Here is a 54,073-nt window from a genome sequence, read left to right on the forward strand (position 1 = left end):
GTTGCTGTTGCTTGGTGATGATGAACTCGGCCAGCAGCTCGGCATCCGAATGGCCTTCCCATAAGCCGAAGGAATCCTGAGTACGAATGAGCCGCAGGAGGCATTTGACGAACGGGGAAGCAAGGGCTTCTTCGTCATTGTTGACAGCAGGGCCAACCGGTTCATGAGGAATTTCGTTGTTCGTCATTTCAGTCTTCGTCTTCGAGGTACGATTTCCTTTTCCTGCGATGCCCACTCCGGGTCCACTTGCGTGGCCGACGAATGGCTTGGGCGGGCCAACCCCAAGAGTGCCCGTGGCCGACCTCCACATGTCCACGAGTGCGAGACCTACGGCGCGAATTCGCGGCGCACATCGTCTGCGCCGCGATCCGACCGGTGGTCAACGCAATTGAAATCCAACCTGCCGCAAGCCGCCGCCCTGCTGCATCGACATACTTGCTGCGAAGAGAGCCTCGTGGGCGGATTGGCCAGTGTTCAATTCCAATTGTCAGTCCCTTCGCGATTCTTGCTCAGGAAGTGACTGCGTTTTGAGTTTCGGGTGCCTTCTTTTGCGGAGCCACACAAAGATCCGCGCGACAGGCAGGCTCACCCGTGTAGTTGGCCAGTGCTTGGAGCAATGGGGTAAGATAGTACTGTTTGGTGTGGTCCGGAATTGGCCCCAGCCGGTCCACCGATTTCAGTGCCACCTCGATCAACTCGATTGCGCGATCTTTGTTGCCGCTCTCGTAATAATACTGAGCTACCGGGAGGTACCGGAGGTATTTAAACGGGCCATCGCCGTTCGGGGGATTGAGTGCCAGTATCTGTTCCGAGAGCTCGTTGCCCATCGCAAAGCGCTCCGCGCGCGGAAGATGGGAATTGTCCATCGTGGGATCGAAGAGTTGGTTGAGGGCCAAGGCCATCCACGACACCGCGTCGGACGTTTTGTCGATCGCGTCCTCGACCAATTCTCGCATGACCGGCATGCCGGTCTTGATGTCGCGCAGCTTGTGAAGCAGAAGATCCGCATGAATCTGCCGGAACTCACAAGAGTCTGGCATCAAGGCGAGGCCTTCTTCGATGGCCAAGAGCGCCGCCGTCCAATCCTCGGCCTGCATCGCCGGCTCAAGTTTGGCGTATATCGGCCCGGTAAGCGACATTTCGCGCGCTGCAAGTTGGTTATGCGCGATGCGCTTTGCATCGGCGGCTTTCGCTTCATAGCTGCTGCGCCAGCTGCCGTTAAGGACTTTCGGCAAAACGTCATCGAGTTCCGCCGGGTGGCCGATAAAAGCGATGTGGCCGTCGCGGTCGACCACGAACGAGGTGGGAATCCCAATCGAAGAGCTGGGATCCATCCAGAGCTTGTTCATTTCGCCAATGTAATCGAACCCGATACGATAATTCAGATTCGGGAACTTCTCGGTCAGCCAGGCATCCACGTTGGTCCGCGCCTCGTCTGCGGTAGGACCCTGTTCGCAGGCGGCAACTCCGACCGCCTCAAATCCGCTGCCTTCATATTTCTCCTGCAGTTCGATCAAATGGGGCATGGCGTCGACACATGGTCCGCACCGAGTCGCCCAAAACTCAACGAGGTAGACCTTGCCGGGCCGAAAGTTCGTGAGGGGCTCGCCACGCAGCCAGTTCTCCACTTTGATCGCAGGAGCCGGGGACCCCATACGCAGTTCCATCTTGGTGTCCAAAGTCATTCCACACCTTTCGTCTCTTTTGTCGCGGAATATTTTCCAGTCAAAATCGGACACGGTCTCGAGGGCATCGCTCCCTCTGGCTTGCTTCAGCGAAGCTCTCACCGTGTTGCCGCACATCAAGCTGCAACGGAGGTGCCAATTCCCTCAGCTCCGGTAAGCGGCGGGAAATGCTTTGAAATTCTCCACGAGGCCAAATGCGGCCGATTGTCGTGAACCCGACATGTCTTCTGCCGCTGTCGGGTTTCGCCCTATCACTCTTGAGAGCTTGGACGGCTCGCCTGTGATTAGACTGGCCTCGGTCCTCGAGCAGTGGCAGTTTGGCGCCAGTTCGAAAGCGCGAACTCGCCGGCTTGGTCCTCGTGCCGCCACCGCCGCGTGTGGATTCTTGCCCCGGAGTCAAAATTCGCCTCGCGGTTGCCAACGGCGGCATGCGCTCAATGCGCGTGGCGTTGAGCCCCGACAGCACGTAATGGTACCAATTAGTGGATGCCCGTCGCTGCCTCCACTTCTCCAGCCAAGCGCTCGAACGACGCTACCTACCCACGTTCGAGCGCGACCGCGGAATCGCAGACTGCCGAACGTCAGCCGTTGCGAAAGGTGTAGCCGTACCCGTTGATCGCCGGCGCGCCGCCTAGATGTGCGTAGAGGACCCTCGATCCCTGTGGAAAGAAGCCCCTCTGGACGAGGTCGATCATCCCTTGCATCGATTTGCCCTCGTAAACGGGGTCCGTAATCATGCCCTCGAGCCGCGCGCACAAACGGATTGCCTCTTTGGTTTCCTCCGATGGAACGCCATAACCCGGGTACGCGTAGTCCATGAACAACACCACGTCTGCCTCGACAATTTCCGCTCCGAGGTGGACGAGCTTCGCTGTATTTTGGGCGATGCCAAGCACCTGCGCCTTGGTCTTGGCGGGCATGGCGGAGGCATCGATACCGATCACGTTGCGCTGTCGACCATCCTTGGCGAACCCGACGAGCATGCCGCCGTGGGTTGAACCAGTCACCGTACAGACGACGATATAGTCGAAGGCAAACCCAAGCTGCTCTTCCTGGGCACGCACCTCCTCAGCGAACCCCACATAGCCCAGGCCGCCGTATTTGTGGACAGAGGCGCCGGCAGGTATCGCATATGGCCTGCCGCCCCTTGCCTTGACTTCATAAAGTGCCTTTTCCCAGCTGCGGCGGATGCCGATGTCAAAGCCCTCGTCAACCAGGCGCACCTCTGCCCCCATGATGCGGCTCAAGAGGATATTGCCGACCCGGTCGTAGACAGCATCATCATGTGGGACCCAGCTCTCCTGGACCAGGAGGCATTTCATGCCGATCTTGGCGGCGACCGCAGCGACCATGCGCGTATGGTTGGACTGCACGCCACCGATTGTGACGAGCGTATCGGCATCTGACGCGATCGCGTCGGGCACAATGTATTCGAGCTTGCGCAGCTTGTTTCCGCCGAACGCGAGACCGGAGTTGCAGTCCTCGCGTTTGACGTAGATTTCCACCTTGTCGCCCAGATGCTTGCCGAGGCGGTCGAGCCTCTCGATCGGCGTGGGTCCAAAGGTGAGCGGATAACGTTCGAATTTTTCCAGCATGCTATCTCCAGCAAAAAAGTACCTGAACCGGCTACGCACCGGTCAGCCCAGGGGTATGTGTGATCAAAGACACCCGTCTTTCGAAGCGGGTGCAGAAGTCCGGTAGTGCAGCACCGAGTTTGTCATTGCGACAAGCACACCGCATCCAGCGTGCTGCGATGACTCTTATGTGCCTAATCGACCAACCACCCGCATCTCCCGGCCTAAGGACACCGAATGTGGTCGCGTGTTAGCCGAACACAGATTCCCTATACGATCAGCTCAGTCATCAGAGGGTGACCAAAATTGGTGTGGGTCTGAGCACTGATCCTGTCATCCGCGCATCAAAGCAGCGGCACATGCTGGGCATTCGACCAAGCCGGGACACAGCTGAAAATTGCATTCCGCAGTTGATCAGAGTCAGACGACTGGTACCCGAGCTTTCCTGTAACCATCGGCATGCTGGCCCCTGTGGCGAGTTCCACGAGCGCGGCTAGAGGACTGCCAGATCAGAAAGAGCACGCGGCCGAAGTAGCCGGCCTGAAGCAGCAGCGAACAGGCCAGCGTCGTGACGACTGCCACACGGAGCGAATCCAAAGCGAAGTAAACCATCGACGCATTGCTGCACAGGACCAGCCTCACGAGCCGACAAAAAGATGAAGTGCACGCCGCTCCCCTGGTTTTCGCCAGATCATGTTGCGAGCCCGTCGGCCGCAACATGCGTCTGGCAGTTCTTGGGGCAGACGCGGCCGCAGGCTCCGCAGCCGATGCAGCGGCCGGCATCATCGACAACCATGATCATGCGATTGAGCTTGCCGTCGAAATCATCGTCCTCGTCATCGCAGGGGCCGAGGATTTCACCCGCATCATCGACGCCGTGAAGATGCATGACATCGCGCGAGCAGACCTTGAAACAACGGCAGCAGCCGATGCAGGTGTTGCTATCGATGGAGGTCAGGTACGACGGCATCCAAATGGAGCCGTCACGGGTGGTGAATGTGCGCATCATCCTAAATTCTTCATTGAAGCGAGTTCTCTCTTGGCAACATCCAACTCGGCATAAACGGCTTGGGTTTTCTCGGCGACTTCCTGTATGTCGGCCCACTTGCCCGGCAGACCCTCGACGAGGTCCTGCAATGCCATCTTGGCAATAGCTGCACGCAACTGGAGCTTTCAGACTTTCTTCCTCATCCTATCTAGGTCTGACATAGATCCTTCCTGGAACAATGGTTTTCTTGATGCGCTCCATCTCGGGCTAGGCTTCAATGGCTGCAGTCGCATCGTCGACCAGTTTCGTACCGGCCTCAGCAAGTTTGCGGAAAGTCTCGAAGCCGAACCGGTGGACGTCTCGACAGAACGCCCAACCGCCGGAAGCCCCCACGGGTTTCATTTCTATTGTCGGCGACGTCGACACGCCGGAGCGCTCCTCGATCGCAAGCGCTACGGCGGTGTAAAACATGTCGAGCCTCCACAGCGCGTCAGGATCGGGATCGCCGCCAAAGGGTACCGCACGTTGCTGTTGCTTGGTGATGATGAACTCGGCCAGCAGCTCGGCATCCGAATGGCCTTCCCATAAGCCGAAGGAATCCTGAGTACGAATGAGCCGCAGGAGGCATTTGACGAACGGGGAAGCAAGGGCCTCGTCGTCCTTGTGGACAGCAGGGCCAACCGGTTCATGAGGAATTTCGCTTTTCCTCAATTTCAGTACTCCTCTTGAAGGACGATCTCTTTTTCTGCGATGTGTGGTTCGGGCGCTTGCGTGGGCGGGGAATGGCTTGGGCGAGCCGATCCCACGCAACAGTGTCCCGTGGCCGACCTCGAGCACGTCCACCAGTGCGAGACCTTTCACCGCGGCGCGAACGCCTGCGCCGCGGTTCGACCCGAGGTAAACGCAATGGAAATTCCACCTGCCGCAAGCCGCGCACTTTTGCGGCATCGACGTTCTTGCTGCGAAGTGCGCCTGGGCGGGCGGATTTGCCGGTGTTCAATTCCAATTGTCATGCCCTTCGCGATCCTTGCTCAGGAAGTGACAGCGTTTTGAGTTTCGGAAGTCTTGTTTTGCGGAGCCACACAGAGACCCGCGTGACAGGCAGGCTCACCCGTGTAGTTGGCCAGGGCTTGGAGCAACGAGGTGAGGTAGCGCTGTTTGGTTTGGTCCGGCACTGGCTCCGAATGGTCCAGCGATTTGATTGCCACCTCGATCAACTCGATCGCCCGGTCCTTGTTGCCGCTCTCGTAATAATACTGAGCGACCGGGAAGTAACACCCGAATTTAAAGGGTCCATCGCCTTGCGGAGGATTAAGTTCCAGGATCTGTTCGGAGAGCTCCTTGCCCATCGCAAAGCGATCATCATGCGGAAGATGGGAGTTGTCGATCGTGGGATGGAAGAGTTGGTTCAGCGCCATCACCACCCAAGACATCGCTTCGAACTTTTTGTTGATCGCGTCCTCGACCAATTCGCGCATAAGCGGCAAGCCGGTTTTGATGTCGCGCAGCTTGTGAAGCAGAAGATCCGCATGAACCCGCCGAAAATCAAAAGAGTCTGGTATCACGGCGAGGCCTTCTTCGATGGCCAATAGTGCCGCTGCCCAATCCTCGTCCTGCATCGCCGGCCCAAGTTTGGCGTATATCGGCCGACTCAGCGACGATTCGCGCACACGCGAGATTCGCTTTGCATCGACGGCTTTCGCTTCATAGCTGCTGCGCCAGCTGCCGTTAAGGACTTTCGGCAAAACGTCATCGAGAGGTGCCGGGTGGCCGATATAAGCGATGTGGCCGTCGCGGTCGACCACGAACGAGGTGGGAATCCCGAACGAAGAGCTGGGTTCCAGCCAGAGCTTTTTCATTTCGCCAGTGCAATCGAACGCTGTCCGATAATTCAGATTCGGGAACTTCTCGGTCAGCCAAGCATCCACGTTGGTCCGCGCTTCGTCCGCGGTTGCAGCCTTTTCGCAAGCTGCGACTCCGATAATCTCAAATCCGCTGTCTTTATATTTCTCCTGCAGTTCGATCAAATGGGGCATGGCGTGGACACATGGTCGGCACCAAGTCGCCCAAAATTCAACGAGGTAGACCTTGCCGGGCCGAAGGCTCGTGAGGGGCTCGCCACGCAGCCAGTTCTCCACTTTCAGCGCAGGAGCCGGGGACCCCATACGCAGTTCCATCTTGGTGTCCAAAGTCATTCCACACCTTTCGTCTCTTTTGTCGCGGAATATTTTCCAGTCAAAATCGGACACGGTCTCGAGGGCATTGCTCCCTCTCGCTTGCTTCAGCGAAGCTCTCACCGTGTTGCCGCACATCAAGCACGGCAAAGGGCATGCCAACCCTTCTTAGCTTCGGCAAGCGCCGGTACCGCCTTGAATAAGCGAGCCCTAACATGGCCAGCTGACGTTAACCTGAATGTCGGCTTTCGACGGCTCACCTTAGCGGCTGCCGTTTAGGAAGGTGAGAGTTTGGCTGGCCCGCTGGCGATAAGACCGGCTTCGGCGTCCTGGAGTAGTCGCACTTCGGCGATGGGGTCGAAAGTGCGGGAGAGGCTCGGTACCCTTGCAGCCACCGCCGCATGTGGCCCGGCGTCATAATTCGCGTCGCGGTTGCCAACGGCGGCGTTGGGCTCGATCCACGTGGCGTTGAGCCCGACAGCACGTAAAGCTGCATCGTGATTGAATGCCCTTTGCTGTTTCACGCCAAGCAGGAGTCGCGCGACGCTACCTTGCTCAAGCGCGAGCAGAGCGATCTGACGCCGTAGGAATATTGCTCGTCCCGCTTTTGCCGCCAGAGGCGGAAATCTTTCCTGAATGCCACCGCCGATCATCAATATCGACGAATCATATCCCGCTGCCCATTTGTTCGACTCCGAGGTCGGGCCAGCACTCCGTCAAGGGACGGTTGATGAACCCTAGATGCTCGGGATTGGCGCATGGCGCGCGCCGCAGAAGGCTGTCAAGGATGCGGCGCGCTCGCCAGGCCAGCAGCCCAAAGTTCGGATCAGCCAGCCCGCGCTGTCCAAGGCAGGCGTTCTGAACGAAAAGGCGTCGGTCTCGCGGTCCGTCCCAGTACACCGAAAAATCCTCGCCGATGGCGAGCTCATTGCCGATCTGTTCGAGGCGATCTGCGATCGGTTCTAGGAAACCCGGCAGCGGTTTCTCGTACCCGGTGGCCAGGATGACGATATCGGCGGTTACTTCTCCGATGTTGTCCAAGCCGCGTTGCAGCGTGAGCCTGTGCCCTGCTCCGGCATTGATGCAGCGCGACACGTTGCAACTTGGCCGCAATGTGATCTCGCATTGGTGTGGCTCGAGAAAGGCGTGGTGGTAGAGCGCCTGATAGACCGCGCGCAACTTGCTTTCTGAAATGCCCTCGGAGGCAAGCGCGAAACGCCGCAGGAACAGCTGTCGATGCACCTCGCTCATCGCAGCAAAACGATCCGAGAAGCATGGCGTGAACAGCCCGTTTGTGAACGCGTGGTCGTCGAAAGGCATCTCGCGCGTCAAGACCCATGTGATCGCCGCGGGCCGCCGTTCTTTCGGCCGGCCGACAAGGTGCAGTAGCAGCTCGGCTCCCGACTGTCCGCCGCCAACAACGCAGACATGCTTTTTTTGCACCTCAGGATTGATGTGGGCCAACTCAGATGAGTGGAACAGGTTGGGTCCAGTCCAGCCATGAAACTGAGGCGGAATTTGCGCCTGCTTGCCTATGTCGATGACGAGGTTTCTTGCATCAAGGACCGCGTTGTCCGTCCGCACGCGAAACTCGCCGTCAAAGCGGATTTCGCGAACGGCCTCGCCGCCACGGACAAGCGGATTCTTCTGGAACGCCCAGTTGAGATATTGGGCGAACTCGGCTCTAAGCACCCCGTGAAATTGCGCATTGAGGAAATTGTAAAGACGCCCGTTCTCGTGGAGGTAGTTTACGAATGTGTAGGCTGATCGCGGATTGACCAGAGTAACCAGATCCTGGAAGTGGCCGACCTGGAGCTCCGCGCAATCGAAAGCGCTGCCTGGATGTCCTCGGAAATCGACCTCCCGGTCCAGGAACAGTGCCCCTTGCGCAATCTCTTCCTGTATCTGACACGCAAGGCTCAAATTAGATGGTCCAGCACCCACACCAATACAAAAGAGGTCCACTTATCCTTACTCCTCTAGGAGTGTTTTCCAACTCAGCGGCATGTTGACGTCGATCGCCGGGCATTGAGCAATGCGAACCTCACAAGCATGCTTGAGCCGCGGTCCCGACTGAGAGGACAGCAAAAGCGTGTGCCGCCTTCCAGGTCTTGGGCTCAATGTCGGCGGCATCGACAGCGGCGCGGCGTGATCCGAACCCAAGAGCAGAAGGAAAGTGTGTGATGCTGTCGCGCGGCTCTTCCGGATCTTACGGCGGCTTCTAGCGCCGGCCTCCACCCCAGGAGTGGCTGTTTCCCTGCCACGACGGAAGCGGCTCTTTCTTTCGAGGGGCGTAACCATGGATAACGGCTCTTAATGCTTTCGGAGACTCCCATGCATGCGGCGTGCCGGATAAAGACCTGTCAAACCAACGAGTTCGCGCAGTTCCAGCTCGTCTGGAATCCGACATTGTCGCACGCCCGACGATCGGGCAGGGGAAGCTCCGCGGCAGCGGCCCTTGCACACCGCAGGCTGACAGGGACAGCCGCCGATTTGACGCGCGTCCGGGTACTGATAAGGGGCCTTCCAACAGGGTTCGCGCACGAGGCGGGGTCTCCTGGTACACCCGCCCTGTGGCTTGGCTGCGGTCTGCTGCAGCCGTTCGTCTTTACTGCCCGTTGCGGACGATCTCGCACGAGTTGGTTCACGAGAGCGTCGTGAAGCAGTCGAGGCGTCCGGTTTGGCTCTGACAAGCGTCGCAAGATGTTCGCGGATCCAGCCATGTCTCCGCAATCCGACCGGTAACCGACGACGACTTCGGACTGGTTGGCGGTCCTACGACCTGATCGGTGTTCCTACGGAGCTGATCAGCGAGCCAAAAACAGCGGCAATGTGGTCTTCCCAAAGCTCCAGCTCGGCGGACCGCCGAAAATCCGCTCACGCAGCCCACGGCTGCCATAAGCACCCATGACCATCATGTCAGCACAGATGTCGTTCGCGTGCTGGGTCAGCACTGTGCCCGCCGATTTGCCGGCGCTCTTAAGCAGGTCAACGGAGACCCGAGCACCGTGCCGAGTAAGATAGGCAGCGATGTCAGCTCCAGACTGCGCGCCTTTCCCGTTGTTTTGCGCCTTTGGATCGACCATAGCGACACAGACTTCCTTGGCAGCGGATAGGATACTAAGAGCTTCCCGAACCGCACGCGAGGCCTCTACACGCGAATCCCAGCCGACCAGCACGCGTCGAGGCGACAGCGTCGCCTTAACGCCCTTCGGCACGATGAGCACCGGCTTTCCGCTATCGAACAAGCAGCCGTTGACAACAGGAGGTCCGAGAGTCTCATCGTTGAGGAGGTCTCCTCCAACGATCGTCAGGTCAGCGCAGAGCGCCCGCTGTCGTGCCACTTCACCGAGGCTAGCCGGATCGCAATAGTCGGTGTCAACGTCACAGGAAAGCGACATAGCTTTCAGCCTTTTGAGGATATCCGCGGACCGTCTTTCCATTCTGGTCACGTCCTGTGAAAATTTCTCGATTTGCTGAAATCGATAGTTCGGTACTGCAATTGCCTGTGCACGTCCTGTATTCCATTCGGGGGGCGGAGACGACATCAAGAGCAATGGAGGCGGTATAATGAGTACCGATAGGTGCGCGCCGACCTGGGCACACAGTCCGGCAGCTGTTGTGAGGTCCTCATCAGAATGATCAGCACCCGTCACACTGAAGATGCTTTTAAATTCCATTTGCCTGCTTCTCCTGGTCTTCTTTAGGAGCGCCTCAAAGCGGCAACACCGCTCTCAGGAGGAAGAGAGAGCGGCACCACGTTCGATCACCGATTTCAGTCGTCCGGCTTCTCGAGCGAGTAGCCGGCCGACCTGACGGTGCGAATGACGCTGCCGGGCAAGGCCGTTTTCAGCGCCCTCCTGATTCGGCTGATATGGACATCGACGGTGCGTGCACCGACATGAATGTTGGGCAGCCAGGCCGCCCCGATAAGCTCGTCCCGGCTGAAGACCTTGCCGGGGGCCTCAATCATAAGCCGCAGCACGTTGAAATCGATCCGTCCGAGATGGATGTCGTGGCCATTACCGCGAACCCGATGGGCATCGAGCTTCATCTCCAGGCCTCCACAACAAATCCAACTGTCGTTTTCAACCCCGTTCGGACCACGCTTGGTCAGCCCGAGCCTCGCCCGCAGGCAGTCGAGCAGCTTGGCCGGAGCCACCGGCCGCACAAAGCTCTCAACGCCTGCCTTCAAGAGATCGAGGTGCTGGTGCTCGGCGCCAGGCGCGATCAGGGCGATGATAGGCAGGTCGGTGGTGCGCGGTTCCCGCTTGAGGTGGGCGCAAATTGCGGACCCGTTTATGCTGGCTGGGTCGCAATCCAGCACTACGGCCTGAAGCTCCCGTTGTTCGGCCAAGGCCAGCGCAGCCTTCGCGCCGTCTGCCGTCTCACTGCTGAAACCGTCAACCTCCAGTATGTGGCTGTAGAGCAGATAGAACTCGGCATCTTGCGAGCAGATCAGGACCAGCGGCTTCTTCATCGGCGATACCCCAACAACCTGGTCGGCCTCGAGTCCCTGGATCGAGGGGACTGGCCAACATAGTTTCTCGGGTCCGTCATGATGGCCTTTCTCGAAAATCGCGCCCATCATGCCAGCGCCACGTGGGGAAAGGTTTCGATGACTGAAATCGCATCGTCGACCAGCTTCGTACCGGCCGTGGCGAGCTTCAGGAGCGTCTCGAAGCCAAACCGGTGGACATCGCGCAGCGTTTTGGACAAAACGACCAGCCGTCCGGTCGTGAAAAGCACCCGACCAAAACCCTCATGGCTCACCTGGATCATCGGCGATGCCATAAGGCCGCAGCGCTCCTCGATCGCAAGCCCGATGGCGGCGTAGTACTTGTCGAGCCTCCACAGCACGTCGGGATCGGGATCTCCGATGATTGGGATCCCTCGGCGCTGTTCCTTGGTAATGATGAAGTCGCCCAGCAGCTCAGCGTCCGCTTTGCGTTCCCACGAGCCGTAGGAATCCTGAGAACGGATCAGCCGCACGAGGCATTTGACGAACGGGGTGCAAAGAGCCGCCTCGTCTTCGGCGACAGCTGGGGGGATTGCGGGGTCAGGCATTGGCGTCCTCCTCTTTTCAGTCCTCGTCCTCGAAGGACGGTTTCTTTTCGGCAATGCCCGCTCGCGCCAGCACCTTGCGCAGCCAAGGCGGAGGACACGTCCTGAGCATCATCTGCGTGCGCAAGAGCACCTGTGGGATCGATTGGGGCTCCGCCACTTTGATCGGGTGGATTTTTGCCGCGACAAGCTTGGCTGCCGAAGGGCCGCCAATTGCCAGACAAAACAGGATCTGACAGCCCTTGAGCGCATCCACCTTTGGCGTGATGCGATCATCGCGCTCGGCCCGATGCTCCCCGCTTTCATCGGACACGTCATCGAAGGCCACGGCTTCTACGAGATTCCATTCCTCGCGCGTCACGTCGTAGACAGCAAAGCGCCTGGCCGACCCGAAATGGGCATTGAGGTCCTGCATGTCCTGAGTGGCGATCGCAACGCGCAATGCGCCCTTACGTCGTTCAGGCATCGGGGCGAAAACCTTATTACTGACCAGCGAGAGGCGGCGAACAGCGTTCATCGTGATATTTCTCGATTACGGAGTGGATCAAGCGCCTCAGGAGTGGGCGCGTGTTGGTTGGCCTGGAAGATGCTGGCGACCTCGAAGATCATGTCGCGGGTGCCCTGATAGAGAATTGCGAGCTTGTGCTGGCTGCCTAGTCGATCGAAGACCGGGAACCCGATGCGCATGAGCGGAATTCCGAGCCGCTCCGATGCTTGGCGCCCGTGCGAATGCGTGACAAGCAGGTCAGCACCGACGGCAAGACTTTCCAGATCGCCGAGATCGCCGATCTGAACCGAAACCGCCGGGACTTTCTTGAGAATTTTAGACCTGTCGGTCGTTGTGACGGCCGCGGCTATCTCGGAGCCGAGACCAGCAAAGAAGGTTGCAAGTTGGAACAGCTGGTCTGGTTCGGCAGCGATGGCAATTTTCTTGCCGCCGAAATGGAAATGTCCGTCGAGCATCGCGTCCTGCAATTGCGCCCGGCGCCGGCGCACGCGGGCCGGTACCGCCGCGCCCGAAATCGAAGACAGCAGCGACACGAAGCGGTCCGTGTCCTGCAGCCCAGTCAGTGACTGGAACAACACGTAAGGCACGCCGGTCAACCCGAGCAGCGCTTTCGCCGGGCGGCGCATGTGCTCACCGATGGCGATGCATCGCATGGCCGTACCCAACTCGCGAATGTCTTCGACGCTGGTGCCGCCGTATGTGGTCGCTACCCAGCGGTCAGGAACCGTACCGTCGAGCGAGCCTGAAATGTCGGGCAGAATAACCGGCTTGAGCCCAAAGCTTTCAACCATGTCCCGCATATGCTCGATGTCGGCGACAGAGAGGTTGCATCCGGGCAGGATTGCGATCTTCTTCGGGTGCCGCGCCCGTTCGCCCGAGCGCGTAATCCCTTCGATCATTGCGGTGACTGCCTTGGCCCAGCCCTCTTCGATCGCGCCGTCAAAATCCGGCGTGTTGGCCAGCACGACCTCCGTACCCGCAAGCTGTTGCGTGTGCTTCCGCATGATGTTGGCAATATCACCCGCGCAATCTTCGCCACGCGTCTCCACCAGCGCGGTCGTGCACACCCCGATCAGCGTTGGCTTCGTGCGGTTCTTGAGGTTGAGGATCGCCTCTTCCAGATGGTCGGCTGCGCCGAGGATGGTCGCCACCTCATCCATCGCCGTAGTCTGCAAGGGAATCGCTTCTTTGAAGTGCCGCACGAAGAGAACGAGCGCAAAGCTTGTGCAGCCTTGGCTGCCGTGGAACAGCGGCATCGCACCGTCGACGCCAAGAAAGGCAAAGGCGGCACCCAGCGGCTGCGACGACTTCAGCGGGTTGACTGCCGCCGATTTGCTCTGGGGAAGGATGCGGGCCATCGGTCGCCTCAACACTCGTGTGCCGTCGCGCAGGCGAATTCATCAAACAGGTACGCGGTCTCGTTCCTCGTGCACGGCAATTCGCCTATCAGCTCAGGCTGGCAATCCCACGGGGCCGGCTGGCGCACCTGAGACCAGATCGGATTGTGAATGGCGAGGTCGATCTGGCGTACGAGTTCCACCATGCCGTCATAGCCGGCATAAGGATGCTGGCGCTCCTGGTTGATATCGAGCCAGGGCGTCTTGGCCTTGAGCGCAATGAATTGCGTGCGACCGCCCGACAGCATGATATCGGCCCTGTGTTCAGAGAGCATGGCGTACAGCTCGCTCGCAGCCATGGATTCGAACATGTGCTTGTCGTGCTTGAGAACTTGTTTGATGCGCTCCTTGTCCTGCACCGTAGATTTCTTGATCGAGGTGCCGACGATCTCGATTCCGATCTCCATCAGCGCATGGACAACCGACCAGGACTTCACACCGCCTGTGTTGAGCAGCACGCGCTTGCCTTGGAGCCTTTGCCGGTAGGATTCGAGTTTCTTCCACGCGATCGCCTCCTGCTGCGCGATCAGCGTCTCTGTGCGCTCGAGGATCTCCGGATCGGCGCCCCTCCTCACCAGCAGCCTGACAAGGTTTCGAAGAGCTTGCGATGTGTCGGAGATGCCATAGAAGGAGCCCTCGAAGAACGGGATGTCCCAGCGCTCCTCCATCTTGCGGGCAAGACTGATCAGCGCGGTCGAGCACACCATCATTGCCGCCCGGGCGCGGTGCGCGGAAGCAATGTCGCGGTAACGCGCATCGCCAGGAATGCAGGCGCGCACCCGGATCCCGAGCCGATCGAGGAGCGGCTTTACAAGCCAGAATTCGCCCGAGAGGTTGAATTCGCCAAGGATGTTGATGTCGTAGGGTCCGGGGTCGTCGGGTTCGACCGTGCCGATGACATGATCGAGCAACGCCTCGGCGGCGAGCTTATTGCCGAGGTTCTTGGAGCCTGCCAGGCCAGGCGCATTGATCGGCACCACGGCCAAACCGAACTTTTCCGTGGCGCGTTTGCACACGGCCTCGATGTCGTCACCGATCAGCGCCGTTACGCAAGTCGAGTAGACGAAGATCGCTGGCGGCGCGTATGTGTGCTTGATCTCGCGGATCGCCTTGAAGAGTTTCCGCTCGCCCTGCCCCATCACCAGGTCGAGTTCGGTGAGGTCGGTCGTGAAGCTTGTCCGCCACAAGGTCGGCCCTGACGAAACCGCACCACGGTTGTCCCAAGAATTGCCTTCGCAGGCGAGCGGCGCATGGACCAGATGCGCAACGTCGGTGATCGGCTGCAGGACGATCTTGGCTCCGTCAAAGGCGCAGCCGCCGGCTGCCGCCCCTGGTGTCAGCGACTTCGAGCAGCCCTCCTTGCGCGCCTTGGCATCTTTGCCACGGTTCTTATCGCAGGCGGGCTCATCGAAGGCGTCCTTGATTTTGGCGCTGAGGGAGGACATTGCTCAGCCTCCCCAGTCCATTGGGCAAGGAATGGCCTCGGCGAAAAGCCGGCCACGGCTCTTAGCGCGTGAGGTCATAGGAATAATCCGTCACACCCGTCTCGCTCGTCTCGCGATCGAGTTTGTCGAAGATCTTGTCGAGGATCGTCGTCAGCACGCGCAACGCGCCCTGGTAGCCAAAGAGCGCAAAGCGGTGATGATGGTGCCGATCGAAGATCGGAAACATCAGCCGGATCAGCGGTGTTCCGGTGTCGCGCTCCAGGTACTTGCCGTAGGAATTGCCGATCAAAAGGTCCACCGGCTCGGTAAAGAGCAGTGAGCGCAGCGCCCACAGGTCCTTGCCCGCCCAAACCTGGGCAGCCTTGCCGAAAGGCGAGGATGCTAGCAGCTTCTTCAAATCGGCTTCCCATGCCGAGGTGCCATTGGTGGCGAGGCAATGGGTTGGCTCGCCGCCGGTCTCCATGACAAAGCGGGCCATCGCGTGAACGAAGTCGGGATCACCGTAGATGGCGTATTTCTTACCATGCAACCAGGATTGGCTGTCCGCCATGGCGTCTACCAGTCGGCCGCGCTCGAGGCGAATTGCCTCGGGAATCTCCTTGCCGGAAATCGCCGCGACCTCCATCAGGAATTCGTCCGTCGCCTGAACGCCGAGCGGATAGTGGAACGAGGCCGTCGCCTGCCCGACCTCCTCGCAATAGCCCAGTGTCTTTCGGGTGTTGTGATGCTGCAGCGAAAGCGTTGCCTCGGCGTTGAGGGCCTTCTTCACCTCGTTGATCTTCGTGCCCCCGTCATACATGCGGTATTCACCGTCCGAAGGCGTATCGAACTGGTCAGAGGCATCCTGGATCAATGTGTAGGACACGCCCATTACATCGAGCAGGCGCTTGAGCTCCCGGTTGTTGCCGACGCAGAAGCCGTCGAAGCCCGGAATGATGTTGATGGTTCCTTCGATTTGCGTACGCTCCTGGCCTTTCCAGAAGTGCTCCAAAATGCCTTTGACCATGTTGTCATAGCCGTCGACATGACTGCCAACGAAGGCCGGGGTGTGGGCAAAGGGCACGTCGAAGTCGCGCGGGACTGAATCTTCGTCCTTGGCGTTCTGGATGAAGCTGTGCAGGTCGTCGCCAATGACCTCTGCCATACAGGTCGTCGACACGGCAATCATCTTCGGGTCGTAGAGCTGGTAGGTGTTGGCGAGCCCGTCGACCATGTTCTTCAGGCCGCCAAACACCGCCGCATCCTCGGTCATTGAGGAGGAGACCGCCGCGGCAGGCTCCTTGAAATGGCGCGACAGGTGCGAGCGGTAATAGGCGACGCAACCTTGGCTGCCGTGGACGAAGGACATGGTTCGCTCGAAGCCGGCGGCAGCGAATACCGCACCCAGCGGCTGGCAGGCCTTGGCCGGGTTCACGACAAGCGCTTTGCGGGCGAGGTTCTTTTCGCGGTATTCCCACGTCTGGGTGAAATCGCGCTGATCGGAAACGATCTCATCGGGGTGCGGACATTCGAAGTTTAGCTTCTTCTCAGCGAGCATCTTTCTGTATTCCGGCTCGCGGAACAGGGGAGCGTGATCGAGAATTTTTTCAGCCGACTGCGGCATGATGATTACCTCTTTTGCATCTGGCTGCGCGGTACGGCAGCTCAGGACGTCAAGACGTTCCAGGCTCCGGCGGATCAGAGGCCGCGGGAGTTCACCGTCTCAGTGGGAGACTGGGGCTAAAGCAGATGTTTATTCGGCAGCCATCGCCCGCTCATCGCCCCGGCTTCTTTTCCAAGGCGCGTGGAATAGGTCCCAGACCGGGTTGTTGATGGCGAGATCCACATCACGTGCGAAAATGGCAAAGCCATCGTAGCCGTGATACGGGCCTGAATAATCCCAGGAATGCATCTGGCGGAACGGTATGCCCATCTTCTGCACCGGGTATTTTTCTTTGATTCCCGAGCCGACCAGATTTGGGCGAATCCCTTCGATGAATTTCTCCAACTCATAGCCGGTCACGTCATCATAGATCAGCGTGCCGTTCTTCACGTAGTGGCCGGTGCGCTGATAATCGTCGCTGTGGGCGAATTCATAGCCGGTGCCCACGATGACCATGCCGAGGTCCTCGTAGGCCGTGACGACGTGGCGGGGGCGCAGGCCGCCGACATAGAGCATCACGGTATTTCCTTCCAGGCGCGACAGGTACTTGGCGATGACCGCATCAACAAGCGGCCTGTACTTGGCAATGACCTTTTCGGTCTTTTCCTCGATTTCCGGCCCAAAATGCTTGGCTATGTTGCGCAGAGAGGCTTCGATCTGGGAGGGACCGAAGAAATTGTACTCCATCCAGGCGACGCCATACTTTTCCTCCATATGCCGACAGATGTAGTTCATCGACCGGTAGCAGTGGATAAGATTGAGCTTAGCCTTCGGGGCGCGCTCGATCTCTGCGAGTGTGGCGTCACCCGACCAGTTGCCGACCACGCGCAGCCCTATCTCCTCAAGCAGTATGCGCGAGGCCCAGGCATCGCCGCCGATATTGTAGTCGCCGATGACGTTGACGTCGTAGGGGCCGGCCTCGAACTTGACATCCTTTTTGTCGAAGACCCAATCCCGGATCGCATCATTGGCGATGTGGTGGCCAAGCGACTGCGAGACGCCGCGGAAACCCTCGCAGCGTACCGGCACGATCGTCTTGTCATACTCCTTGGTCTTTTTGCGAGAAACCGCCTCGGTGTCATCGCCAATCAGGCCGATAGGGCATTCGGATTGCACGGTGATGCCGTTGTTGAGCGGAAACAAGACTTCAATCTCGTCAATGATCTGTTCCAGCTTCTTGTCGCCGCCGAAGACGATGTCCTTCTCCTGGAAATCGGAGGTGAACTGCATTGTCCCGAACGTGTCGACGCCCGTCGTACCGACGTAGTAGTTGCGGCGCTGCGACCAAGAATATTGGCCGCAGCCGACCGGGCCGTGCGAGATATGGACCATATCCTTGACTGGCCCCCACACCACGCCTTTCGAACCCGCATATGCACAGCCGCGAATCGTCATCACCCCGGGAATGGACTTGATGTTCGATTTGACGTCGCATTCGGAAAGGACCTCGCTTTCCCCGCCAGCCTCGTTGCCGCTCTTTGCGACGTTGAGGTGCTTCTTGCGGCGCTTCGCCGCCTTGTCGGGATAATGCGACAGCACCTCTTCGATAAGCTTCGCATGAAGAGCACCGTCATTCTCGTATTCCCGGCTCATGAGTCCCCTTTCAAGGTTGGGTGACGCCTCAACGAATAGGCGCCGTTCTCTGCAAGGCGCGCCGATTCATGGCAGCGCTAATGTCACTACTGGGCCGCCGCCTTCGCCGCTTCCTTGGAGTGAAGCTCGGCAAGCATCTGCTCGTCGGTCTTCATGATGCCGAAGTCGAGCAGCATCTCCTCCAGCTCCTCCATGGTGATCGGCGTCGGGATCGTACCCTGGCCCGAATTGGCGTGGATCTTCTCGGCCAGAGCGCGGTATTCCCCTGCCTGCTTGGAGTCCGGCGCGTACTGGATCACCGACATCTTCCTGAGTTCGGCATGCTGGACGATGTTGTCGCGGGGCACGAAGTGGATGAGCTTGGAATTCAATCGGCCAGCCAGTGCTTCGGCCAGATCGAGTTCACGGTCGGTTTGACGTTCATTGCAGATCAGCCCGCCCAGCCGCACACCGCCCGAATGGGCATATTTGAGGATGCCCTTGGCGATGTTGTTGGCGGCATAGAGCGCCATCATCTCGCCGGACATGACGATGTAGATCTCCTGGGCCTTGCCTTCGCGGATCGGCATGGCGAAGCCGCCGCATACCACGTCGCCGAGGACGTCATAGGAGACATAATCGACATCGTCATAAGCGCCATTCTCCTCGAGGAAATTGATCGAGGTGATGACGCCGCGGCCGGCGCAACCGACACCCGGCTCGGGGCCGCCGGACTCCACGCACTTGATGCCTCTGTAGCCGACCTTGAGCACGTCCTGGAGTTCGAGGTCTTCCACCGAACCTTCCTGTGCGGCGAGATCCAGGACGGTATCCTGAGCTTTCGAATTCAGGATCAAGCGTGTGGAATCGGCTTTGGGGTCGCATCCTACGATGAGGATTCTCTGCCCGAGGTCGACAAGGGCGGCGAGCGTATTTTGGGAGGTGGTGGACTTGCCGATGCCGCCTTTGCCGTAAAAGGCGATCTGACGCAGACCTGACATAATAGCTTTCCTTCCTTCGTTCTAATCATCGCGACTGCCCGCGACACAAGTGCCGATAGGCAGCTCGTGCCGCCTCACACCAAGCATCGCAAAAAGCGTACCAGCGTGATCGGCCGATCCGAGAAGAAACTTTGTTATTAAATTCCAGCCACTTAGACGGCGGCAAAACGCGCGAGCGGGCCTTTCAGGCCTCTGTCACGGACACGACAAAGCCGACACAGATTGTCGTGCGCCATCGAAACCGCCCTGTGTCGACCTCGAAGCGGGATAATGGGGAGCTAGCCCAAATCTGATGGCGAGACCATCGGAAGACGTCGGCTATTGTCTTTCCGGCCTGCTATTGATCGGGCGGTCGCTGGATGAGCAGGAGCCTGGGGCTTGACCGCCGCGCGGAATAGTTCAGGCAGGCTTGCGGAGCGGGAACGCCGGCGGCCGATAGACATCCGCGCTTAACCTTTCATAGCCCGTCTACGAGTTGGTTCCGCCGAAGGCAAATAATTCAGTACCTTAGCACGAGATCATTGATATTTTCAAAAAGATACGTATTATACGGATATGACGGATTATCGGGACAATTCTATGTCGGTCATTAGCTCGGTTGAATTTCAGCGCAACTTTGGGGTGTATCAGGACAAGGCGCTAGCGGAACCCGTGATCATCAGCAAGAATGGCCGCGAACGGCTTGTGCTGCTTTCGGTCGATGAATACCAGCGCCTAAAGGCGCATCGTGACGGCACTAGCGCGGGGCCTGAGAACGCAGCCCCCCCTGCTTTGCAGAGCACGGCGCACTTTTCACTTAAGAACCAAATACCAACCGAGCCACTAAGGGAATTGCTGTCGCACTTTCATTCGATCAAATCTGCCTTCGTGTACGGTTCAGTCGCCAAAGGCACGGACACAGAACGCAGCGATATCGATTTGATGGTGGTCGGCGATAACCTGAACCTCTCTGAACTTTATTCAGCCGCACAAAACGCGGAACTGAGACTAGGCCGAAAGGTCAGTCCGACATTTCTGTCGCCGGAGGAATGGCAACGAAAGGCGTCGCAGAAAGGGTCGTTTGTCCGCAAGGTAAGTACCCTTCCAAAGATTTTCCTCATCGGCTCGGAGAAAGATTTACAAGCGTGGGCAAGCAAGAACTAGACAACCTCGTAAAGATTGGGCTGATGAAAAGTGAGCCCCCATCGCTGTCCGAATATGACGGCATGCTGGGTGGCGCGCGCAAGAATTTAACTGACGCACAGAAAGGTCTCGACCCCGACAGCCAATTCACTCTCTTATATGGAGCTGCGCATCGGCTTGCCCTGGCAGCCCTACGCCGCGAAGGCTATCGCTCGGACAATCGCACTTCGGTGTTTCAAGCGCTCGTTCATACCGTCGGAACCGACAAGGCTGACATTCAGATTTTTCTAAAGGCGCACAACGAGCGAAACCTCTCCGAGTACGAGGGGCACACAGACATTGATGCCAAATTGCTAGCTAACCTTATTGAGTGCACCACGAGGCTAGAGGTTTCGGTTGGCAAACTAGAACCGCCAGAAGATGACGAGTGAGCGGCAATCGAACACGCGCGGGCAAAGGGTCCGACGGTGCGGGTAGCGTATGCCCCGACCGGAACGAAGCCGAGCCGAGTTGCGCCGTAATCTCGGACGGCTTCACCTGTTGCGTGAACAAATCCATGAGATCGTTGGGCCAGTGAGGAAATCGATCTTCTTTATGGAAGGCATTTAAGCAACGGATGCATTCCCATGCACATCGCCGTTCTGTTTAGCAGCTGCCGTTGACCGGCGGGCCAGCCCCTTTGGCGTTCTGGTGTCTGACAGTCGAGCGTCAGGCCGGACCATGAGATACATCGATAAGGGCTGGACAAGGATGAGAGGGATGACGTGCTTGCGACGGAGGAAACAGTCAAGCAGCTGGGGCGAGAAGGCCAGTTCTTGCGGATTTCAACTTTGCGTGACGACCGCTCATCGGAGTCAAGGACACACGCCGGCAGCGGGCGTCCGGGCGGTTTCCAGCCGCACAATCGCGAGACCGCTGGCGCGAACAAAGCTCGGCTGTACTCGGCACGCGAAGAGAGCCTGCCAAGCCGGCGGAGCCCGGCCTTCCGGTGCGACGCAAGCCGCAGACTAGACCGCCCTCTTGTTACCCCAAAGCAGAACGTGCAGCTGCGGCAACACGCGGGCTTCGAACCACCTGTCGCTGGTCACCCTTTCGACAAGCCATTCCATTCGCATCATTATTCCGTCCAAGTCGACAGAGGCGTCTTCACTGCCGGGGCGCGGCGGCGTGTGATTGCCGGGTTGCAGATAGATCGGAAGGTGCGGATATCGCGCCGCGACTTCTTTGGCGTAGGCATAGTCACTCTCGTCGAAAACGACGAGCTTGAGCACGATTTGCGGCTTCTGTTGCGCCGCTTCGAGGCACGCCTCAAACGCAGCCCAACGGGTCGTCATTTCGCTGGACGGCGGCTTTGGGCTAAGGATCAGCACGTCAAGATCCGCAAACCACTCCCTCACCACGGAACCCTGCGTTTCCAGTGCAAAACGATAGCCCTCGCGATGGCCTCGTTCTATGAGGGGACCGAACGGCTGAATGGCCGGGTTGCCGCCTGACAAGGAGACCATAACCGGCCTGCCGCCGGAAAGCGCATGGACGGTTTGCCACACGGCATCGATCGGCATCGGTAGCCATTCATGGCGATACTGGTTGTCCACCGCGTGAAGGCTGTCGCACCATGAACAGCGATAATCACATCCGCCGGTTCTGATGAACACCGTCGGCAAGCCGATGAGCACGCCCTCGCCCTGGATCGTCGGCCCGAATATCTCGCTCACACGGATAAAGGGATGCATGTCGGTCACGGACGGTATTCCGCCCAAGTTTTCGGTGTTTCGCTAACGCGCACGGCCGCGGTCTGCGGCAGACGTGCCTTGCACCATTCATAGAAATGTCTGGCCAGGCATTCCGCCGTGACCTTCTCATGTCCCAGCACGTCGTTGAGGTGCCGATGGTCGAAGCTCTCGTCAATGTAGCGTTTGAGCGGCGCCAGATCGTGATAGTCGCGCACGAAGCCGTGGGCGTCCAATTCCTTGGCCGACAGCTCCACTACGACGACATAGTTATGCCCGTGCAGGCGCGCACATTGATGGTTGGGAGGCAAGGAGTTGAGCTGATGCGAGGCCGAGAAGTGGAATTCCTTGCTGATGCGGAACATTACGCGCGCCTCCTGCGCAGCGCCTCGAGCCAGAAATCGGCGTCCTCGTAGTCGGTGGGATCAGCGTGCCCGGCGAGATGGAACGCTTCGCGCCGCTCGACGCAGGTCCCGCATCGCCCGCAGTGACGCACGCCGCCCTTGTAACAGGACCAGGTCTCAGCAAACGGGGTGCCGTATCTTGCGCCATCCGCAACAATGTCAGCTTTTCCGAGATTCACATACGGTGCATAGAGGCGTATCTGCGCATAGCCGTCGAGCGCGCGGTCTTGCATTGTCTGGAAAGCTTCAATGAAGGCCGGACGGCAATCGGGATAGATGAAATGGTCCCCACCATGCACGGCCGCCGCCACCGCTTCGGCGTTGTGGGCGGCGGCGAGACCGAAGGCGATTGCCAACATGATGGCATTGCGGTTCGGCACCACCGTAATCTTCATCGTGTCTTCGGCGTAGTGGCCGTCCGGCACGTCGACACTGTCGGTCAGCGCTGAGCCGGAAAGGCCACGGCCGATTTCGCCGATGTCGATGATCTGGTGCGGGACCTTCAGTCGCTGCGCGCAAAGAGCGGCGAAGCCCAATTCCTTCCTGTGCCGTTGGCCATAGTCGAAAGATAGAAGGCCGGTGAGTTCATGCTCCGCTGCCACCATGTGAGCAAGGGAAACGGAGTCCAATCCGCCAGAGCAGACGGCGAGAGTCTTCATCATTGGTATCCTTGTTTTGACCGGGTAAGGCTGCGACCGGAGATTTCTCTGCGCCCCCACTACTCCAGCGACGCAATTTTGTGAACCGGGAGAATTTGCGCTCAGCCCGATTGGAACGAGAATGGGTCGCGTCCAACACGCGTGATCAATAAGAGTTGAGCGCTTCAGCAGTTTGTTCGTGTCGCGCGCACTTTCGCAACCTGCTGTCGGATTCGTCGACTTCGAGACAAGGTGATGTTCGGCCGACATCGGCTGCCTCTCAATTAAGCCGTAGAAACACAGGTTGGCTTTCTGGCCTTCGCTTGCGCGGTTGGCACGACAATTGATGTTCTATTTGTGGGGCGGCACACCCCGCCGACCGCCGGCGTGCCACATGCCACTGGAAGACCACGGCCTTCACCGACATTGTCGCGGGGCGACGTAGTCGTCATGGGCAACCAGCCCGCCCACAAGGCCGCCGGCGTGCGCGACGCGATTGAGGCCGCAGGCGCGAGCCTGCTCTACCTGCCGCCCTACAGTCCCGACTTCAATCCGATTGAGAACGCCTTCGCCAAACTTAAGGCGCTGCTGCGAGCAAAGCCGAGAGAACCATCAAGGCTCTATGAGACGCGTCGGCGCGGTCGTCGACCTCTTCACCCCAGCCGAATGTGCCAACTACTTCAAAGCCGCAGGATATGAACTGGATCAAACAGGACGTGCTCTAGTGGTTTACGCCTGACACAAGAGTTCGGCCCCCACAACCGTTTCGGAATGAGGAGCAGCGCTGCCGCTGCTCCTCCAATCACGCAACGGATTTCACGATGCGCCAACTCGAGCCATGATTTCGGATCGAATGGTCGATGCGGTGTATAGGGACGCATCCAGCGGCAAATCCCCAAATGCCAGTTGACACAGAAGATAATTAGCACCTGCCTCTTCCAACTGATCAAGGAGAGCTTTTCGGACAGAAGCTGCCGTTCCCACGACGCACAATTCACTTTCAATTGCTGCATCGAAGTTCAGAGGCAAGTTTGGTGGAGTGGGAATGGCATTTAGTTCGTATAGAAATTTGAAGCTCTTGAGCCATCGTTCATAGGCAGGTGCTGCGAGCAAATACGCATCTGTTTCAGAACGCTCTATCACCACCATTCGGAGCAATCCAAGAAATGGCGCTTGCTGGCCAATGTCAGCATCGTGAATTCGGGCGGCGCGGAACGCGTCGGTAACGCTGCGAACAGAAGTGGAAGGTCCGACGCAGGCGATGTTTGCCCCATTTGCGGCGGCCCAGCTAGCCGGCTCGGGTCGATTGGTGGCGATCCATGTCGGCGGATGGGGATATTGGTGAGGTCTCAACGTCAGCGGAACGTCTTTCAACTCAAAGTGGCGGCCCTGATAAGAAAGCGTCCCGCCTTTCATCGCATTGATGAGAATCTCGCTGGCCTCCGCATACTGTTCTGGTGCTGCTTCTACAGCAACCCCGAAGTATCCCAATTCTGTGGGAGCAGAGCCGCGCCCTATGCCGAGTTCAAGCCTGCCGCCGCTCAACTGATCAAGCATGCAGATCTCCTCGAAGGCACGCAGCGGATGATAGAGCGCAAGTAGCATTACCATGGGACCAACACGAAGACTGCGGGTTCGCTGGGCGACGCTCGCTAAGAACAAATTCGGTGATGGACCTCTGCCATGCGGCGTACAGTGGTGCTCGGCGAGATGATACGCATAAAAGCCATAGCCATCGCACGCTTCTGCTAGGCTCAGCCGATCTGCATATTGTTGTGCGATGTCATCGCCGTTTTCGTCCAGATGATCGAAGATGCCGAAGGTCAGGCCCGAAGCGGAAATTTTCTTCAATTAATTGTTCTCCAAATTACCTGTTATTTATTCACTAACATCATAGCTTTCGACAGATCGACACCTATTACTTGATGCTTAATGTGAATTGACTTCATGCTTGTGCACACCGCGTTTCTTCTTAAAGTTCATACAGACTCGTTTGGCGGCAGCAAGGAATTTGTCCATCTGCTCTGTGGTGCCAATGCTGACGCGAATACAGTTCTTCAAATCTACGTCAGGAAAGCTGGCGATGAGGATCGCCTGCTCTTTCAACGCGGCTTGCCAGCATGAGCCCTCCTGTCCCGCCGGCACACGGGCCAGCAAAAAGTTTGCGTGGGAGGGTGTTACGGAAAAGCCAAGTTGCAACAGCGCCAGGGTCACTCGCTGTCGTTCATGCTTGATGTGCCTGTGGTTCTCTTCGTAGGCGTGGCGATGCGCAAGAATGCTTTTCCCGACCGCCTGCCCGATCACGTTCATGTTGAAGACATTCTGGATGTTGCGCAGCCTGCCAATGATTTCTGGGTGACCGAAACCGAAGCCGACTCGCACGCCAGCGGCAGCATAGCTCTTTGAAAAAGTCCTCAAGATCAAAAGATTCGGATGTCTATTGACGAGGCGCAGGGCATGGTCGGGTGCGAAGTCAACGTAGGCCTCATCCAAGACGATCAAGCGATCTGCTTGCTCCACAAGGCGTTCGATTTCGGCCACCGGCACGAATGTTCCGGTCGGATTGTTCGGATTAGCCAACAGAATGAACTTCGCGTCTTTTGCGGGGCCGGACAGCAGTTTTTCTATCGGCAGGGGATGAGCTTCGCTCGATGCGATTTCGAGAAACTCGGCACCCTGCAACATGGCAAGTTTACGGTTGAACGAAAATCCGGGCGACAGCATTGCCACTCTATCTCCTGGGGCGAGGAAAGCTCTGTAGATGAGTCCGAGCAGCTCCGACGAACCGTTGCCGGCAATCACCTGATCTTTGGAAAATCCGTAAGCATCGGAGGCAGCTGCCCTTAAGCTGAGATTGTCGTCTTCCGGATAAAGATACTGGTGTTCGATCGCAGCAATTGCACTTTGCATTACGCTCTTCGGCAACGGAAACGGGTTCTCGTTCGTATTTAGCTTAACGCAATTTGCATCCGTCGCTGGTCCGTTGGACGAGAGAGCATCTAATTTGCTGGCCACCGGCGAAAAAAGCGAAAGCACGGTCTTCAGTTTTGCATCGCACATGTTCTTCTCCGTTTTTCAGTCCCGCAGGGCATGTGACATGAGGCAATCGTTGATCGTGACTTGATCGACGTTCGGCTATATCAGCGCTGCCTTCCCACGGATCGCCGACCACGGTTTGGATTTGACACCGGGAAGCTGTCGAGAACCTGATGACGACCCAACGTGTGGCCGACGGCCGATTCGGCGCAACAGACGGTGTTTCAACATCGCATCGTCCTCAAAGCCGCATGCAGGGCCTGCACGACAGCCCGTCTCCAGCGCCCGCAGATAGGTGGAAGCCGAAGTCTTGCCGAACCTCAGTTGCTCTGCCACCTGGCCCACCGGACTGCCCTGTTTATGGGTCAGGCGCAGGATATCTCTGACGCTCGTTCGTCTTGCTTGCTTCCGTCTTGGCATGGGCTCTCTCGGTTTGCTGATGAGAGAGCCAAATACCGGCTCATCTGAGCATGAGACGCAGGCCTGACGATATGGAGCGTCGCTGGTGGCGCGCGTAGCCAAGAGGGTTCGCCTCGCTGGCGGGGCATGCAAGACGGCGCACCTCCTTAGCCATCCTGTCCCATCGTCTCAGATCGTGAGGCGCACCTTATAGTCGGTGAGGAGATCTTGCAGGGTCAGGTTACGCCCTAGCGCTTAAGGTTGTTGGTCGCACCGAGCAAGCGCGGGACCTGTCGACGGACAACAGCGGTGCCACTGCCGGCACTAGGTCGTCCAGCATCACAGTGAACCGCGTACGTAGTATTTTGTCGTAGGCGGCATTCTGGATAGCCGGATACGGGCTCTTCACCCGCTGCACCACCGATTGCGGGATGATGTCGCGAGAAACATTCACGGATTTCGTGAAAAAAGTGTACCCGCCGAAGAGCCCCACTCGCGGGGGCGGTGCAGCACCACCTCGGTGTCACTGCTCGTGTTCATGCGATGGACTAGGCCGGCCAGCTGTTGACGCAGCTCGCGGTAGTTGTAAGTCTCACCCGTGTAGACGAGCACCAAGTCAGGTCGGCCATCCTCCTGGAGCATCCTCGGCTGACGGCCGCCCTGGATATCGATGATTGCCAGGCGGTGGTGTCCCAGCGCCGCAGGCCCGCCGATCCAAGTCCCCTCGTCGTCCGGACCGTGGTTCGCTATGGTGGCCGTCATATCGGCAAGCTCCCTTCGCGCATCGGGACCTCCGAGGTCTCGATTGAAGTCGATCCATTCACAGATGCCGCACAGGTTATGTCGCCGCATTTGGGGCGAAGCAGATATAAGGCCAGTGGGAAACCATCGAGGCAAAGTGACGGATCTAGCCCAGCTACGATCCGCATCCGACATTGTCGGACATCGGACAGCACCGCGATTCGCTGCATAGGAAGCCTGGAGTCGCGATTTCCCTTGGGGGAATCAGCGCATGAAAGGAGAGCTGGGTCGTGTCTGCCGAAATGAGAAATTGCTCCCCCTTATCGCCTCACCGAGGAATGTTACCCAGCGCGATAGACGGACATGCCCTATTTCCCCCCGTTGCAGCTGAGGGAGATAGGGGCCAGCTCTTCATTCAACCCTCATGGAGGATGATCAGCCCAGCCATTTCCATGCGCCGGCCTTCACAAGCCGTGCACCATTCAGGTTCTTTTCCTTGAAGCGCGACGATCCTTGTCAGACGTCGCAACACTTGCTGCCGAGAGCACGAGCTCTTCCTCGAGCATGCCTTGATCTGCGCCTCGAACGGCTCGCACATGCTGGGTTTCAACGACTTCGCAGAGGTTGATATTCTGCAGTGACCTCGTCTCGCTGCTGCACGGCATTGACGCTGGGAGCCATGCTCGCGTGGCGCAATTGTGCTGAAGCCGGTGCCCACGGCAACGTTTCTTAACCCGCCCCAGATCCTGGCGTTTGGCTATTTGCGACATTCGTGTCCGGCTTCGGACAAAGGCCGGGTTTGCCGAACGGAGTCGCACCCAATTTCCAGTGCTGCTTGAGCAATAATATCGACCGGCATTACTGCACAACACGAAAGTTGCTGCAAAAACCGAAGTGAACCCAAGGCATCGGGTCAATTGGCATGGCGCTTGCGACTCGGTCGATAGAACGCAGTCAAAATCACGGTTGCAGACCATGCCTACCTCTCAAAGCTCGATAAAGCACGCGAGCAAAATTCCCCGTCTCCGCGGAAGCTCGTCGCCGTTAAACGTGCCTGCTCGGGGGCGGTCTTGCACAAGACCGGTCCGAGGCAACCACGCCAAGGCGCGAGGCTGCCGGAACTGTCGACCGAAGTCGATGCCGCTTCAGTTTAACCGAAAAATGCACCGTACCACTTTGGCCTGAGAGCAAATCAATGACCTATAGAAAGAACGTTCCTCTCGTGACCTTTCGCACGCGTGTTCGCGATGAGTCGATCGGGGGGCCAAATCCTTATCGGTGGGAGAACAAGACCTCCGACGATTATTTCGGGGGCAAGCGCGTCATCCTGTTCTCGCTGCCTGGCGCCTTCACCCCGACCTGCTCGACCTTCCAACTGCCCGATTTCGAAAAACTCTATGATCAATTTCTGGAACTGCGAATTGACGCGATCTACTGCGTCTCGGTCAACGATGCTTTCGTCATGAATGCGTGGGGAAAGTCCTTGGGGCTGCAGAAGATCGAGCTGATCCCAGACGGGTCGGGCGAGTTCACGCGCAAAATGGGCATGCTGGTCGCGAAGGACAATCTGGGCTTTGGCATGCGCTCCTGGCGATACGCCGCTCTGATCGACGATGGCGTGGTGGAGCAGTGGTTCGAGGAGGAAGGCTTCTGTGACAACTGCGAGACGGACCCCTATGGCGTTTCATCCCCGCAAAACGTTCTCGACAAATTGAAGGCGGCGGCATGACCCAGAAGTGGAAAGTCTCACACAACCCAAGCACACACTAGAGCCTCCTCGGCAGATTACGGTTCAACATGCATCTCTCAGCAAGCCTGGTTCAACGCCAGAAGCAACGTATGGTCTTATCGCCTCAAGCCATTGAAGCTATTCGCTTGCTGCGATTGACGCATACTGAACTCCATCAGCTCGTGCAGCAGGCACTCGAGAAGAACCCCGTTTTGAAGCCTGACCCGTTTGACGACGATTCGCCGCTGTCAGGGGTGGATCAGCGGAGCAGTCAAAGCAGAAGCGAAATCGGCGAATCGCCCATTGGCGGGCCGTCTGGCGGGCGCGGGCAATGGAAGTCGCAACGCAGTAGCGGCAACGATCGACCTGCCGTCGAGGAGTTTACCGCCCACACCGAAACATTGCACGACCATGTCGCCCGCCAGGTCGCCCTCACCCCGTTCACCCCCCAGGAGCGGCTGATTGCCGGACAGCTCGCCGCCCATCTGGAGGACACTGGCTATCTTCAGGTAAACCTTTTCGATCTGGCCAGGAGGTTAAACGTTCGGCAAGCTGATGTGGAACGGGTCATCGGAATCTTGCAGCAATTTGATCCGCCGGGCATTTTTGCGCGAACTCTCAGCGAATGCCTGGAGATTCAGCTGCGCCAGCAAGACCGGTTCGACCCGGCTATGGCAGCTTTGGTCGCCAATCTCGAGATGCTTGCACGGGGGGATTTTCAGGGATTGAAGCAGCGTTGCGGAGTCGACGAGGAGGATCTCCTCGACATGAGGAACGAAATCCGCGCGCTCGATCCCAAGCCTGGAGACCGGTTCCAGTCCGGGACGCCGGAAACCATCGTACCGGACGTCTGGGTAATGCCCAAGTCCGAAGGTGGATGGCGGGTGGAGCTTGATCCGGCCACGCTGCCCAAAGTGTTGATCAACCACACCTATGTCGCCGAAATCTCGCAGCTGACCAAGCAAAATCCGGAAGGCAAAGCGTTTCTCGACCATTGCCAGGAAAAAGGGAACTGGCTGATCAGCAGTCTCAAGCAGCGCGCTAAGACGATCCTTAAGGTTGCGATCGAAATCGTGCGCCAGCAGGATGCCTTTTTTACACACGGCGCCGCCCATCTGCGGCCTCTCTGTCTCAAAAATGTCGCTGACGAGATCGGCATGCACGAGTCGACGGTAAGCCGGGTGACTTCGAACAGGTACATGTTGACTCCGCGCGGGGTGTTCGAGCTGAAGTATTTTTTCGCTGCGCCAATCGCATCCTGCGAGGGCGGCGACGCGCACTCCGCCAAAGCTGTCCGCCATCGGATCAAGGCAATCATAGCCGAAGAATCGCTCGACAAGGTACATTCCGACGAAGACATCGTTGCTCAACTCAAGGAGACCGGCATCGATGTCGCTCGCCGTACCGTCACCAAATATCGCGAGGCGATGAACATCCCTTCCTCCATACGACGGCGCCGCGATAAGCGTTTGTCCGCAGCTGCGATCAAGCGAAGTGACTAACCGGCATTCCTGGTCGGCGAGAGGCGACTCTCAACTTCCTCCGGGCCGAAGCAGCTTTCGAAGTCCTGGCATTCCCGACAACTGGGTGCAGTGCATGACGAAAAGCCTTCGGCCTCACACAGCTTGCGGTAAAAGTACTTTTTCCATTTCATGTTTTCTGTGTTGCCTGCCGCCAGCGCGGGAAAATGTCTGGCAAGCAGGCGGCTGAGCTCAGCGCGATTTGAGAGGCCAAGATCCCGCCAAAGATGGTCCGTGCGCATCGCACGCCGGGCGATGATCTTGGCCAAGCGGCCGCTCGCCGGGTCGGCCGGCGCAGCATGCGCTAGCAGCAGCCGGCGTAGCAGCTCCTCTTCCAGTTCCGGCTCGGGCTCGCTCAACTCCTCCAAAGCGAATACGCTGCTGGAGGTAGACGGGAAAGTTGCGGCCAAGACATCACGCAATTCGACAGACGAAAGGCCTGTCCCCTCCGTCGCCAACACCTCGCCCGCCTGGACCTCCTCAAGCGAACGTGAATGTACGCAGGGCAGCACATGCTGATCGAAGCTCCTCCCTAGCTCGGACCCACGCCATTGCGCGCTGGATAGGCAGCCATCATCGTAACGGCCGGCTTCAGCTTCCGGCATGACAAAGCGCCTTGTTGACCGCAGGGATGATCTTGTCGCCCCAGAGCTCGATCTGGCGCAGCATCGTCTTTTGGTCGAAGTCGCCCAATTGAGTCTGAACTGCGATCTGGTCCGGTTTCAAGATATCGATCTCTTCCAGCAGGCGATCAATCACGCGATTTACGCTGCCAATCGGCAAATTTTTGCGCATGGTCTCGAAGGACAGATCCTGCTGGGTCGGTGTCTCCTGCAGCAGGTAGCCATCGTGGCTCTGTTGGCGGCGCTGATGCAGGGCTTCAGAAAGCCGGCGCTGGAAGCGGGCATTGTCGAGATAGCTGTTGATCTCCAACTCGTCGTGGCTGGCATAGCAGCAGCGCAGCAGCGATATCTTGACGTCGGTGACGTTCTTTTCCTCGGATGCCGCCGCCCTCTCGACTGATTCACGCAGTGTGGTCAAAGTCTCTAAGCCGTCGTGGAAGGCTGTGACAAAAAAATTGTGCCCCTCGCGGTAGGCCCGAGCCATCCGTGCGGCTCCGCCAGCGATCCAGATAGGCGGCGTCGGCTGCTGGACTGTGCGGACCGAAATCGCTGTTGGGGGGATCTTCTCATACTGGCCGTCGTGTTCGAAGACGTTTTGGTTGAGGCCCTTGAGAATGATGTCCAGGTATTCCGAAAAGACGGCCGGCGCCTCATTGATGTCCACGCCGAACCGTTCGAACTCGAACTGCTGGTATCCCAAGCCTACGCCGAGCTCGAGACGGCCGTTCGCAACGATGTCGGCGAAGCCGATCTCGGACAGCAGGCGCTGCGGTTGGTAAAGCGGCAGCACGCAGACGGCAGTGCCCAGGCGAATCGTGCTTGTCAAGCCGGCGCAGTGCGCCACCATCATCAGCGGGGATGGTATGAGGCTGTAATTGTTGAAGTGGTGCTCAGCAAACCACGCGGTGTTGAACCCAGCCTGCTCCGAAGCGACGGCCTGTTCGATGGAGTTGCGGATGACGCTTTCTGAGGATTGGTGATAGCCACGCTGGGCGGCCAGAATGAAAGTGGCAAATTCCATGATTTCTCCTCGTTATAGACACGTCAGCCGACCGGGAATGTGCTCGGCATGCACATGCTTGGATCTCAAGCACCTCGGGTGCGTCGTGGAGCCGAGGCTTCATAATGCTCGGCCGGTCGCCTGCGAAGGCCTGGCAATTAACCTGCGGCCTCCGCAAAACATTCGTCATAGAGTTCGCTGGCGTTTCCCGCATCACCGAACGAGGTCCAGCCGCCGTCCACGTAGAGGATCGAGCCGTTGATGTATGAGGCGTCAGACGAAGCAAGGAAGAACGATGCATCTGCGACGTCTTCTGGCCGTCCCATCCTGCCCATGGGGATGCGTCGTCCGATTGCTGCCAGGTCGATGCGGCCGGCTTTGGCCAACTGAGCAAGTGCGGGCGTGCGGATGTGGCCAGGAGCGACGGTGGCTGTCCGAATTCCGACCGGCCCGAGTTCGGCCGCCATGCAACGGGTCAGCATATCCATCCCCGCCTTGGAGGCGCCGTAGGCATGGCGCGGCGCGAACGGCAGAAAGCTGTCGATCGACCCGAGATTGAGGATCACGCCGCCCCGGCGCATAGCCTTGATCGCTTCGCGCGCGCAGGTGAAAGCGCCGGTAAGGTTGACATCCAGGACGTGTTCGAGCTGTTTCGACAGTTGCTCGATCGCAGGCACAATCCTGTCGGCGGTATCAGCACTATTGACCAGAACATCGATATACCCGAAGCGTCCCCTCAGTTCTTCGAACACCGACACCACATCGCTCTCGACGGCCACGTCCAGCGATTTCGCCAGATGCTTGCCGGGGAGCGATGTAGCCAGCTCTGCCGCTGCAGTGCCATCTTTATCAGCAATCACGACGGTGTCGCCGTTCGCGGCAAAGCGGCGAGCGACGGCCGCGCCAATGCTTTTTGCGCCACCGGTGACGAGCACGATTCGCGCATCTGTGCATTCGGCCGGACAGGAGAGCTCGGCTTGGAGCGCACCATCCACCGGCGGGTGAGCATCCCCCGGCTGGTTGAATGACATCCAGCCTCCGTCGACTGCCAGCACCGAGCCGGTGATGTAGCGCGCCTGCGTGCTGCTCAGAAAACGCACGACCCTGGCGATCTCGTCGGGGCGAGCCAAGCGCCCCATCGGCACGCGGCGGCGTATCGCCGCGAGGTCCATTTTGCCAGCGCGTGCCAGCTCTGTGACCATTGGGGTGCGGACGGAGCCCGGCGCCACCGCCGTGACGCGGATTCCTCGCATAGCCCACTCGCATGCAAGGGACTTTGTCAACGAGATCACGCCAGCTTTCGAGGCTGCGTAGGCGTTGCGCCTGGGATTGCCGACCACGCCCGCCATCGAAGCCACATTGACGATCGCACCGCCCGGCCTCATTCGCCGCGCCGCTTCCCTGGCCATAACGAATGGCCCAATAAGGTTCACTGTCACGCCGCGTCGGAAGGTATCGACAGCGGTGTCGATGATCCTATCCATCGTGGGTCCAACCGCCGCATTGTTGATGAGGACATCGATTTGCGCGAACCGTGCTTCGACCTGGCCGAAAAGTGAGAGCATGTCCTTCTCTCGCGACACATCGCACTCCAGACCGACGTGCGGCGACCCGAGATCCCGAGCCAGTTCAACCACACCACTGCCCGGAAGGTCCACCGCAACTACAGTGTCTCCGTCCGCGGCAAGGATATCGACCAGGGCACGGCCGATCCCGCCCGCAGCGCCTGTGATGATTACGGTGCGTGCTGCCAGTTTCACGAGAGCTTCTCCACGATGACCGCTTGTGATCTCAGCCCATCAACCTTGGGCGGAATGAAGGGTCGAGCCAAATCGTTGCAGTGACCGCCAGTTGCGGCCCCACACAGATGTCGTTCCCGTAAGGCGCTCATCCTCCATTTCTACCCACTTATGCAGCTCCCAGTTGGGGCCCCTCGACGCCATCTTGGTCGGTGGGGATGTGACCCTTGAGCAACTGGTAGATGGGATCGTCTGGATGTGGTGCTCCAATCGGCTGTCGCCGGCCGAACCTATCTGCCTCAAGAATCGCTGGCGGGATTTGCTCCTCAACCCAATCGTAGACGACTGTCCGTTCCGCAATTCGCCACTCGTCCTGCCTCTTCTGAAACAGATCGCAGTAACGGCCGCAAAGCAGCGTCTGACGTATTTCTTGGTCTGTATCCGGTCCGCGTTGCAGCGCGGTGAAATAGCTCTCGACCGCGGCCTCTGCTGAACTGATGAAGTCGATCAGGCTGTTCGTGATTTGATGGATGTTACGGTGCCCCGGCAGACCGAGAGCAAATTGGATGAAGTCCTCTGCCGGTCCGCAATAGGGACCGTGCCTGTCATACGCTTCGGGCCAGTATGCGCTACGCAGCGCCGCCTCATCGGCGCGGTCTATCCCGCGGCAGTACCGATACAGGCAGTTGCGGATCGCCTCTCGGTCACGCAGTTCGGTAATTTTCGCGTGGTCGACAGGGTCTGTCGCGAATTGTATGATTGTTTTGTCCTTCCCGATGCCAGTCTGCACTTTGCGTGTGTCTCTCTCTACAACTGAGTTAGCGGGGGGCTCGTCAACTTCCAGAGCTTGTTCGGGGCAGGCTCGTACCCCTTTTGAGGCAAGCAGTTGCTCCCCATCGGCAACATCAATATCACCGGGCAAGATGTAGCCGGCGTCATCAAGCTTGAAGACTCTCGGCGCCCGCGCCCAGCAGCGCGCATGACCCTGGCATCTGGCTTTATGTACGACGACACGCATAGCGAACTCCAATGTCGTTGGCTGAAACTTCAGGACCAGTCCAGGATCAGATTCTCGATCCCGAACACATGGCCGCCGAAGGTGATAGGTTCAGTCCCTGTCTTGATCCGAAAGGCTGGGATGCGCGCCAGCCACTCCTCCAGGCCAATGACAATCTCCCGCCGGGCAAGGTGTGAGCCAAGACAACGATGGGGACCATAGCCAAAGGCAGCGTGCCGGTTGTCCTCGCGCGCCAGATCGATCTCATTCGGGCATTCGAATTCCGCCGGGTCACGATTGGCAATCATCGTGGCACAGGAAACATAGTCTCCCTTGCGGATCGGCGCGCCTTTGAAGTCGACATCCTTCGTTGCCACTCGGATCATCTGAATGGTCGAATAGGCGCGCAGCAATTCTTCCGCAGCGACGGCAATCCGGTCCGGTTCGCTTCGTAGCAATTCCTGATCTTTGGGGTTGCGCGCGAGATGGGCCAAGTCGAAGCATATGGCTGCTGAGACCGTGTCGAGTCCCGCGACGAACACAAGCACGCCGATGCCACGGACTTCTTCGTCACTGAGCAGACGACCCTCGACCTTTGCCTTCACGATGAAGGTCATGAAATCATCGACCGGCTCCTTGCGGCGCTCGGTGGCAAGTTCGTCGATGAAGGCCACGATCGTCCGGGCTGCGGGTGGTCGTTGCTCCTTATCGCCGTGGAGCAGATCTCTAGCCCAGCCGACAAATGTTTCTAGTCCGTTGTCCGAAAGCCCAATAAAGCGAAGGAAGATATTGACCGCGAACGGAACTGCAAAATCCTTCATGATGTCGCAGCTCGTGCCTGATGCGGCGATCCTGTCGATCAGCTTGATCGCTCGTTCCCGGACAGCCGGCTCCAATGCCATTACCCGCTTTGGCGAAAGCAGCGGATTGAGCAGTGAGCGAAAAACACCGTGGAATGGCGGATCGAGCTCAAGCGGGATCATCGGCCAGCTCTCGCCGAGCACAGAGGCGAAGATGCTGCGATGGCTGGAAAACGTTTCGGTGTCCTGCAGCACCCGGCGCTGGTCGCTCGCGCGAGTGATGACCCAGGTACCCCGACCGTCGCGCGTGTTGCTGGTTGAATAAAAGATCGGAGGCCCGGCATGAACGCAAGCAACCGCTGCATGCGGATCCCCGTTAGCGGTCGGCAACATGCCGGGCGACGTAAACAGGCTGAAGTCCCTCACCATTTCGGGCGGGACATGATCTGGAACCGGCCGCGATTTAACCGCGCCAGAATCGAGAGACCGTTCATGAGATGCTGTCGGCATTTGCATGCAATCGTTGGTGCAAGCTCCGTGCCGAATTCGTCTTTCGATAATCCTTGCTGTTTGCTGGGCAGCAGGTGGCGCCTGCGCTGACTTGCTGGTCGGGATTGCAACATTCTTGTCCAGCGTCGGACACAGAATGTAGAAAGCTAGACACCGACTTGGAGCAACTCAACTGGTGGGATCGCTAGCCGATCATGTGCCCGGGGAGCATCCAGTTCGAAAGCTTGCGCTAAGCGGCTTGGTGACTTGGCCGAGGTCACCCAGGTGGAAATGACCAACACTTGGGGTAAGCCTAGTGGCGCTCCCCTCGATGATGTCTGGCGGGGTGGTTAGCCGCCTCCGTGGGACAAGATCAGTCTACACGAATGGGCTATAGCCCCTCCTCGCCTGCCTCACTGGCCGTCCTTCAGAGCCGGCCAGACGAGCTTTTGTCTTTCAGCAGGGCGTTTTTCTCGCCAGCTACAGAGCCACACCGACGCCGTTAATGAGCGTCCAGTCGACGGATTGGATGGCCTGTCCATCTTGCCCAGCACCTTGGCTTCGCATTTGCCGGTGCGGCGGAAGCCTTCAAGACGCAGTTCTTGACCTTCTCCAGATCAGCCTCGGACGGATATCGGCAAGGGTTCAGCTCGTCCTTTTGAACTTGCGCATCTTCGTGTTGGCGAACCCCAGGCCGCCCGACATGTTTGCGGTCTATCCGGCACCTCAACTTCGAACAACCTTGCGGCAAGCTCTTGGGATAGCCCACGCTCGTGCCTCCACCACCCGCTCAGCAGAGCCAGATTTGTCGTTGAAGGCACGGAACTTGCGCAGTCATTCGCAGATGCGTCACGGACCAAGAGTGTAGTCCCATGAATTCGATCACCAAAAAGGCCGCCCGACGTTGCTGGGACCGCCTGCAATTACCTTATCCCAAAATTGGGAGCAACGGCTTCAAAAGGGATAACTCATCACCTCAATTTTGTCGATCGCGCGGCATCGAACCGCAGCCATCGATCAGACTTCCGCCTCGTTGCACTCATTGCGACCGCCTTGGTGCTTGCGACAACCGCTCAATTCTGGCTGCCAGGATAACCACATATGGCGACGGAACTTCCTGCTTCAAAGCAATATAGAGATCGTCGATCATCCCCCAATCAAGGCCTCGATCGAGGACACCGCGTTCGGCTTGCTTGGTTCGCAGTGGACAGGCCGCACTTCGACGAAGGCGATCGATGCGACCGCGCCGAGAACTCTCCCGCATTGTCGACGGTTGGGTCCGTCGGCCCTCCGATGAGGCCTCGGATGCGTCGGGCGCCGAGGCCTCGACTGATGCCGACTGGCCGCCGCCGGAAGGTCTCGCGGCTTTGATCCCCGGCGATGTAGCCACCCCTGCTGCAACAGCTCCTAGCCGGAGAACTCATTCATGACCGAATCGGCGACAGATTTAGTGGACGCGGCTTTGTTCGACCGAGATCGGCTTGACCCAGAAAGTCCCTATCAACGTTCTGGCCCTGCATGGGGTGCCATCATTTCGCTTTCCTTCGGCACCTTCGGCCTTGTGACGGCAGAGTTTCTGCCCGCCAGCGTTCTGACACCGCTCGCGCATGATCTCCGTATCACCACGGGCACGGCTGGACAGGCGCTAACAGCGACCGCAATCGTCGCGGCGATCTCGGCACCGATAATCGCCATCGTGACAAAGCGTCTGGACCGCAGGGTCGTCATCTGGGCGATGACGCTCCTGCTGATCCTGTCGAACGTTCTGGCGGAGGTTGCGGGGTCGCTGCCGGTTTTGCTGGCGGCACGCGTCGTCCTTGGCATATCGCTTGGTGGTTTTTGGTCAATTTCGGCAGCGTTGGCGATGCGGCTGGTTCCAAGTCACCTCATGCCGCGCGCCATGTCGATCATCCTCACCGGCGTTTCTGTCGCCTCCGTCTGCGCGGCTCCAATCGGCGCTTATGTCGGTGACATTTGGGGATGGCGAGCCTCGTTCAAGGTCGCCGCAATCGTGAGTGCCGTTGCGCTGCTCGTGCAACTCGTAACCATTCCGCCACTGCCTCCGATCGAAGTGCGCAGATTCCGCAGTCCGCTGGATGTCGCGAAGAATCCGGCGATGAAGGTTGCGGTGCTAGTCGTGCTATTGGTCGCTTCCGGCCATTTTGCCAGCTTCGCCTACATCCGCGCCTTTCTCGAGAGCGTTCCTGCGCTCGACAAGAAGTCGATCCCGCTCGTGTTCCTTGCTTTTGGCACGGCCGGCGTCTTCGGCAATTTAGCCGGCGCATTCCTCACCAAACACAGTCTCAAGGCGGTCGCGGCCCTGCCGCCCCTGCTCATTGCCGTAGCCGCTGTCTCGCTCCTGACTATGGGAGCATCGGCCTTGACCTCGGCAATTGCAGTTGCCGTATGGGGCTTTGCTTTTGGCGCGGTCCCGGTCGGATTGCAGACATGGATGGTGCTACGCGCCGCTCCGAAACAGGCCGAGAGCGCTGGTGTACTGATGGTCATAACCTTCCAAGTGGCCATCGCAGCCGGCACAACTTTCGGTGGCCTATTGGTGGATCACACGGGTATTGCCAGTGTCTTTGTCTACAGCGCGGTTGCTACGTTCCTCGCTGTCTTGACAGTATTTTTGCTCGGCCCGAACCGCAAAACCTGACCGCCTGGTGGGGAGTGACGACGGTCGGCGGCGTTCACGCTATTGTCACCTCTGAGCTCGGCCCAAAGGCCGCGGCTTCGTCGTAACCATGCGGTCGATGGGGCAGCGCCAAATTGCTTCCTGCTCATCGCGTTGCGATAATACAGCGCGCTTATTGCGTCATCGTGTCCCCGATCTCGGCTTCAATGCCCGGCTACTGGCTGCGGAGGCAGATGGGCGCCGGCGTCCCACCGACGACGATCGGTCTTTTCTCATGTAGCTGTCGGGGAAACGAGGCAGGTTTTCCGCCAGAACCCGCCAGTCGTCGCGCTCGCGTTCGCCTTCCTTGCGCGCACCGAACAACTGGATGATAATCTTGCCGTCGGACCCATATGCTTCGAGCGAGGTGACGTGACTGTCATTGGTCGGCTTGCGCACGGCCCAAACCTCACGGATTTGGTGGGTCCTGAGATGCAGCCGGAACGTTTCGTCCAGCACATAGATGCACGGCCCGATCTGCTTGACCGACTTGATTAAGCCGGAATGGGTCTGGATAGAACCTCGGTTGCCGACGAAGCACATGATCGGCAATTCGTCTTCGGCCGCACGCTGGAGCACGGCGCCAACTGCGGCATTGTCGAGCAGCCAAGCGTAATCCTGGCCGACCATGCGCAAAGCCTGGCAGCGGCTGAGCTTGAGCGTCTTTAGAAGGTTGACGTCAGTCAGCCGGCTCCAGTGCTCGCGTAGGTCGTCCACCGTGCCGGCCCAGTCCGCAGTCCTCGCGCCCAGGTCGGCTACTCTCGCCTTAAGCGACATGGTCGGCTCCTGGTTGGCGGATACGAGCTCGGCCACCAGCTTTCGATAGGCATGAAGGTTGGAGACCGGCCTGAGATGCACCTTATGCACTGCTGCGCCGGTGGCGTCGAAGAATTGCAAACTGCGCTGGATTCCGCCGCGATGGCGCCTTTCAACAGCGAAACCATACCTCCAAGCCTGCGGGAAGACGCGAAGGTCGAATTCGTCACCAAGGACCATGGCGTGATTGTTGCCGGTTATCACTCTGTTGAAGACGCCAATCTTTTCGTGCACGGCACCTTGATTGCGGGTCAGCGCCGTCACTTCGCCCACGAATTCGAGGCCCGTCAGAAGGTGATTGACGCGCGGGTCGATGCGTGCCGCGCCGAAACCGCAATGGGCCGCGACCAGTTCCGCTTCCGAAATGGCCAATTGGGCGGCGAAATCACGCGCGGGAATGTTCGGACAGACTTCCCACGCACGCCGGATTTCGTTGGGCGACCGCTTCTTGCGCTGATCCATGTTTTTACCCCCGCCCCGTTCTTCTTTTGACGATCGATCGAAAAACGGGCCTCAGGGGTGTGCACGGCGGACGCGATCGATCGTCAGGCACATGCCAGTCGAATCCTGTCTCCGGGCGGTCAGCGGCCAATCGCCGGTAGAGAGCGATTGTTGGGTGGTCGGCGCCAATCGGCCGATCGAGCATTCGGGTACCACCGGCGGTGCTGCTTTCCCACTCAAGGCGGGTCTGATGGATCATATTGCTTTCCTTCGTTCTTCGATTGCGAGGGCAACCCAAAGGTGAATCGGCCGGCAATTTTGCCGCCGCAACGAAGGCTTCACAAAAATCGTGCCAGTTGCTCCGCGGCAAGCTCTGAACATCTTTGGCTCTGTTCATTGCTTTACGCGTGAGTGCATCGCGAACTCAGGCGCCCTTCCTGTGACGCGGACGCGACAAACCCGACAGTAAGTGTCGGTTGTCGGACGTCTCCCCAGCAATCGAGCATAAGAGACGTCGGGATGTCCTACGGTTTTTGACACGTCTTCCCTTTGGCACGGTCCATGCGAGATGATCCGCGAAAACGTCGGACCGAGGAGAAATCGAGCCATGATTACGCTCACCGACAACGCTGTTGCCGCCATCAAGGCCGCTCTTTACCGCGCCAGCGAGCCGGCGGAAGGATTTCGCATCATGGTCCATGCCGGCGGCTGCGCCGGCTTCCAATACTCAATGGGCCTGGAGAGCGTCTCACGTGAGGGCGATGCGATCATCGAGCGAGATGGGCTCAAGGTGTTCATGGATAGAGGCTCCCAACCCCATGCCGCCGGCATGACCGTGGACTTCGTCACTGGGCTCGAAACATCCGGCTTTGTTTTCGATAACCCTAATGCGCGTGAGACGTGCGGCTGCGGCAAGTCCTGCAAATGATTGCGAGGGAACAGGCTATGTTCGACTATAGCGACGCCAAGGAATACTGCGTCGAACCGGTAACCGCCGGCGCTCTGGAACCGGCCGACACGCACTGTCGGCCCGGAACAATTGCGTTCGGTGATGCGCGAAATCGCGATCATCGATCGTTGCCGTGGGCAAGCAAACAAAATTGCCCGAAACAGCTGAATTCCCGGCGGATGCCGCCACCAAAGGGCAATGTCGACAGCGACCGGTCAGCCAAGCCATCGCTCGCCCGGCCGCCCACCTTGCCAGATACGATATGCGCCAGAGGTTCAATGGCCCGCCTACCCTTGAATCATTTCAGCAGTTGAAGGATCACTCCCATGAGCCCTGTCTATCTCGACAACAACGCAACGACGCGGGTTGATCCTGCAGTCGTTGGAGCGATGTTGCCTTTCTTTACGGAGCAATTTGGCAATCATTCGTCCATGCACGCCTATGGCGCATCGGTTGCTGAAGCCGTGAGAAAGGCGAGGCAACAGTTGCAAGCCCTCATCGGCGCGGGATTCGAGGACGAGATCATCTTCACCTCGGGCGGGACTGAAAGCGACAGTACAGCCATCCTTTCGGCGCTGGAGGTGATGCCCGACCGAACGGAAATAGTGACTTCCGCGGTTGAACATCCGGCCGTTCTGAAGTTGTGCGCGCACCTTGAAAAGACGCGCGGCGTCAAGGTGCACATTATCCCAGTCGATCACCACGGCCGGCTCGACCTGGACGCCTACAGAACCGCCCTCACCCCACAAGTGGCAATCGTCTCGATAATGTGGGCGAACAATGAGACCGGTACGATCTTTCCCGTGGTTAAGCTTGCCGATCTAGCCAGGGAAGTCGGCGCGCTTTTCCACACTGATGCAGTGCAGGCGGTCGGAAGGCTTCCGATTGAGCTGAAATCGACCGCGATCGACATGCTGTCGCTCTCCGCCCACAAGCTGCATGGTCCAAAGGGGATAGGCGCGCTTTATGTAAGACGTGGCGTGCGCTTCTCCTCCATGATCAAGGGTGGGCACCAAGAGCGCGACCGGCGTGCAGGCACTGAAAACACACCCGGCATAGTCGGACTGGGCATGGCGGCCGAACTCGCCTTGAAATTCATGGACGAGACAAAACGAATAAAATGGTTGCGCGACCGCCTTGAGAACGGGATCATCCAGCGCATCCCAAACACATCCATCAACGGCGATCCGCAAGAGCGATTGCCAAACACTGCAAACATTGGATTCGAAGGTATCGAAGGCGATGCAATCCCAATTGTCCTGAGCCGGCTGGGAATCGCCTGTTCCGCCGGGTCCGCCTGTGCCTCTGGCTCACTGGAACCGAGCCATGTTCTGATCGCTATGAACGCGGCATGTGGGGCAGTCCGCTTCTCCTTTTCGCGTGACAACGGCGAAGATGACGTAGACCGCGTGCTTGAGGTCCTGCCTGCGATCACCGAGAAGCTAAGGGCCCTTCCCAGTGCTGGACTGTGCGGGCGAGGTGCAGAACAGCTTCATTCCGGCCCGGGTCCGAGCGGCACAATAGCCGACGAGCCGTGAGGTCTTCCTCAACGTGACGACCCTGCGCAATGGAGAGCGGTCAAACCCGGGGTCGCCTTCACCACTTCAGAAAAGCTTGAGATCACCAAGTCTCTTGCCCCAGCCGCCGTGTCAGGGGTCGGCACGCCGTCAGCAATGTCACCAACGCATCGACACCACAATTTCGCGCCGGGAGAATACAATGAACTGCTCCGCTGACAGCCGCCCGATCGATCGCACCGATATCCTGGCGCGACTGAAAGGCCTGTCGGCTGCGGAGGACTTCTTCGCCTGCCTTGGCGTCTCCTACGACCCGAAAGTGATGAATGTCTCGCGGCTCCATATCATGAAGCGCGTGGGCCAATACCTTGCCGAAGAAGATTTCTCCGGTCTGCCTGACCAGGTAATCGCCGCGCGGGTGCGCGCCAAGCTGGAACGCGCCTACGAAGATTTCGCGACTTCCTCGCCGCTCACGCAACGTGTGTTCAAGGTGCTAAGGGACCACGATCCAAACATATGTCCCGCACCTGGCCGCGCCTTCGTCCCGCTCGACTCTGCACTGAAGCGGTTCGGAAAGTAATGAGCCCGACACGGCTGCGACGCGACAATGTCGAGAAGTCGACAAATCCAGTCCTCATGACGCTCCTCGGAAGCAAACGAAGCCACCTTCTGGAATAGAGGCAGGAAGAAGACTTGGCATGAACGATGCAGGCATGAGGTGAACCGCCAAGCACGCATCCGGACTGGGAGCTTAGAGAAATCGCCAATGCACATCGTAATCTGCATCAAGCAGGTGCCGGATTCGGCACAGATCCGCGTCCACCCGGTGACGAACACGATCATGCGTCAGGGTGTGCCGACCATCATCAATCCTTACGACCTGTTCGCCCTCGAAGAAGCGCTCAAACTGCGCGACGTTCATGGTGGCGAGGTTACTGTGCTCACAATGGGTCCGCCCATGGCGGAGGACTCGCTGCGAAAGGCGCTCGGTTACGGTGCTGACCGAGCAGTTCTCTTGACGGACCGCTATTTTGCCGGATCCGATACGCTGGCGACCTCCTTTGCTCTTTCGCAAGCAATCGCAAAAATTGGGGAGACTTTCGGCAGGCCGGACATCGTCTTCACCGGCAAGCAGACGATTGACGGCGATACCGCCCAGGTCGGACCCGGCATAGCCAAGCGCCTGGATCTATCGCAACTTACCTATGTCGCGAAGATTGCCTCCATCGATCTCAAAACGCGCGAGATCGAAGTCGCGCGTCGCGCCGAAGGCGGCACCCAGTTGCTGAAGAGCAGACTCCCTTGCCTCATTACCATGCTGGAAGACACCAACGAAATCCGCCGGGGCTCGCTCCAGCAGGCTCTTTGCGCGGCGCGAAGCCAAGTCGTGAAGTGGACTGCAGCCGACGCCGGCATTGACGATCTCACCCGGTGCGGTCTGCGTGGCTCGCCGACAGTCGTCAAGCGTGTTTTCGCCCCCACCGCACGGGCAGAAAGCGCGGCGCAGATCGACACCGCGGAAAGGGGCTTGCAGGACATAGCCGATGAACTCATCGCCGATATCTTAACCCGCCGGCCGGCGCTGGAACATGAGCTGGCCTTCAACAGCGGCACGTGACGGCCAGGAGCAGAAAATGTCGACCGCAAGCCAAACTACCCCTCGCATTGCCCCCGGCCGTGCCGGTGTAAAGAAAGAACTTCCCGACCGTTTCAAAGACTACCGGCACGTGTGGGTCTTCCTCGAGCTCGAACGCGGCAATGTGCATCCTGTATCATTCGAACTGCTGGGTGAAGGCCGCAAATTAGCCGACAAGCTTGAAGTCCAGCTCGCGGGCGTCGTGCTGGGACCGCCGGGCGAGATGGTCGAGGACGCTGTTGCCGAGGCCTTCGCTTACGGGGCGGATCTTGTCTACATCGTCGATGCGCCGCCGCTCGCCGACTACCGGAACGAGCCGTTCGCCAAGGCGCTCACGGATCTGGTCAATACCCATAAACCCGAAATCCTCCTTCTCGGCGCGACCACACTGGGCAGGGATCTTGCGGGCTCGGTAGCGACGACCCTGCAGACGGGGCTCACGGCCGACTGCACAGAACTTGATGTAGATTCCGACGGTTCACTCGCCGCGACCCGTCCGACTTTTGGTGGCTCGTTGTTGTGTACGATCTATACACTAAACTACCGGCCGCAAATGGCGACGGTGCGACCAAGGGTCATGCCTATGCCGCAGCGGGTGGATAAGCCGGTCGGGCGTGTCATGCGGCACAAGCTGTCGCTCGTTGAGGACGATATCGTCACCAAAGTCCTCGGCTTCCTGCCGGATAACCAGTCGGCAATGGCAAATCTTGCCTATGCGGATGTCGTGGTTGCGGGAGGCCTCGGTCTCGGCGCGGCGGAGAACCTTCAGCTTGTGAAGAATCTTGCCCGAGCGATCGGCGCCGAGCATGGCTGTTCGCGCCCCTTGGTCCAGAAGGGCTGGATGCCGGCTGATCGGCAGATTGGCCAAACTGGCAAGACCATTCGACCGAAGCTTTACATCGCGGCCGGAATTTCCGGCGCCATCCAGCACCGAGTTGGGGTCGAGGGGGCCGATCTCATCGTCGCGATCAACACCGATCCGAACGCGCCGATTTTCGAGTTCGCCCACCTCGGGATCGTCACGGATGCAATCCGCTTCCTGCCCGCACTGACGGAAGCCTTCACCCGGCGGCTGTCGCCGCACAGTCGAGACAAGCTTGCGAGTTGAGGGAGAGGACATGATTGAACAATTCGATGCCATTGTGGTCGGAGCCGGCATGTCCGGAAACGCAGCTGCTTACACTTTGGCAAGCCAGGGGCTGAAGGTACTGCAGTTGGAGCGCGGGGAATATCCGGGCTCTAAGAACGTCCAGGGTGCCATAATGTACGCGAACATGCTGGAGAAGATCATCCCGGACTTCCGGGATGATGCGCCCCTCGAGCGGCACCTGGTCGAACAGCGACTTTGGGTGATGGACGACACGTCTCACACCGGAATTCATTACCGGTCGGACGACTTCAATGAGGCGAAACCCAACCGCTACACGATCATCCGCGCCCAGTTCGACAAATGGTTTTCCCGCAAGGTGCGCGAGGCTGGCGCGACGGTCCTGTGTGAGACGACCGCGACGGAACTCGTCCGTGATGGCAATGGCAAGGTGATCGGCGTCCGCACAGACCGGGCTGGCGGAGTGGTCTTCGCGAATGTGGTCGTTCTCGCAGAAGGGGTGTCGGGATTGCTTGGCACTCGCGCAGGCCTGCGCGAGATGCCGAAGCCGGAGACCGTGGCGCTTGCCGTCAAGGAAATGCATTTCTTGCCCGAAGAGGTCATTGGCCAGCGGTTCGGTGTCAAGGGCGATGAAGGCTGCGTAATCGAGGCCGTGGGCACGATCTCTCGCAGCATGGCCGGGCTCGGCTTCCTTTACACCAACAAGGAGTCGATTTCACTCGGCATCGGCTGCCTGGTCTCGGATTTCGCCGCGACGATGGAGAGCCCGTCCGCCCTCCTAGATGCGATGAAAAACCATCCTTCGATCCGGCCGCTGATCGCTGGCTCGGAGGTGAAAGAATATGCCGCCCATCTTATCCCCGAAGGTGGTTACAGGGCCATTCCGCAGCTCTTCGGCGACGGTTGGGTCATCGTCGGCGACGCAGCGCAACTGAACAATGCCATTCACCGTGAGGGTTCGAACCTTGCCATGACCTCGGGTCGTGTCGCGGCTGAGGCGATCGTCAAAGTCAAAAGCCGCAACGGTCCTATGACCAAAGCGAACCTTGCGCTCTACAAGACGATGCTGGATGACTCCTTTGTGATCAAGGATCTTAAGAAATACAAGGACATGCCAGCCTTACTCCACACCAATTCCAGCAACTTTTTTGACAGCTATCCGCGGTTGATGTCGCATGCCGCTCAGAACTTCATGCGTGTCGACGGCACGCCGAAGATCGAGAAGGAAAAGAACACCACGGCCGCCTTCATCAACGCGCGCTCGCGCTGGGGGTTGGTCAGCGACGCGGTCCGCCTGGCATTGGCATGGCGCTGAAGAGGGTACAAGATGACGATCGCAGTGACGAAGGTTCGTGTCGAGGACAAGCTTTACCAGAACCGCTATCTGGTCGATTCCGGCCGCCCCCATATTATAGTGCGACCGCACGACAAGCCAAGCGCGAACTTGCTTGCGTTGACCTACGTCTGTCCAGCGAAATGCTATGAGTTGAATGACAAGGGTCAAGTCGAGATCACCGCCGACGGCTGCATGGAATGCGGCACCTGCCGGATATTGTGCGAGAAAGGCGGCGACATCGAGTGGAACTATCCGCGCGGCGGCTTTGGTGTCCTGTTCAAGTTCGGATGATCAGCCGGGACCGTGCCAAGAGCATGCCGGCAGCGAGCAACTGCGGCACACCATGAGCCTCTCCATCCACTTGCAAAGAGCTAGTGAATATTGGCCTTTCGCAATTCAAATTTCCTCGACTCGTTAGCGGTGTCCTCAGGCCACGGCGGTGCCCTGTGCGCCGGACTTACCACCGGTCACGTGGTCGAGCCCCTTTGGGACAACGTCCGGCCATCGTGCCGGATGGCAGCCACAACGGCCGGTGAGCAAGTGGAACGGCACAACCCATGACAAAGACGTATGTGCTAGTGCATGGTGCCTGGCATGGCGGATGGTGTTGGCGGGACGTGGCCGCCAATCTTCGCAAGATGGGATACCACGTGACCACGCCGACCCAGACAGGTGTCGGCGAACGCGCACATTTGCTGTGCAAGGACATCACGCCCGACACATTCGTGACCGACATCGTCAACCACATTGTGACGGAAGAGCTGAGCGATGTGATCCTTGTCGGTCACAGTCTAGGCGGCATCAGCATCACCGGCGCCGCCGACCGGATACCCGACCATATCAGCCATCTCGTTTATCTCGACGGCGCCATCGTCGAGAGCGGTCAAAGTGTATTCAGCACCATGCCCCCCGACATCGTCGCCGCCCGTCGAAAATTGGTTGCGGAGGAAGGACGGGGTATCTTCATGCCGACTCCGCCGCCAACAGCATTCGGCATTCCCGAGGGACACTCGCTCACGGACTGGGTGCGGCGCCGGATAACACCGCATCCGGCAGGCACCTACGAAAGCGGACTTAAGCTCGTGCACCCGCTCGGCAACGGCAGGCCCCGAACCTATGTCGTCTGCACTAATCCACTCCACCCGCCGATGGCGGGAGCGCGAGAATGGGTCGCGAAGCAGGATGGCTGGGCGTGGCAGGAACTCGCCACTGGCCACGACGCAATGATCCTCGCACCGACGGAAGTTGCTCTCCTTCTTAGCGCTGTCGGCTGAGGACCCAAGTAAAGGGTGAGCGGCGGCCGATTCTCAGGCCGCGGCCTTGAGTTCTGGTGCACGGATGTAGGCCCAACGGGTCGTTCCGGTGGCGCCACCGAAACCACCGCCGGAACAAAGGCGGGAGTGGCCTGTCCTGCGGACGTAGCAAGCTTGCGAGCGTTCCGCCGCGGCCGCAGCCCGTAGCGCCGAGCAACCTCCGAGATCACCGCGTTCGGCTCCAGGGTCTCGGCGATGACTCCGTCCCTTGTCGTCCATCGACCAATGCCGTCGACTAACAGCGCCGTTGATCACCTCGAAACGCCGAGGCTGCCGCTCAGGGTCAATCGTAAGTTCAAGTTCAGACACAATCCGATCTCCGATCCACCTCAGAATGGCAGGCCCACAGATCGCGGGCACTCCTGGAAGGACACAGCGCTTACCCTTGAAATATGGAGAACCATGGCTTTACGCCGTCGGCAGTTGAGCTGATCTCGCAATGCTATTTCCCCCGGCAACGTCCGCGAGCTGGAGAACTGCGTGTAAAGAACAGCCACACTTGCGCGTTCTCCTCTGGAAGGAACCAATCTTTCGGAACGTGGCAATGTCATCGACGAGCTCTCACGGCCCAGCACGATGCCGGTTCGGCGCATCGGCGCCCCTGAACACGAGATAGCCGGTTGCGATTCTAACGATACGGCCGGACCGGCGCTGGGTCCGCGGCGGACGGAGCGTGACCGGCTGATCGACACAATGGAGAAGGCCGGCTGGGTTCAGGCTAATGCGGCTCGAATTCTCGGCCTCACGCCGCGACAAGTCGGCTAGGCGATACGCCGGCATAGCATCGAGGTGAAGGAAATTCTAAGAGCCTGGATGAGCCAATCGTCAGGCCAGTGGTCTTGCGCGCCCTCTGCGCGACAAGGAGTGCTTTGTGCTTCTGAACGGATTTGGACTTGCACTGTCGCAAGCAGGACAAAATTGTGTCGCGCCGGCCTCACACAACCCGACATCGACCCAAATAGTGAACTGAAGCCGCTTTTTTAAGTTGGTATGGCTCTTGCATCTTGAACCGCGACGTACCAGCAACGGAGCCGTTTGATGTCCTCACCGATAATTTCGATTGAGGGGCCGACTAGCACGACATCCGAGGGTTTTCTGGCAGACGCGAAATCCGGTGGCTGCGCACCGTCCTCCTACGGCTCGTCGCCGACCAGCCCGGGCGATGTGGATCCGGCTATTTGGGACAAGATCAAGGATCACCCCTGCTTTTCGGAGGAAGCGCATCACTATTTCGCGCGTATGCATGTGGCGGTCGCGCCGGCTTGCAATGTCCAGTGCAACTACTGCAATCGCAAATACGATTGCGCCAACGAGAGCCGGCCTGGTGTTGTGTCTGAGAAGCTGACGCCCGACCAAGCGCTACGCAAGGTCATCGCGGTTGCCAACAAAGTTCCGCAGCTTTCGGTTCTTGGCATCGCTGGGCCGGGGGATGCCTGTTACGACTGGGAGAAAACGAAGGCAACGTTCGACCGCGTCATCAGGGAAATCCCCGACATAAAGCTGTGCGTCTCCACCAACGGGCTCGTGCTGCCGGACCATGTCGCCGAGCTTGCCGAAATGAATGTTGATCACGTGACGATCACCATCAACATGGTCGACCCGGAAGTCGGCGCAAAGATTTATCCTTGGATCTTTTATGAAAATCGCCGCTACTTCGGCATCGAAGCCGCTCGAATCTTGCACGCGCGGCAGATGTTGGGCCTGGAAATGCTGAGCGCGCGCGGCATCCTCACCAAAATCAACTCGGTGATGATTCCTGGAGTGAACGACCAGCACCTGTTTGAGGTGAACAAAATGGTCAAGGAGCGGGGCGCGTTCCTGCACAACGTGATGCCTCTGATTTCGGACCCGGCGCACGGCACACACTACGGACTCATCGGGCAGCGCGGCCCAACGGCAATGGAGATGATGGCCCTTCAGGATCGACTTGAAGGTGGCGCCAAGTTGATGCGCCACTGCCGGCAGTGCCGGGCAGATGCTGTCGGCCTGCTCGGTGAAGATCGTGGCCAGGAATTCACGCTGGACGGTATTCCCGACGGTGTCACCTACGAGGCTGGCAAGCGTCAGGCCTATCGGCAGGTGGTCGCACACGAGCGCCGTGATCATGAGGCGGCGAGGAGCGAAGCCATCGGTATGGTCAAGGCAACAGACTCCGAAAAGTCGCTTCTGGTTGCGGTGGCCACTAAGGGAGGTGGACGGGTCAACGAACACTTCGGCCACGCGAAGGAATTCCAGGTTTATGAAGTCTCGCCTAGAGGGATCAGCTTGGTCGGGCATCGGAAGGTCGAGCGGTATTGCCTCGGAGGCGGGGGCGAAGACGCCATCCTCGAGGGCGTCATCGCTGCGCTCGAAGGCATACACATAGTGCTATGCGCCAAGATCGGAAATCGCCCGAAGGAACAACTCTCGCGAGCTGGACTGCGCGTAACCGACGCCTATGGCCATGACTACATCGAGACCGCAGTCAGCGCACTTTACGCGGCAGAGTTTGGGATCAGACCACTAGCGGCGACGGCCTGAGCCGTCTCGTCCGATAACCAGGAGTTAGAATGGCTTTCAAGATCATCGCATCCCAATGTACCCAATGCGGGGCCTGCGAGTTCGAATGTCCCTCGGAAGCGATCAAGTTCAAGGGCGACGCCTATGTGATCGATCCAATCAAGTGCACCGAATGCAAGGAGGCCTTCGATACGCAGCAATGCGTGTCGGTCTGTCCGGTACCGAAAACCTGCGTTCCCGCTTGATTCCTACCGAAACGGTCGGGTTCGCCGCACGAGGACGCCTGCAACCCGCGACGACACCAAAAGCCTCGAGAAAGGAATGGACAGCATGTGGTCCAGACGCGAACAGGAGGTCGAAATCGGCAGACCGCCACGGTTCATGCAGGGTGAGCGGGTCCGTGCGATACGCCACATAAAAAACGACGGCACCTATCCCGGCAAGGAGATCGGCGAAAACCTCGTGCGGAAGGGCGACGAAGGCTACGTGCGCGACATTGGAACCTTTCTCCAGCAATTCTTCATCTATGCAGTCGAATGGATCGATCGTGGCACGGTCGTCGGCATGCGAGCGCGCGAACTCATTAGCCTCGACAAAGTCGAGGTTCCCTGCGGAGCTGAAGGCATTTCCAACGGAGGAACAGCCGGATGAAAGTAATGATTCGCAGGACCGCTACTGGCTTGTCGGCTTATGTTCCCAAGAAGGATCTCGAAGAGCCGATCACCGAGATTGAGAACGCTGACTTATGGGGCGGGACCGTGACGCTCAGGAACGGTTGGCGGCTCATGCTGCCCGACCTTCCGCGCGATACGCGTTTGCCGATCACCGTCGAGGCGATGAAGATTTCCGACGGGGCCTGATGCCGGTGGGTTCAATGGCGGAGAGGAAACGCGTATGAACACGATGCTGAGCTGGGACCATCTCGTCGTCGTCCGGGGCAGTTTTGCCAAAAAGCTGATTGACCTGCTGAACGGCGCTCTCAAGGCCGATCGAGTGATCCCCTATCTCGGTCCTGGTCTTCTGCAGCTTAACGCACTGGAATCACCTGTACCTTGCACCCCTGAAGATGTCGCCGCGGCGCTCAACAAGCGGGCGCCTGCCCCTTCCAGGATTCGCACCAATATGTGGTCGGTCGCGCAGTTTATCGAGCAGCGCCGACATCGTCGGACTCTCCAAACGTGGATGGCGGAGATATTCGCAGCCCCCGCCGAGCCGACCGTTCTTCACGCCTGGCTCGCAACCCTTCAACTGTCTGTCATCATCGACAGCTGGTACGATGGCGCCATGCGAGCAGCCCTTGCAGAGGCCGGCCAAACAGACGTTGTCGAGATACAAGGAGCGACGCGCGCGACCGGAATCGGTAACATCTGGACGAGAACTTACGATTTGTCAGGAACAGAACTCGAGGCCGAACAAGTGGCTAGGACGGTGCTCTATGCGCCGCACGGCAGCGTCAGGCCGGCCGCAAACTTCCTCGTGGCTGATTCCGATTACGTCGAAGTCCTAACCGAAATTGATATCCAGACGCCGATCCCGGACGCGGTGAAGCAACGGCGCGTCAACCGGGGTTTTTTCTTCGTGGGCTGCCGCTTCAACGATCAGATGCTGCGCACATATGCCAGACAGCTGATGAAGCGCTCCACTGGCCCACATTTTGCGGTGATCGATTCGGCTACGCTGACCAGAAACGAACGTCGTTTCCTTGCCGAAGGCGCAATCACGGTCATCGACATGCCGATCCGCAACGCCGCGACTCGCCTCGTCGGGGTCGATGCTAGCCAGGATTAATGGCCGGCGATTGCTGGTGAGTCGCTGCTTGCCTCCAAGGGCGAAAACTCAGTTGGGAATACATTCGTGAGCAGTAATGCTAGTGGCAGCACAACGGAGGCTCTGAATTCGTTGGGCCATGTGAAAGGGTCCGCTGCTGCGGGACGTGAGCACGTTGCGGCGGCATTACGCACATGATCTTGTGACCCCCGTGGCAAAAGAACTGAAGCGCCCGAGTCGCGACAACATATGCAGCGCTCAATGGCTTCGACAAAAATTCGGCACAGTTTCGACAGTTCGCATGCACCTCCAGGGTCAACGAGGTTGATTATGCCTGTTTATGTGGGTCGGCCACGCGAGCAGGAATTCCCACTACCTTTGCCCCGGCGGGAACATCTCGTGTGACCACGCAGCCAGCGCCTACCACTGCATTATCACCAATCGTGACGCCAGGCAGAATGATTGCTCCACCGCCGATCCAGACACGGCTGCCAATGCGAACAGGACGCCCGACCTGCAGGCCGGCCTGCCGCTGCTCGGCATCATGTGGATGATCGGCGGTATAAATCTGCACAGCAGGCCCAATTGCCGTTCCTTGCCCGATTTTGACCTCTACCACGTCAAGAATAACGCAGTTGAAGTTGATGTAGGAATTGGCTCCAATGCGGATATTGAATCCGTAGTCGCAAAAAAAGGGCGGACGGATGACCGTTCCGCGCCCAACCTCTCCCAGCCGCTCGGACAAAAGCTCATGCCAATGCCCCGTGGTCTGCCCCAGCGTATCATTGTACCGCTTGAGCCAAGCCCCGGTGGCCAACAGGTCAGCTTGGATCTCCGGATCCGCCGCATTGTAAAACTCGCCTGCGAGCATCTTTTCTTTTTGGCTACGCATCATAGTCTCCCGTCAGGTCGTGTCCCGTGCAGTGATGCAGGAACGCACATCAAACTGGCCTCGGCAACTTTGTAACTCGGTCTTGCCGGGCGCGCGGTCGGTCACGAGCCGGGGCGACAGTTTCGTCTCGACCAACTTCCAAGAATTTGGATATCGGAGATCAACCGGTCGCAGGGGCCAATACCTGACGAAGTCGGCAACTGTCCAGCGGTCGAACTCACTTTCATGCCCATCTCAGATTGCGTGATATCGAGCGGTAAGCCATCAGCTAATGTATCGACCAGGTCCCGCCAGAGGATTACTCCTTTTTAGTTTGTCAGTCGCAGAGCCCCAGTACGACTGGTGGTAGAAAGCACACGGCCGGAATCTTGGCAGCGCTGTTCACACCCACTTCGTAAGCCTGGCCGATGGGCTCGGCGCCAGAGCACCAATGCTTGACCTGCTCCAGCTCTTGCTCGGCGGGTTGTTTCAGAGACGCTTGATCTCGATACCGCGTTTTCTCAGCACGTAGCCGATCTGGCGCGGGGTCAAACCGAGCAGGCGCGCCGCCTTTGCCTGCACCCAGCCACACTTTTCCATGGCAGCAATGACCGTATCGGCATCGGGCACCCTACCACGAGTCGTGGCAGGGCCTATCGGCGCTTGCCCGTCGCCGACGGGCGGGGCGGCACAGGCGGCGGAAGGCTCGATCGTAGTCGACTTCTCTGACGTCGGCGGTCCGTTCTTCCACAGCGCCGCGGCCAAGCACTGATCCGCGTAACAGGCAAAGTCAGTTCTGAGGATTGATGGACCCGTCGCCAGAACTGCCGTCCGTTGAACGCAGTTTTCGAGCTCTCGGATGTTACCTGGAAATTCGCAGTTCATTAGCACCTCAATCGCTTCGGGAGCGAAGGTCAGCGTGTGATCATTCTCAGTATTGAAATTCTTGAGAAACTGAGCGGCCAAGAGCGGAATATCACCTCGCCTTTCGCGCAATGCCGGCACGCGTAAAGTGACGACGTTGATGCGATAATAGAGGTCTTGCCGGAACTCCTTGCGTTGAACTGCCGTTTCCAAGTCCCTGTTCGTTGCGGCAATCACGCGAACATCAACTTTAATGGTGTGG

At 58.8% G+C, this 54,073-nt stretch carries 51 protein-coding genes and 4 pseudogenes; 21 read left to right on the forward strand and 34 right to left on the reverse strand.

Translation table 11 applies throughout. The annotated features are described in order from the left end of the window. From EOC93_RS12350 to nifH, 19 genes and pseudogenes are all read right to left on the reverse strand, one after another. Positions 1-187, reverse strand: a pseudogene (locus EOC93_RS12350) (hypothetical protein); the annotation flags it as partial. 322 nt (positions 188-509) lie between these two features. Further along, entirely contained in the window at positions 510-1,667 is a 1,158-nt protein-coding gene (locus EOC93_RS12355; RefSeq protein WP_127204741.1) for a TlpA disulfide reductase family protein, read from the reverse strand. Between the two features lie 599 nt (positions 1,668-2,266). Further along, positions 2,267-3,280 carry a 1-aminocyclopropane-1-carboxylate deaminase gene (locus tag EOC93_RS12360; RefSeq protein ID WP_024505903.1) on the reverse strand — a complete coding sequence of 338 codons (1,014 nt, stop codon included), beginning with the start codon at positions 3,278-3,280 and terminating at the stop codon, positions 2,267-2,269. Positions 3,281-3,679: 399 nt separating this feature from the next. Then, positions 3,680-4,045, reverse strand: a complete 366-nt coding sequence (locus EOC93_RS35550; protein ID WP_348627599.1) for an exopolysaccharide production repressor protein — start codon at positions 4,043-4,045, stop codon at positions 3,680-3,682. Beyond that, a complete protein-coding gene (gene fdxB, locus EOC93_RS12370) occupies positions 3,951-4,268 on the reverse strand; it encodes a ferredoxin III, nif-specific (protein WP_206532231.1) in 318 nt (105 codons plus the stop codon). The genes EOC93_RS35550 and fdxB overlap by 95 nt, the downstream gene beginning before the upstream one ends. Beyond that, entirely contained in the window at positions 4,265-4,423 is a 159-nt protein-coding gene (locus tag EOC93_RS12375) for a CCE_0567 family metalloprotein (protein WP_224571204.1), read from the reverse strand. The genes fdxB and EOC93_RS12375 overlap by 4 nt, the downstream gene beginning before the upstream one ends. A gap of 91 nt (positions 4,424-4,514) precedes the next feature. Then, a complete protein-coding gene (locus EOC93_RS12380) occupies positions 4,515-4,958 on the reverse strand; it encodes a DUF269 domain-containing protein (RefSeq protein ID WP_245458169.1) in 444 nt (147 codons plus the stop codon). Between the two features lie 320 nt (positions 4,959-5,278). Then, positions 5,279-6,424, reverse strand: coding sequence for a TlpA disulfide reductase family protein (locus EOC93_RS12385; protein WP_127204743.1), 1,146 nt, complete (start codon positions 6,422-6,424; stop codon positions 5,279-5,281). 272 nt (positions 6,425-6,696) lie between these two features. After that, positions 6,697-7,074 (reverse strand): hypothetical protein, encoded by a 378-nt coding sequence (locus tag EOC93_RS12390; protein WP_024505270.1) that lies wholly within the window; start codon positions 7,072-7,074, stop codon positions 6,697-6,699. Positions 7,075-7,087: 13 nt separating this feature from the next. After that, positions 7,088-8,386, reverse strand: coding sequence for a SidA/IucD/PvdA family monooxygenase (locus tag EOC93_RS12395; RefSeq protein ID WP_063169368.1), 1,299 nt, complete (start codon positions 8,384-8,386; stop codon positions 7,088-7,090). A gap of 842 nt (positions 8,387-9,228) precedes the next feature. Beyond that, on the reverse strand, positions 9,229-10,101 hold the full coding sequence (locus EOC93_RS12400; protein WP_127204744.1) for a universal stress protein: 873 nt from the start codon (positions 10,099-10,101) through the stop codon (positions 9,229-9,231). 95 nt (positions 10,102-10,196) lie between these two features. Beyond that, a complete protein-coding gene (locus EOC93_RS12405) occupies positions 10,197-10,901 on the reverse strand; it encodes a response regulator transcription factor (protein ID WP_224571202.1) in 705 nt (234 codons plus the stop codon). Positions 10,902-11,008: 107 nt separating this feature from the next. Then, positions 11,009-11,488, reverse strand: coding sequence for a NifX-associated nitrogen fixation protein (locus EOC93_RS12410; protein WP_024505267.1), 480 nt, complete (start codon positions 11,486-11,488; stop codon positions 11,009-11,011). 16 nt (positions 11,489-11,504) lie between these two features. Beyond that, entirely contained in the window at positions 11,505-12,002 is a 498-nt protein-coding gene (nifX, locus tag EOC93_RS12415) for a nitrogen fixation protein NifX (RefSeq protein ID WP_127204745.1), read from the reverse strand. Further along, a complete protein-coding gene (gene nifN / locus EOC93_RS12420) occupies positions 11,999-13,351 on the reverse strand; it encodes a nitrogenase iron-molybdenum cofactor biosynthesis protein NifN (RefSeq protein ID WP_126104986.1) in 1,353 nt (450 codons plus the stop codon). Before nifN ends, nifX begins: the two co-directional genes overlap by 4 nt. A gap of 8 nt (positions 13,352-13,359) precedes the next feature. Next, positions 13,360-14,835 carry a nitrogenase iron-molybdenum cofactor biosynthesis protein NifE gene (nifE, locus tag EOC93_RS12425; RefSeq protein ID WP_127204746.1) on the reverse strand — a complete coding sequence of 492 codons (1,476 nt, stop codon included), beginning with the start codon at positions 14,833-14,835 and terminating at the stop codon, positions 13,360-13,362. 61 nt (positions 14,836-14,896) lie between these two features. Next, complete coding sequence (gene nifK / locus EOC93_RS12430; protein WP_024505263.1) at positions 14,897-16,438, reverse strand: nitrogenase molybdenum-iron protein subunit beta; 1,542 nt, start codon at positions 16,436-16,438, stop codon at positions 14,897-14,899. Between the two features lie 129 nt (positions 16,439-16,567). Then, the gene (nifD, locus tag EOC93_RS12435) at positions 16,568-18,070 is read right to left on the reverse strand and encodes a nitrogenase molybdenum-iron protein alpha chain (RefSeq protein ID WP_024505262.1); all 1,503 of its coding nucleotides are present in this window, start codon (positions 18,068-18,070) and stop codon (positions 16,568-16,570) included. Between the two features lie 86 nt (positions 18,071-18,156). Then, complete coding sequence (gene nifH, locus EOC93_RS12440; RefSeq protein WP_024505261.1) at positions 18,157-19,050, reverse strand: nitrogenase iron protein; 894 nt, start codon at positions 19,048-19,050, stop codon at positions 18,157-18,159. Between the two features lie 579 nt (positions 19,051-19,629). On the opposite strand from nifH, the gene EOC93_RS12445 reads away from it, so the two are divergent. Both EOC93_RS12445 and EOC93_RS12450 read left to right on the forward strand, forming a co-directional pair. Beyond that, complete coding sequence (locus tag EOC93_RS12445) at positions 19,630-20,193, forward strand: type II toxin-antitoxin system prevent-host-death family antitoxin (protein ID WP_240992587.1); 564 nt, start codon at positions 19,630-19,632, stop codon at positions 20,191-20,193. Next, positions 20,175-20,603, forward strand: a complete 429-nt coding sequence (locus EOC93_RS12450) for a hypothetical protein (RefSeq protein WP_029356531.1) — start codon at positions 20,175-20,177, stop codon at positions 20,601-20,603. Before EOC93_RS12445 ends, EOC93_RS12450 begins: the two co-directional genes overlap by 19 nt. A 576-nt stretch (positions 20,604-21,179) precedes the next feature. Here EOC93_RS12450 and queE read toward each other — a convergent pair. The 3 genes from queE to queC are packed head-to-tail and all read right to left on the reverse strand — an operon-like array spanning position 21,180 to position 22,965. Beyond that, the gene (gene queE, locus EOC93_RS12455) at positions 21,180-21,905 is read right to left on the reverse strand and encodes a 7-carboxy-7-deazaguanine synthase QueE (protein WP_164547284.1); all 726 of its coding nucleotides are present in this window, start codon (positions 21,903-21,905) and stop codon (positions 21,180-21,182) included. Positions 21,906-21,910: 5 nt separating this feature from the next. Continuing rightward, positions 21,911-22,267, reverse strand: a complete 357-nt coding sequence (queD, locus tag EOC93_RS12460) for a 6-carboxytetrahydropterin synthase QueD (RefSeq protein WP_126104984.1) — start codon at positions 22,265-22,267, stop codon at positions 21,911-21,913. After that, a complete protein-coding gene (queC, locus tag EOC93_RS12465; RefSeq protein ID WP_127204754.1) occupies positions 22,267-22,965 on the reverse strand; it encodes a 7-cyano-7-deazaguanine synthase QueC in 699 nt (232 codons plus the stop codon). The genes queD and queC overlap by 1 nt, the downstream gene beginning before the upstream one ends. A gap of 399 nt (positions 22,966-23,364) precedes the next feature. Between queC and EOC93_RS12470 the strand changes: the two are divergent. Further along, positions 23,365-23,683 (forward strand): annotated as a pseudogene (locus tag EOC93_RS12470) (transposase); the annotation flags it as partial. A 77-nt stretch (positions 23,684-23,760) separates the two neighbouring features. On the opposite strand, the gene EOC93_RS12475 reads toward EOC93_RS12470, so the two are convergent. The 3 genes from EOC93_RS12475 to EOC93_RS12485 form a co-directional block, all read right to left on the reverse strand. Then, positions 23,761-24,795, reverse strand: coding sequence for an LLM class flavin-dependent oxidoreductase (locus EOC93_RS12475; protein ID WP_126104983.1), 1,035 nt, complete (start codon positions 24,793-24,795; stop codon positions 23,761-23,763). 78 nt (positions 24,796-24,873) lie between these two features. Then, positions 24,874-26,004, reverse strand: coding sequence for a histidinol-phosphate transaminase (gene hisC, locus EOC93_RS12480; RefSeq protein WP_126104982.1), 1,131 nt, complete (start codon positions 26,002-26,004; stop codon positions 24,874-24,876). An 825-nt stretch (positions 26,005-26,829) separates the two neighbouring features. Beyond that, entirely contained in the window at positions 26,830-27,141 is a 312-nt protein-coding gene (locus EOC93_RS12485; protein ID WP_206437555.1) for a hypothetical protein, read from the reverse strand. Positions 27,142-28,315: 1,174 nt separating this feature from the next. On the opposite strand from EOC93_RS12485, the gene EOC93_RS12490 reads away from it, so the two are divergent. Both EOC93_RS12490 and rpoN read left to right on the forward strand, forming a co-directional pair. Then, positions 28,316-28,849, forward strand: a complete 534-nt coding sequence (locus EOC93_RS12490) for a peroxiredoxin (protein ID WP_126104981.1) — start codon at positions 28,316-28,318, stop codon at positions 28,847-28,849. A gap of 68 nt (positions 28,850-28,917) precedes the next feature. Next, complete coding sequence (gene rpoN, locus EOC93_RS12495; RefSeq protein ID WP_127204747.1) at positions 28,918-30,351, forward strand: RNA polymerase factor sigma-54; 1,434 nt, start codon at positions 28,918-28,920, stop codon at positions 30,349-30,351. Here the strand turns inward: rpoN and EOC93_RS12500 are convergent. The 6 genes and pseudogenes from EOC93_RS12500 to EOC93_RS12520 form a co-directional block, all read right to left on the reverse strand. Continuing rightward, positions 30,348-30,974 carry a nitrogen fixation protein NifQ gene (locus tag EOC93_RS12500; protein WP_029356557.1) on the reverse strand — a complete coding sequence of 209 codons (627 nt, stop codon included), beginning with the start codon at positions 30,972-30,974 and terminating at the stop codon, positions 30,348-30,350. The two genes, rpoN and EOC93_RS12500, sit on opposite strands and share 4 nt — an antisense overlap. Next, positions 30,961-32,013, reverse strand: a complete 1,053-nt coding sequence (locus tag EOC93_RS12505; RefSeq protein ID WP_126104978.1) for an LLM class flavin-dependent oxidoreductase — start codon at positions 32,011-32,013, stop codon at positions 30,961-30,963. The genes EOC93_RS12500 and EOC93_RS12505 overlap by 14 nt, the downstream gene beginning before the upstream one ends. Before the next feature lie 137 nt (positions 32,014-32,150). After that, complete coding sequence (locus EOC93_RS12510; RefSeq protein WP_127204748.1) at positions 32,151-33,752, reverse strand: SDR family oxidoreductase; 1,602 nt, start codon at positions 33,750-33,752, stop codon at positions 32,151-32,153. Between the two features lie 148 nt (positions 33,753-33,900). Further along, a complete protein-coding gene (locus EOC93_RS12515; protein ID WP_050580531.1) occupies positions 33,901-34,488 on the reverse strand; it encodes a nuclear transport factor 2 family protein in 588 nt (195 codons plus the stop codon). 138 nt (positions 34,489-34,626) lie between these two features. Beyond that, positions 34,627-34,749: pseudogene (locus EOC93_RS34760) on the reverse strand (ferredoxin); the annotation flags it as partial. Between the two features lie 29 nt (positions 34,750-34,778). Beyond that, positions 34,779-35,957 carry a cytochrome P450 gene (locus EOC93_RS12520; protein WP_164759124.1) on the reverse strand — a complete coding sequence of 393 codons (1,179 nt, stop codon included), beginning with the start codon at positions 35,955-35,957 and terminating at the stop codon, positions 34,779-34,781. Between the two features lie 1,486 nt (positions 35,958-37,443). Here EOC93_RS12520 and EOC93_RS12525 point away from each other — a divergent pair. Then, positions 37,444-38,676: an MFS transporter gene (locus tag EOC93_RS12525; RefSeq protein WP_095484281.1), complete on the forward strand. Its 1,233-nt coding sequence runs from the start codon at positions 37,444-37,446 to the stop codon at positions 38,674-38,676. Positions 38,677-38,940: 264 nt separating this feature from the next. Here EOC93_RS12525 and EOC93_RS12530 read toward each other — a convergent pair. Continuing rightward, positions 38,941-39,972 (reverse strand): annotated as a pseudogene (locus EOC93_RS12530) (hemin-degrading factor); the annotation flags it as partial. Between the two features lie 586 nt (positions 39,973-40,558). On the opposite strand from EOC93_RS12530, the gene EOC93_RS12535 reads away from it, so the two are divergent. The 15 genes from EOC93_RS12535 to EOC93_RS12605 all read left to right on the forward strand — a co-directional run bounded on the left by EOC93_RS12535 (position 40,559) and on the right by EOC93_RS12605 (position 52,097). Beyond that, positions 40,559-40,879 (forward strand): iron-sulfur cluster assembly accessory protein, encoded by a 321-nt coding sequence (locus EOC93_RS12535; RefSeq protein ID WP_029356570.1) that lies wholly within the window; start codon positions 40,559-40,561, stop codon positions 40,877-40,879. Positions 40,880-40,896: 17 nt separating this feature from the next. Next, positions 40,897-41,214, forward strand: coding sequence for a hypothetical protein (locus EOC93_RS12540; protein WP_126038026.1), 318 nt, complete (start codon positions 40,897-40,899; stop codon positions 41,212-41,214). A 12-nt stretch (positions 41,215-41,226) separates the two neighbouring features. Then, a complete protein-coding gene (gene nifS / locus EOC93_RS12545; protein ID WP_126104973.1) occupies positions 41,227-42,438 on the forward strand; it encodes a cysteine desulfurase NifS in 1,212 nt (403 codons plus the stop codon). Positions 42,439-42,619: 181 nt separating this feature from the next. Further along, positions 42,620-42,997 (forward strand): nitrogenase stabilizing/protective protein NifW, encoded by a 378-nt coding sequence (gene nifW, locus EOC93_RS12550; protein ID WP_095484277.1) that lies wholly within the window; start codon positions 42,620-42,622, stop codon positions 42,995-42,997. Between the two features lie 186 nt (positions 42,998-43,183). After that, positions 43,184-44,035, forward strand: a complete 852-nt coding sequence (locus tag EOC93_RS12555; protein WP_095484276.1) for an electron transfer flavoprotein subunit beta/FixA family protein — start codon at positions 43,184-43,186, stop codon at positions 44,033-44,035. A gap of 16 nt (positions 44,036-44,051) precedes the next feature. Beyond that, positions 44,052-45,161: an electron transfer flavoprotein subunit alpha/FixB family protein gene (locus EOC93_RS12560; protein WP_024505237.1), complete on the forward strand. Its 1,110-nt coding sequence runs from the start codon at positions 44,052-44,054 to the stop codon at positions 45,159-45,161. A gap of 10 nt (positions 45,162-45,171) precedes the next feature. Then, positions 45,172-46,476 carry an FAD-binding protein gene (locus EOC93_RS12565; protein WP_127204749.1) on the forward strand — a complete coding sequence of 435 codons (1,305 nt, stop codon included), beginning with the start codon at positions 45,172-45,174 and terminating at the stop codon, positions 46,474-46,476. Between the two features lie 12 nt (positions 46,477-46,488). Further along, the gene (locus EOC93_RS12570) at positions 46,489-46,788 is read left to right on the forward strand and encodes a ferredoxin family protein (RefSeq protein WP_024505235.1); all 300 of its coding nucleotides are present in this window, start codon (positions 46,489-46,491) and stop codon (positions 46,786-46,788) included. Positions 46,789-47,054: 266 nt separating this feature from the next. After that, positions 47,055-47,771 (forward strand): alpha/beta fold hydrolase, encoded by a 717-nt coding sequence (locus EOC93_RS12575; protein WP_126104971.1) that lies wholly within the window; start codon positions 47,055-47,057, stop codon positions 47,769-47,771. Positions 47,772-48,503: 732 nt separating this feature from the next. Beyond that, positions 48,504-48,575 (forward strand): helix-turn-helix domain-containing protein, encoded by a 72-nt coding sequence (locus EOC93_RS35555; protein ID WP_348627600.1) that lies wholly within the window; start codon positions 48,504-48,506, stop codon positions 48,573-48,575. A 273-nt stretch (positions 48,576-48,848) separates the two neighbouring features. Then, positions 48,849-50,330 carry a nitrogenase cofactor biosynthesis protein NifB gene (gene nifB / locus EOC93_RS12585; protein WP_127204750.1) on the forward strand — a complete coding sequence of 494 codons (1,482 nt, stop codon included), beginning with the start codon at positions 48,849-48,851 and terminating at the stop codon, positions 50,328-50,330. Between the two features lie 29 nt (positions 50,331-50,359). Further along, positions 50,360-50,554, forward strand: a complete 195-nt coding sequence (locus EOC93_RS12590) for a 4Fe-4S dicluster domain-containing protein (RefSeq protein ID WP_126104969.1) — start codon at positions 50,360-50,362, stop codon at positions 50,552-50,554. 85 nt (positions 50,555-50,639) lie between these two features. Beyond that, complete coding sequence (locus tag EOC93_RS12595) at positions 50,640-50,960, forward strand: nitrogen fixation protein NifZ (RefSeq protein ID WP_024505231.1); 321 nt, start codon at positions 50,640-50,642, stop codon at positions 50,958-50,960. Further along, entirely contained in the window at positions 50,957-51,169 is a 213-nt protein-coding gene (gene nifT, locus EOC93_RS12600; RefSeq protein ID WP_024505230.1) for a putative nitrogen fixation protein NifT, read from the forward strand. Before EOC93_RS12595 ends, nifT begins: the two co-directional genes overlap by 4 nt. A 34-nt stretch (positions 51,170-51,203) precedes the next feature. Next, complete coding sequence (locus EOC93_RS12605; protein WP_127204751.1) at positions 51,204-52,097, forward strand: SIR2 family protein; 894 nt, start codon at positions 51,204-51,206, stop codon at positions 52,095-52,097. A 307-nt stretch (positions 52,098-52,404) separates the two neighbouring features. On the opposite strand, the gene EOC93_RS12610 is transcribed toward EOC93_RS12605, so the two are convergent. Continuing rightward, a complete protein-coding gene (locus tag EOC93_RS12610; protein WP_127204752.1) occupies positions 52,405-52,971 on the reverse strand; it encodes a sugar O-acetyltransferase in 567 nt (188 codons plus the stop codon). 465 nt (positions 52,972-53,436) lie between these two features. Continuing rightward, a partial coding sequence (locus EOC93_RS12615) for a sigma 54-interacting transcriptional regulator (RefSeq protein WP_164759123.1) occupies positions 53,437-54,073 on the reverse strand: 637 nt, incomplete at its 5' end.

Origin of the sequence: Mesorhizobium sp. M6A.T.Ce.TU.002.03.1.1 (assembly GCF_003997275.1) — a bacterium.
Taxonomy (GTDB): domain Bacteria; phylum Pseudomonadota; class Alphaproteobacteria; order Rhizobiales; family Rhizobiaceae; genus Mesorhizobium; species Mesorhizobium mediterraneum.

What these genes read in the sequence shown, in the direction of transcription:
- EOC93_RS12560 (WP_024505237.1), top strand. Translation starts at nt 44,052, where the DNA reads ATGTCGACCGCAAGCCAAACTACCCCTCGCATTGCCCCCGGCCGTGCC.
- queD (WP_126104984.1), bottom strand. Translation starts at nt 22,267, where the DNA reads ATGTTCCGCATCAGCAAGGAATTCCACTTCTCGGCCTCGCATCAGCTC.
- EOC93_RS12445 (WP_240992587.1), top strand. Translation starts at nt 19,630, where the DNA reads ATGTCGGTCATTAGCTCGGTTGAATTTCAGCGCAACTTTGGGGTGTAT.
- EOC93_RS12605 (WP_127204751.1), top strand. Translation starts at nt 51,204, where the DNA reads ATGAACACGATGCTGAGCTGGGACCATCTCGTCGTCGTCCGGGGCAGT.
- nifS (WP_126104973.1), top strand. Translation starts at nt 41,227, where the DNA reads ATGAGCCCTGTCTATCTCGACAACAACGCAACGACGCGGGTTGATCCT.
- nifB (WP_127204750.1), top strand. Translation starts at nt 48,849, where the DNA reads ATGTCCTCACCGATAATTTCGATTGAGGGGCCGACTAGCACGACATCC.
- EOC93_RS12390 (WP_024505270.1), bottom strand. Translation starts at nt 7,074, where the DNA reads ATGATCGGCGGTGGCATTCAGGAAAGATTTCCGCCTCTGGCGGCAAAA.
- EOC93_RS12500 (WP_029356557.1), bottom strand. Translation starts at nt 30,974, where the DNA reads ATGCCGGAAGCTGAAGCCGGCCGTTACGATGATGGCTGCCTATCCAGC.
- EOC93_RS12575 (WP_126104971.1), top strand. Translation starts at nt 47,055, where the DNA reads ATGACAAAGACGTATGTGCTAGTGCATGGTGCCTGGCATGGCGGATGG.
- EOC93_RS12590 (WP_126104969.1), top strand. Translation starts at nt 50,360, where the DNA reads ATGGCTTTCAAGATCATCGCATCCCAATGTACCCAATGCGGGGCCTGC.
- EOC93_RS12410 (WP_024505267.1), bottom strand. Translation starts at nt 11,488, where the DNA reads ATGCCTGACCCCGCAATCCCCCCAGCTGTCGCCGAAGACGAGGCGGCT.
- EOC93_RS12610 (WP_127204752.1), bottom strand. Translation starts at nt 52,971, where the DNA reads ATGATGCGTAGCCAAAAAGAAAAGATGCTCGCAGGCGAGTTTTACAAT.
- nifX (WP_127204745.1), bottom strand. Translation starts at nt 12,002, where the DNA reads ATGAACGCTGTTCGCCGCCTCTCGCTGGTCAGTAATAAGGTTTTCGCC.
- EOC93_RS12565 (WP_127204749.1), top strand. Translation starts at nt 45,172, where the DNA reads ATGATTGAACAATTCGATGCCATTGTGGTCGGAGCCGGCATGTCCGGA.
- EOC93_RS12535 (WP_029356570.1), top strand. Translation starts at nt 40,559, where the DNA reads ATGATTACGCTCACCGACAACGCTGTTGCCGCCATCAAGGCCGCTCTT.
- EOC93_RS12525 (WP_095484281.1), top strand. Translation starts at nt 37,444, where the DNA reads ATGACCGAATCGGCGACAGATTTAGTGGACGCGGCTTTGTTCGACCGA.
- EOC93_RS12355 (WP_127204741.1), bottom strand. Translation starts at nt 1,667, where the DNA reads ATGGAACTGCGTATGGGGTCCCCGGCTCCTGCGATCAAAGTGGAGAAC.
- hisC (WP_126104982.1), bottom strand. Translation starts at nt 26,004, where the DNA reads ATGTGCGATGCAAAACTGAAGACCGTGCTTTCGCTTTTTTCGCCGGTG.
- EOC93_RS12485 (WP_206437555.1), bottom strand. Translation starts at nt 27,141, where the DNA reads ATGACGGCCACCATAGCGAACCACGGTCCGGACGACGAGGGGACTTGG.
- EOC93_RS12400 (WP_127204744.1), bottom strand. Translation starts at nt 10,101, where the DNA reads ATGGAATTTAAAAGCATCTTCAGTGTGACGGGTGCTGATCATTCTGAT.
- nifE (WP_127204746.1), bottom strand. Translation starts at nt 14,835, where the DNA reads ATGTCCTCCCTCAGCGCCAAAATCAAGGACGCCTTCGATGAGCCCGCC.
- queE (WP_164547284.1), bottom strand. Translation starts at nt 21,905, where the DNA reads ATGCATCCCTTTATCCGTGTGAGCGAGATATTCGGGCCGACGATCCAG.
- nifN (WP_126104986.1), bottom strand. Translation starts at nt 13,351, where the DNA reads ATGGCCCGCATCCTTCCCCAGAGCAAATCGGCGGCAGTCAACCCGCTG.
- EOC93_RS12570 (WP_024505235.1), top strand. Translation starts at nt 46,489, where the DNA reads ATGACGATCGCAGTGACGAAGGTTCGTGTCGAGGACAAGCTTTACCAG.
- rpoN (WP_127204747.1), top strand. Translation starts at nt 28,918, where the DNA reads ATGCATCTCTCAGCAAGCCTGGTTCAACGCCAGAAGCAACGTATGGTC.
- EOC93_RS12595 (WP_024505231.1), top strand. Translation starts at nt 50,640, where the DNA reads ATGTGGTCCAGACGCGAACAGGAGGTCGAAATCGGCAGACCGCCACGG.
- nifT (WP_024505230.1), top strand. Translation starts at nt 50,957, where the DNA reads ATGAAAGTAATGATTCGCAGGACCGCTACTGGCTTGTCGGCTTATGTT.
- EOC93_RS12360 (WP_024505903.1), bottom strand. Translation starts at nt 3,280, where the DNA reads ATGCTGGAAAAATTCGAACGTTATCCGCTCACCTTTGGACCCACGCCG.
- nifW (WP_095484277.1), top strand. Translation starts at nt 42,620, where the DNA reads ATGAACTGCTCCGCTGACAGCCGCCCGATCGATCGCACCGATATCCTG.
- EOC93_RS12405 (WP_224571202.1), bottom strand. Translation starts at nt 10,901, where the DNA reads ATGAAGAAGCCGCTGGTCCTGATCTGCTCGCAAGATGCCGAGTTCTAT.
- EOC93_RS12520 (WP_164759124.1), bottom strand. Translation starts at nt 35,957, where the DNA reads ATGGTGAGGGACTTCAGCCTGTTTACGTCGCCCGGCATGTTGCCGACC.
- queC (WP_127204754.1), bottom strand. Translation starts at nt 22,965, where the DNA reads ATGAAGACTCTCGCCGTCTGCTCTGGCGGATTGGACTCCGTTTCCCTT.
- EOC93_RS12490 (WP_126104981.1), top strand. Translation starts at nt 28,316, where the DNA reads ATGACCTATAGAAAGAACGTTCCTCTCGTGACCTTTCGCACGCGTGTT.
- nifD (WP_024505262.1), bottom strand. Translation starts at nt 18,070, where the DNA reads ATGAGCCGGGAATACGAGAATGACGGTGCTCTTCATGCGAAGCTTATC.
- nifK (WP_024505263.1), bottom strand. Translation starts at nt 16,438, where the DNA reads ATGCCGCAGTCGGCTGAAAAAATTCTCGATCACGCTCCCCTGTTCCGC.
- EOC93_RS12385 (WP_127204743.1), bottom strand. Translation starts at nt 6,424, where the DNA reads ATGGAACTGCGTATGGGGTCCCCGGCTCCTGCGCTGAAAGTGGAGAAC.
- EOC93_RS35550 (WP_348627599.1), bottom strand. Translation starts at nt 4,045, where the DNA reads ATGATGCCGGCCGCTGCATCGGCTGCGGAGCCTGCGGCCGCGTCTGCC.
- EOC93_RS12540 (WP_126038026.1), top strand. Translation starts at nt 40,897, where the DNA reads ATGTTCGACTATAGCGACGCCAAGGAATACTGCGTCGAACCGGTAACC.
- EOC93_RS12505 (WP_126104978.1), bottom strand. Translation starts at nt 32,013, where the DNA reads ATGGAATTTGCCACTTTCATTCTGGCCGCCCAGCGTGGCTATCACCAA.
- fdxB (WP_206532231.1), bottom strand. Translation starts at nt 4,268, where the DNA reads ATGATGCGCACATTCACCACCCGTGACGGCTCCATTTGGATGCCGTCG.
- nifH (WP_024505261.1), bottom strand. Translation starts at nt 19,050, where the DNA reads ATGTCAGGTCTGCGTCAGATCGCCTTTTACGGCAAAGGCGGCATCGGC.
- EOC93_RS12555 (WP_095484276.1), top strand. Translation starts at nt 43,184, where the DNA reads ATGCACATCGTAATCTGCATCAAGCAGGTGCCGGATTCGGCACAGATC.